56 protein-coding genes (2 of these 56 running past the window's edge) are annotated in these 57,671 nt (G+C 37.9%); 21 read left to right on the forward strand and 35 right to left on the reverse strand.

All coding sequences use genetic code 11. From position 1 onward, the window contains the following. Positions 1-633, forward strand: the 3' portion of a protein-coding gene (locus CVT15_RS05570; RefSeq protein ID WP_103576674.1) for a phosphate ABC transporter ATP-binding protein. 33 nt of this gene lie to the left of the window's left edge; only the last 633 of its 666 coding nucleotides appear in the window; its start codon lies off the left edge, out of view; its stop codon occupies positions 631-633. 26 nt (positions 634-659) lie between these two features. Here CVT15_RS05570 and CVT15_RS05575 read toward each other — a convergent pair whose 3' ends face one another. From CVT15_RS05575 to CVT15_RS05590, 4 genes are read right to left on the reverse strand one after another with little or no spacing between them, the layout of a single operon-like run. Beyond that, complete coding sequence (locus CVT15_RS05575) at positions 660-1,532, reverse strand: carbon-nitrogen hydrolase (protein WP_103567192.1); 873 nt, start codon at positions 1,530-1,532, stop codon at positions 660-662. A gap of 1 nt (position 1,533) precedes the next feature. Continuing rightward, positions 1,534-2,460, reverse strand: a complete 927-nt coding sequence (locus tag CVT15_RS05580) for a cation diffusion facilitator family transporter (RefSeq protein ID WP_103576673.1) — start codon at positions 2,458-2,460, stop codon at positions 1,534-1,536. 2 nt (positions 2,461-2,462) lie between these two features. Then, positions 2,463-3,431: an agmatine deiminase family protein gene (locus CVT15_RS05585; protein ID WP_103576672.1), complete on the reverse strand. Its 969-nt coding sequence runs from the start codon at positions 3,429-3,431 to the stop codon at positions 2,463-2,465. Then, positions 3,428-3,673, reverse strand: a complete 246-nt coding sequence (locus CVT15_RS05590) for a CBU_0592 family membrane protein (RefSeq protein ID WP_021089339.1) — start codon at positions 3,671-3,673, stop codon at positions 3,428-3,430. Before CVT15_RS05590 ends, CVT15_RS05585 begins: the two co-directional genes overlap by 4 nt. Before the next feature lie 110 nt (positions 3,674-3,783). On the opposite strand from CVT15_RS05590, the gene CVT15_RS05595 reads away from it, so the two are divergent. The 4 genes from CVT15_RS05595 (at position 3,784) to CVT15_RS05610 (ending at position 6,785) form a co-directional block, all read left to right on the forward strand. Continuing rightward, a complete protein-coding gene (locus tag CVT15_RS05595) occupies positions 3,784-4,437 on the forward strand; it encodes an amino acid ABC transporter permease (RefSeq protein ID WP_087577942.1) in 654 nt (217 codons plus the stop codon). Beyond that, positions 4,424-5,092 carry an amino acid ABC transporter permease gene (locus tag CVT15_RS05600; protein WP_103576671.1) on the forward strand — a complete coding sequence of 223 codons (669 nt, stop codon included), beginning with the start codon at positions 4,424-4,426 and terminating at the stop codon, positions 5,090-5,092. Before CVT15_RS05595 ends, CVT15_RS05600 begins: the two co-directional genes overlap by 14 nt. A gap of 1 nt (position 5,093) precedes the next feature. After that, on the forward strand, positions 5,094-5,831 hold the full coding sequence (locus CVT15_RS05605; RefSeq protein ID WP_103576670.1) for an amino acid ABC transporter ATP-binding protein: 738 nt from the start codon (positions 5,094-5,096) through the stop codon (positions 5,829-5,831). A gap of 93 nt (positions 5,832-5,924) precedes the next feature. Further along, positions 5,925-6,785: a cysteine ABC transporter substrate-binding protein gene (locus CVT15_RS05610; protein ID WP_021091264.1), complete on the forward strand. Its 861-nt coding sequence runs from the start codon at positions 5,925-5,927 to the stop codon at positions 6,783-6,785. On the opposite strand, the gene CVT15_RS05615 is transcribed toward CVT15_RS05610, so the two are convergent. The 6 genes from CVT15_RS05615 to CVT15_RS05635 form a co-directional block, all read right to left on the reverse strand. Then, positions 6,780-7,130 (reverse strand): GNVR domain-containing protein, encoded by a 351-nt coding sequence (locus CVT15_RS05615; protein WP_087586619.1) that lies wholly within the window; start codon positions 7,128-7,130, stop codon positions 6,780-6,782. The two genes, CVT15_RS05610 and CVT15_RS05615, sit on opposite strands and share 6 nt — an antisense overlap. Positions 7,131-7,145: 15 nt before the next feature. Further along, on the reverse strand, positions 7,146-7,625 hold the full coding sequence (locus CVT15_RS10005; RefSeq protein ID WP_230853904.1) for a hypothetical protein: 480 nt from the start codon (positions 7,623-7,625) through the stop codon (positions 7,146-7,148). Between the two features lie 179 nt (positions 7,626-7,804). Beyond that, positions 7,805-8,023: a Wzz/FepE/Etk N-terminal domain-containing protein gene (locus CVT15_RS10010; protein ID WP_230853905.1), complete on the reverse strand. Its 219-nt coding sequence runs from the start codon at positions 8,021-8,023 to the stop codon at positions 7,805-7,807. 20 nt (positions 8,024-8,043) lie between these two features. Then, on the reverse strand, positions 8,044-9,351 hold the full coding sequence (locus tag CVT15_RS05625) for a sugar transferase (protein ID WP_087586618.1): 1,308 nt from the start codon (positions 9,349-9,351) through the stop codon (positions 8,044-8,046). Positions 9,352-9,397: 46 nt separating this feature from the next. After that, complete coding sequence (locus CVT15_RS05630; RefSeq protein ID WP_103576669.1) at positions 9,398-10,519, reverse strand: glycosyltransferase family 4 protein; 1,122 nt, start codon at positions 10,517-10,519, stop codon at positions 9,398-9,400. Then, positions 10,516-11,103, reverse strand: coding sequence for a hypothetical protein (locus CVT15_RS05635; RefSeq protein WP_141083218.1), 588 nt, complete (start codon positions 11,101-11,103; stop codon positions 10,516-10,518). The genes CVT15_RS05630 and CVT15_RS05635 overlap by 4 nt, the downstream gene beginning before the upstream one ends. Before the next feature lie 28 nt (positions 11,104-11,131). On the opposite strand from CVT15_RS05635, the gene CVT15_RS05640 reads away from it, so the two are divergent. Then, positions 11,132-11,302 (forward strand): hypothetical protein, encoded by a 171-nt coding sequence (locus CVT15_RS05640; RefSeq protein WP_180382245.1) that lies wholly within the window; start codon positions 11,132-11,134, stop codon positions 11,300-11,302. A gap of 610 nt (positions 11,303-11,912) precedes the next feature. On the opposite strand, the gene CVT15_RS05645 is transcribed toward CVT15_RS05640, so the two are convergent. The 15 genes from CVT15_RS05645 to groES form a co-directional block, all read right to left on the reverse strand. Further along, complete coding sequence (locus tag CVT15_RS05645) at positions 11,913-12,875, reverse strand: glycosyltransferase family 2 protein (RefSeq protein ID WP_159070253.1); 963 nt, start codon at positions 12,873-12,875, stop codon at positions 11,913-11,915. Then, the gene (locus CVT15_RS05650; protein WP_103576558.1) at positions 12,865-13,800 is read right to left on the reverse strand and encodes a glycosyltransferase family 2 protein; all 936 of its coding nucleotides are present in this window, start codon (positions 13,798-13,800) and stop codon (positions 12,865-12,867) included. The genes CVT15_RS05645 and CVT15_RS05650 overlap by 11 nt, the downstream gene beginning before the upstream one ends. Position 13,801: 1 nt before the next feature. Further along, on the reverse strand, positions 13,802-14,170 hold the full coding sequence (locus CVT15_RS05655; protein ID WP_087585304.1) for a GtrA family protein: 369 nt from the start codon (positions 14,168-14,170) through the stop codon (positions 13,802-13,804). After that, positions 14,171-15,445, reverse strand: a complete 1,275-nt coding sequence (locus tag CVT15_RS05660) for an acyltransferase family protein (RefSeq protein ID WP_196373514.1) — start codon at positions 15,443-15,445, stop codon at positions 14,171-14,173. Positions 15,446-18,354: 2,909 nt separating this feature from the next. After that, the gene (rfbH, locus tag CVT15_RS05665; RefSeq protein ID WP_103576462.1) at positions 18,355-19,683 is read right to left on the reverse strand and encodes a lipopolysaccharide biosynthesis protein RfbH; all 1,329 of its coding nucleotides are present in this window, start codon (positions 19,681-19,683) and stop codon (positions 18,355-18,357) included. Next, positions 19,680-20,327 (reverse strand): NAD(P)-dependent oxidoreductase, encoded by a 648-nt coding sequence (locus CVT15_RS10165; RefSeq protein WP_343219222.1) that lies wholly within the window; start codon positions 20,325-20,327, stop codon positions 19,680-19,682. Before CVT15_RS10165 ends, rfbH begins: the two co-directional genes overlap by 4 nt. Then, positions 20,279-20,608 (reverse strand): NAD-dependent epimerase/dehydratase family protein, encoded by a 330-nt coding sequence (locus CVT15_RS10170; RefSeq protein WP_269059520.1) that lies wholly within the window; start codon positions 20,606-20,608, stop codon positions 20,279-20,281. Before CVT15_RS10170 ends, CVT15_RS10165 begins: the two co-directional genes overlap by 49 nt. After that, entirely contained in the window at positions 20,605-21,390 is a 786-nt protein-coding gene (locus tag CVT15_RS05675; RefSeq protein ID WP_087586610.1) for an aldolase/citrate lyase family protein, read from the reverse strand. Before CVT15_RS05675 ends, CVT15_RS10170 begins: the two co-directional genes overlap by 4 nt. A 1-nt stretch (position 21,391) precedes the next feature. Further along, positions 21,392-22,120: an HAD-IIA family hydrolase gene (locus CVT15_RS05680; protein WP_103576460.1), complete on the reverse strand. Its 729-nt coding sequence runs from the start codon at positions 22,118-22,120 to the stop codon at positions 21,392-21,394. Next, positions 22,113-23,903, reverse strand: a complete 1,791-nt coding sequence (locus CVT15_RS05685; protein WP_087586611.1) for a thiamine pyrophosphate-binding protein — start codon at positions 23,901-23,903, stop codon at positions 22,113-22,115. The genes CVT15_RS05680 and CVT15_RS05685 overlap by 8 nt, the downstream gene beginning before the upstream one ends. Further along, positions 23,903-24,964, reverse strand: a complete 1,062-nt coding sequence (gene rfbG / locus CVT15_RS05690; protein WP_103576459.1) for a CDP-glucose 4,6-dehydratase — start codon at positions 24,962-24,964, stop codon at positions 23,903-23,905. Before rfbG ends, CVT15_RS05685 begins: the two co-directional genes overlap by 1 nt. A 6-nt stretch (positions 24,965-24,970) precedes the next feature. Further along, positions 24,971-25,744, reverse strand: coding sequence for a glucose-1-phosphate cytidylyltransferase (gene rfbF, locus CVT15_RS05695; RefSeq protein ID WP_087586607.1), 774 nt, complete (start codon positions 25,742-25,744; stop codon positions 24,971-24,973). A 24-nt stretch (positions 25,745-25,768) separates the two neighbouring features. Next, entirely contained in the window at positions 25,769-27,163 is a 1,395-nt protein-coding gene (locus tag CVT15_RS05700; protein WP_107898186.1) for a phosphomannomutase/phosphoglucomutase, read from the reverse strand. 128 nt (positions 27,164-27,291) lie between these two features. Further along, the gene (groL, locus tag CVT15_RS05705; protein ID WP_002940160.1) at positions 27,292-28,926 is read right to left on the reverse strand and encodes a chaperonin GroEL; all 1,635 of its coding nucleotides are present in this window, start codon (positions 28,924-28,926) and stop codon (positions 27,292-27,294) included. A 17-nt stretch (positions 28,927-28,943) separates the two neighbouring features. Continuing rightward, the gene (gene groES, locus CVT15_RS05710; protein ID WP_103576457.1) at positions 28,944-29,204 is read right to left on the reverse strand and encodes a co-chaperone GroES; all 261 of its coding nucleotides are present in this window, start codon (positions 29,202-29,204) and stop codon (positions 28,944-28,946) included. A gap of 168 nt (positions 29,205-29,372) precedes the next feature. Between groES and CVT15_RS05715 the strand changes: the two genes are divergently transcribed. Further along, on the forward strand, positions 29,373-31,916 hold the full coding sequence (locus tag CVT15_RS05715; protein ID WP_103576456.1) for a tryptophanyl-tRNA synthetase: 2,544 nt from the start codon (positions 29,373-29,375) through the stop codon (positions 31,914-31,916). Next, positions 31,917-32,903 (forward strand): MFS transporter, encoded by a 987-nt coding sequence (locus CVT15_RS05720; protein ID WP_180998508.1) that lies wholly within the window; start codon positions 31,917-31,919, stop codon positions 32,901-32,903. On the opposite strand, the gene CVT15_RS05725 is transcribed toward CVT15_RS05720, so the two are convergent. Continuing rightward, positions 32,890-33,063 carry a hypothetical protein gene (locus CVT15_RS05725; protein ID WP_180998507.1) on the reverse strand — a complete coding sequence of 58 codons (174 nt, stop codon included), beginning with the start codon at positions 33,061-33,063 and terminating at the stop codon, positions 32,890-32,892. The two genes, CVT15_RS05720 and CVT15_RS05725, sit on opposite strands and share 14 nt — an antisense overlap. 574 nt (positions 33,064-33,637) lie before the next feature. On the opposite strand from CVT15_RS05725, the gene CVT15_RS05730 reads away from it, so the two are divergent. Beyond that, a complete protein-coding gene (locus CVT15_RS05730; RefSeq protein WP_196373516.1) occupies positions 33,638-34,528 on the forward strand; it encodes a hypothetical protein in 891 nt (296 codons plus the stop codon). 450 nt (positions 34,529-34,978) lie between these two features. On the opposite strand, the gene uvrB is transcribed toward CVT15_RS05730, so the two are convergent. Continuing rightward, entirely contained in the window at positions 34,979-36,955 is a 1,977-nt protein-coding gene (gene uvrB, locus CVT15_RS05735; RefSeq protein ID WP_103576803.1) for an excinuclease ABC subunit UvrB, read from the reverse strand. 125 nt (positions 36,956-37,080) lie between these two features. Between uvrB and CVT15_RS05740 the strand changes: the two genes are divergently transcribed. The 7 genes from CVT15_RS05740 to CVT15_RS05770 all read left to right on the forward strand — a co-directional run bounded on the left by CVT15_RS05740 (position 37,081) and on the right by CVT15_RS05770 (position 43,826). Further along, positions 37,081-37,314, forward strand: coding sequence for a cell division protein ZapB (locus tag CVT15_RS05740; RefSeq protein ID WP_087577934.1), 234 nt, complete (start codon positions 37,081-37,083; stop codon positions 37,312-37,314). A gap of 13 nt (positions 37,315-37,327) precedes the next feature. After that, entirely contained in the window at positions 37,328-37,564 is a 237-nt protein-coding gene (locus CVT15_RS05745; RefSeq protein WP_103576802.1) for a hypothetical protein, read from the forward strand. Then, complete coding sequence (locus CVT15_RS05750; RefSeq protein WP_103576801.1) at positions 37,561-37,977, forward strand: type II secretion system protein; 417 nt, start codon at positions 37,561-37,563, stop codon at positions 37,975-37,977. The genes CVT15_RS05745 and CVT15_RS05750 overlap by 4 nt, the downstream gene beginning before the upstream one ends. Beyond that, positions 37,977-39,830, forward strand: coding sequence for a primosomal protein N' (locus tag CVT15_RS05755; protein WP_103576800.1), 1,854 nt, complete (start codon positions 37,977-37,979; stop codon positions 39,828-39,830). The genes CVT15_RS05750 and CVT15_RS05755 overlap by 1 nt, the downstream gene beginning before the upstream one ends. 240 nt (positions 39,831-40,070) lie before the next feature. Further along, on the forward strand, positions 40,071-41,129 hold the full coding sequence (gene ispG / locus CVT15_RS05760; protein WP_103576799.1) for a flavodoxin-dependent (E)-4-hydroxy-3-methylbut-2-enyl-diphosphate synthase: 1,059 nt from the start codon (positions 40,071-40,073) through the stop codon (positions 41,127-41,129). A 10-nt stretch (positions 41,130-41,139) separates the two neighbouring features. After that, positions 41,140-42,552 carry a replicative DNA helicase gene (locus CVT15_RS05765; protein ID WP_072594392.1) on the forward strand — a complete coding sequence of 471 codons (1,413 nt, stop codon included), beginning with the start codon at positions 41,140-41,142 and terminating at the stop codon, positions 42,550-42,552. Positions 42,553-42,662: 110 nt separating this feature from the next. Further along, positions 42,663-43,826: a ComEC/Rec2 family competence protein gene (locus CVT15_RS05770; protein ID WP_230853906.1), complete on the forward strand. Its 1,164-nt coding sequence runs from the start codon at positions 42,663-42,665 to the stop codon at positions 43,824-43,826. Here CVT15_RS05770 and CVT15_RS05775 read toward each other — a convergent pair. From CVT15_RS05775 to CVT15_RS05810, 8 genes are read right to left on the reverse strand one after another with little or no spacing between them, the layout of a single operon-like run. After that, complete coding sequence (locus tag CVT15_RS05775; protein WP_107898183.1) at positions 43,823-44,686, reverse strand: EamA family transporter; 864 nt, start codon at positions 44,684-44,686, stop codon at positions 43,823-43,825. The genes CVT15_RS05770 and CVT15_RS05775 overlap by 4 nt on opposite strands. Beyond that, positions 44,679-45,914 carry a TolC family protein gene (locus CVT15_RS05780; protein ID WP_103576796.1) on the reverse strand — a complete coding sequence of 412 codons (1,236 nt, stop codon included), beginning with the start codon at positions 45,912-45,914 and terminating at the stop codon, positions 44,679-44,681. The genes CVT15_RS05775 and CVT15_RS05780 overlap by 8 nt, the downstream gene beginning before the upstream one ends. After that, positions 45,911-48,937, reverse strand: coding sequence for an efflux RND transporter permease subunit (locus tag CVT15_RS05785; protein ID WP_103576795.1), 3,027 nt, complete (start codon positions 48,935-48,937; stop codon positions 45,911-45,913). The genes CVT15_RS05780 and CVT15_RS05785 overlap by 4 nt, the downstream gene beginning before the upstream one ends. Beyond that, on the reverse strand, positions 48,934-49,677 hold the full coding sequence (locus CVT15_RS05790) for an efflux RND transporter periplasmic adaptor subunit (RefSeq protein ID WP_103576794.1): 744 nt from the start codon (positions 49,675-49,677) through the stop codon (positions 48,934-48,936). The genes CVT15_RS05785 and CVT15_RS05790 overlap by 4 nt, the downstream gene beginning before the upstream one ends. Then, positions 49,674-50,939 carry a TolC family protein gene (locus CVT15_RS05795; protein WP_103576793.1) on the reverse strand — a complete coding sequence of 422 codons (1,266 nt, stop codon included), beginning with the start codon at positions 50,937-50,939 and terminating at the stop codon, positions 49,674-49,676. The genes CVT15_RS05790 and CVT15_RS05795 overlap by 4 nt, the downstream gene beginning before the upstream one ends. Next, positions 50,939-51,661, reverse strand: coding sequence for a flagellar type III secretion system pore protein FliP (fliP, locus tag CVT15_RS05800; RefSeq protein ID WP_413784325.1), 723 nt, complete (start codon positions 51,659-51,661; stop codon positions 50,939-50,941). The genes CVT15_RS05795 and fliP overlap by 1 nt, the downstream gene beginning before the upstream one ends. 11 nt (positions 51,662-51,672) lie before the next feature. Further along, on the reverse strand, positions 51,673-52,452 hold the full coding sequence (locus tag CVT15_RS05805; protein ID WP_103576792.1) for an OmpA/MotB family protein: 780 nt from the start codon (positions 52,450-52,452) through the stop codon (positions 51,673-51,675). Next, positions 52,452-53,219, reverse strand: coding sequence for a motility protein A (locus CVT15_RS05810; protein WP_021091276.1), 768 nt, complete (start codon positions 53,217-53,219; stop codon positions 52,452-52,454). Before CVT15_RS05810 ends, CVT15_RS05805 begins: the two co-directional genes overlap by 1 nt. Positions 53,220-53,355: 136 nt before the next feature. Here CVT15_RS05810 and glmU point away from each other — a divergent pair, with 136 nt between their 5' ends. The 5 genes in view from glmU to CVT15_RS05835 are tightly spaced (at most 7 nt apart) and all read left to right on the forward strand, a layout consistent with a single transcriptional unit that may run on beyond the window. Next, positions 53,356-54,663 (forward strand): bifunctional UDP-N-acetylglucosamine diphosphorylase/glucosamine-1-phosphate N-acetyltransferase GlmU, encoded by a 1,308-nt coding sequence (gene glmU, locus CVT15_RS05815; protein WP_103576791.1) that lies wholly within the window; start codon positions 53,356-53,358, stop codon positions 54,661-54,663. Then, positions 54,650-55,822, forward strand: coding sequence for a bifunctional phosphopantothenoylcysteine decarboxylase/phosphopantothenate--cysteine ligase CoaBC (gene coaBC / locus CVT15_RS05820; protein WP_103576790.1), 1,173 nt, complete (start codon positions 54,650-54,652; stop codon positions 55,820-55,822). Before glmU ends, coaBC begins: the two co-directional genes overlap by 14 nt. Continuing rightward, entirely contained in the window at positions 55,819-56,505 is a 687-nt protein-coding gene (locus CVT15_RS05825) for a hypothetical protein (RefSeq protein ID WP_103576789.1), read from the forward strand. The genes coaBC and CVT15_RS05825 overlap by 4 nt, the downstream gene beginning before the upstream one ends. Positions 56,506-56,508: 3 nt before the next feature. Next, positions 56,509-57,180, forward strand: coding sequence for a polyprenyl diphosphate synthase (gene uppS / locus CVT15_RS05830; RefSeq protein WP_103576788.1), 672 nt, complete (start codon positions 56,509-56,511; stop codon positions 57,178-57,180). A 7-nt stretch (positions 57,181-57,187) separates the two neighbouring features. Next, positions 57,188-57,671 carry the 5' portion of a prepilin peptidase gene (locus CVT15_RS05835; protein WP_103576804.1) on the forward strand. It continues 305 nt past the right edge of the window, so only the first 484 of its 789 coding nucleotides appear in the window; its start codon is at positions 57,188-57,190; its stop codon lies beyond the right edge, outside the window.

Here is a 57,671-nt window from a genome sequence, read left to right on the forward strand (position 1 = left end):
ATCTTTTACCAAGATAATGAAATTTTAAAAGATCTAAATTTAAACGTCGCCGAAAACAAGATCATCTGCCTAATGGGAAGCTCAGGATGTGGCAAATCGACATTTCTTTCAGCGCTAAATGGCTTTTTGGAGCAAAAAGGCGGCAGATATAGCGGAGAAATTTTATTTAAAGGCGAAAATATCAAAAATAAGGGCGAAATTTGGCTAAGAAGGAAGCTAGCCATACTCTTTCAAGACGCCACACTCTTTCCTTTTAGCGTCGAGAGAAATTTGACCTATGCAATGGAATTTTACGAGGGCAGCATAAAAGATAAGCAAAAAAGAGTAGAAGAGCTCTTAAAAAGCGTAAATTTACTGGGTGAAATAAGTGACCTAGATATGCCAGCTAGCAAGCTCTCTGGTGGTCAAAAGCAAAGACTTTGCATCGCAAGGATGCTAACTACAAAGCCTGAAGTACTCATGCTTGATGAGCCTTGCTCATCGCTTGATATGAAAAATGTCTTGATCGTAGAGGAGCTTTTAAAAAGCTTGTCGCAAAGATACACTATCATCATCACCACGCACAATGAGGAGCAGGCAAAAAGGCTTGGCGGCAGGATAGTTCGAATTGTAGATAAGAAATTTAAATTTTAAAAGAGCTAGAAATTCTAGCTCTAAATTTAGTCGATAAATCTTTTTGTGATATTTGCGTAGGCATCGATCCTGCGGTCTCTTAAAAATGGCCAAATTCTGCGCACTTCTTCGCTTCTTTTCATATCTATTTCAACGATCTTGCAAAGCTCATCTGTGCTATTTGCACGGAAAAGTTGTTCGCCTTGTGGCCCAAAAACAAAGCTATTTCCCCAAAATTTTATCCCATCCATCACGCCGCTATCATCTTTTTCAAAGCCCACGCGATTTACTGCGACCACTGGCAAGCCATTTGCCACACTGTGACCTCTTTGCACCGCCACCCACGCTTCAAGCTGTCTTGACTTTTCATCATCACTATCGCCCTCAAACCAGCCAATAGCCGTTGGATAGATGAGAATTTTTGCCCCTTTTAGCGCCATTAGCCTTGCTGCTTCTGGATACCACTGATCCCAGCAAACCAAAACGCCAAGCTTGCCAAGGCTTGTTTCAACTGGCTCAAAGCCAATATCACCAGGCGTGAAGTAAAATTTCTCGTAAAATCCAGGGTCATCAGGGATGTGCATTTTTCGGTATTTGCCAGCCACGCTGCCGTCACGCTCGAAGACAAAGGCGGTGTTGTGATAAAGTCCGTCAGCCCTCTTTTCAAAGAGCGAAGTGACTAAAACTACGCCATTTTCTTTTGCTACCCTACCCCAAAAAGCGACGTCCTCTTGCCAGTCGTTTGCGTGATCAAAGAAATTTGTATCCTCGCTTTGGCAAAAATACTGCGTCTGGTGCAGCTCTTGGCATACTACTAGATCAGCGCCGCCTTTTTTTGCCTCAGCTATTAGCTCAAGCGTCTTTGCGATAGTTGCCTCTTTTGTGCCTTTAAATTCTTGTTGAAGTAGTGCTACTTTCATCTCATCTCCCTTCTTTGTCGTTGTATGGGTCTAAATGCGTGGTTATCTGCCACGAATAATCCCTAAATTTCTCTCTTATCTCAGCTTCAAGCGAGTCGGCCACCTCGTGCGCGTCGTAAAGCGAGATATCTTTGTCAAAAACTAAATGCAGCGTTAAAAATATGGTATTTGCGCTCTGTCTTGTGTTTAGATAGTGAAAGTCTGAAACCCCCTGCTTTGCCTTTATCATCTTGATGATCCCCTCTGTGATCTCAGGACTTGCTGCGTGATCTAGCAAGACACCAAGGGCATCTTTGCCAAGGCTTATCGCGCTTTGAGCGATGTAGCCACTTATCACGATACCAAAGATAGCATCTATCATCACAAATCCGCTAAATTTAATAATAAGTAGCGAGATAATGACTGCTAGGTTGCTAAAAAGGTCGATCTTATAGTGCAGCGCGTCTGCTTTTATGATAAGGTTGCCACTTTTTTTAGAAATTTGGTTTAAAAATAGCACCAAACATAGCGTCACTACAACCGAAAATACCATCACACCAAGGCTTAAGCCAAGGTCTATCTCTAAATTTGGCTCGCTAAATTTCTTAATGCTCTCATAAAAGATAAAGCCTGACGCTAACACGATGATGACGCACTCAAATAGCGCTGCTAACGCCTCTAGCTTTGTGTAGCCAAAGTTAAATCTCTCATCAGCTTGCTTTCTTGACTTTCTAAGCGCAAATAAATTTAAAAGTGACACGATAAAATCAAGCATCGAGTCGATCGCCGAGCCAAGTACAGCGACCGAGCCGCTAAAAAGTCCGGCTGCAAATTTCACAAGTGCGAGCAAAAAGGCGCAAGCTCCGGCTGCGATAACGGCCTTATTTTCACCCTGTGTGCACTCCTGCTTATTTATACGGTTAAACTCATAATCAAACGGACTTGACAAGATTAAGCCCTTTTGTATCTATTTTGGCTTGAGCAGTGAAGCGAGCCATTTTGACGGACAAAAACTAACGAATTTACACCGATGATCTTTCTATCTGGCAATGCCTGAGCTAGTAAATTTAGCACCTTTTCATCGTTTTCATCATTATATGTTGGCACGATTAGCGCACCATTTATAAAGATGAAGTTCGCATATGTGCAGCCAAGCCTTTTACCATCATAAAATTTAGGCTTAGGAAGCGGCAAAGCAAGTAGTTTAAAGCCAGTTTTTTTAAGCTCATCTTCCATCTTTTTAAGCTCATCAAAGTGCTCATCACTCTTGTCATCGCAAGCTGCGTAAGCTATCGTATCAGGCGTGATAAAGCGCGCTAAAGTGTCGATGTGACTATCTGTATCATCGCCTTTTATAAAGCCATTTTCAAGCCAGATGATACGTTTTAAGCCAAATAAATTTTTTAGCTTTTCTTCGATCTGCTCTTTGCTAAGCGCTTTGTTTCTATTTTCATTTAGCAGGCATTTTGAGGTGGTTAAAAGCACGCCATCTCCGTTGAACTCAACACTTCCGCCCTCTAGTATCATATCAACTGGCTCAAGCTTGGTCTTGTAAATTTTAGCTAGCTCTAAATTTATCGCATCATCTTTTGAACTCTTAAATTTACCACCCCAAGCGTTAAATTTAAAGTCATAGCTCTTTACGCCATCCTTGGTGCAAACATCGATCATACCGTAGTCTCTGATCCAAGTATCGTCAGTATCAAGTTTTACAAACTCTACATTTTTAAATTTCTTAAATCTAGTGAAATTCGTCTCATCAGGGCAGATAAGCACCACCTTTTCATAGGGCGTAACAGCAGCCATAAGCTCCTCATAGCCCGCCAAAATCTCCTCTAAATAAGGCTCCCAGTCGCTCTTACTATGCGGCAGCGATAAAAACAAAAGCTCCTGCTCTTCCCACTCTGCATACGCTCTCACGCTCTCTCCTTGTAAATTTTATAAATTCCATAAATCGTAATGATTATCCAAAAGACCTCTATCAAAAATGATCCGAGGTTAAAGTGCACAAAAAGCGAGATTATAAGTAGCACCGCACCTGCTAAATTTATTATCTGATAGGCTAGATCGCGGCTATTTAGGCGGCCAATCTGAAGTAAAAAGTAGCCCATCACGATGCAAATCATCCCTAAAAAGCCAATGATCTGAAAAAGATCGATCAAATTTTATCCTTTTTGCAAGCTTAAATTTAAAGCAAGATCATATCTAATTAGTTTTAAATTTATGATTATAAGATAAAATAACTCCATTTTTCAGATTGGATTAAAGTTTTATGGATTTTGAGTTTATTGAGAAATTTTATCCGCTTTATGTTAAGGCCGGAGTGCTTACCTGTGAGATCGCCTTTTTAGGGATCGTTTTTTCTATTTTGATCGGTATTTTTTGTATGGCTGTGAAATTTTACAAGCTAAAATTTCTATCAAAAGTAATTGATTGTTATGTCGAGCTCTCAAGAAATACGCCTCTTCTTATACAACTTTTCTTTTTATATTATGGCTTGCCAAAGCTTGGGGTGTCGATGAGCGGCTTTGCCTGTGCGGTTGCGGGACTTAGCTTTCTTGGAGGCAGCTATATGAGTGAGAGCTTTAGACTTGGCTTTGAGGCGGTTAGAAGGTCGCAGATAGAAGCAGGACTTAGCATCGCACTTAGCAAAAATCAGCTCCTAAGATATGTTATCTTGCCTCAAGCATTTAGCGTAGCGGTGCCAAGTATTAGTGCAAATATTATCTTTTTACTAAAAGAGACAAGCATCGTTAGCATCGTGGCACTTGCTGATCTAGTTTACGTCGCAAAGGATCTCATTGGGCTTTATTACAAAACAGACGAAGCGCTTTTTATGCTGGTTATTAGCTATCTCATCATCATCTTGCCAGTCTCGCTGGTGCTTAGCTATGTCGAAAAAAGGGTGAGAAATGCAAGGAGTTAGTATATTATTTGATACGCAAAATTTACTAAGGCTCTTTGAAGGTCTAGTTGTTAGCACAGAAATTTCATTTATCTCTATTTTTATCTCTATAATCGGTGGCTTAGTGTTTGGCGTGCTTATGAGCATGAAAAACAAATTTATCTATTTTATTTTAAAAATTTGCCTAGAAATCGTTCGCATAATGCCTCAGATCGTTTGGCTATTTTTATTTTATTTTGGTGTCAGTAAGGCGTTTGATATTCACATTTCAGCATTTACAGCCTCACTCATCGTCTTTAGCTTGTGGGGAATTTTTGAAATGATGGACATCGTGCGTGGCGCAATAACATCAATACCAAAACATCAATTTGAATCAGCCGCCTCACTTGGGCTTAGTAAATTTCAAATTTACTCTCACGTCATCATCCCACTAGCCACGAGAAGGCTAGTGCCTGGGGCTGTAAATTTACTAAGCCGTATGATAAAAACGACCTCTATAGTCGTGCTAATTGGCGTTGTAGAGGTGGTCAAAGTCGGTCAGCAGATCATCGAGCGAAATGTATTTACAAATCCTATGGCACCATTTTGGATATACACGCTCATATTCTTTTTATATTTTGTGATCTGCTATCCAGTCTCAAAACTATCAAAACAACTAGAAGAAAAATGGAGCTAAAATGAGCGAAAACATATTAGAACTTAAAAAAATAAACAAATTTTATGGAGAGCTTCACGCCTTAAAGGATATAAATTTAGAGGTAAAAAGCGGTGAAGTGGTCGTGCTTCTTGGCCCATCAGGCTGTGGCAAAAGCACAACTCTTAGATGTATAAACGGCCTTGAGAGCATCGCTAGCGGTGAGATAATAATCGATGGTGAAGTGATTGATGCTAAATTTAATGATTGGCAAAGGATCCGCCAAAAAGTCGGCATGGTCTTTCAAAGCTACGAGCTGTTTGATCACATGAACGTCATAGATAATGTCCTTCTTGGGCCTTTAAAGGTGCAAAAAAGAGATAGAGTTGAGGCTGAAAAGACCGCTGATATGTGGTTAAGCAAGGTTGGACTTCTTGATAAGAAATTTGCCTATCCAAAGGAGCTAAGTGGCGGCCAAAAGCAGCGTATAGCCATTGTTAGAAGCCTGTGTTTAAACCCTGAGATCATGCTATTTGATGAGGTTACGGCTGCGCTTGATCCTGAGATCGTTAGAGAAGTGCTTGATGTGATACTAAATTTAGCCAAAGATGGCATGACGATGCTAATAGTCACCCACGAGATGAGCTTTGCAAGGGCGGTTGCAAATAAGATCGTATTTATGGACGCTGGAGCGATCGTGGAGATCAGCGAGCCGGAGGAATTTTTTACCAACCCAAAGAGCGACCGCGCGAAGAAATTTCTAAATTTATTCTCGTTTTAGAAAAAATAAGAGATAATTTGCCGTTTTTTCAAAATGCGTTTAGAGCGAAAATTTAACGCTCTTATTTATTTAACTTTTTTACAAGGAGAAAGAGTGAGAAAATTTAAATTTTTCTTATTAGCATTAATCGCTACCGTCTTTCTAACGGGTTGTGGTAATGACAAAGGTGCCGACACGGCAAAAGCTGCTTCAAACGAAGCTGATGCGATCGCAAAGATCAAAGAGCGCGGATATGTAAGAATTGGTGTTTTTAGCGACAAACCACCATTTGGCTATGTCGATAAAGACGGCAAAAATCAAGGCTATGATATTTACTTTGCAAAACGTATCGCAAAAGACCTACTAGGCGATGAAAGTAAGGTAAAATTTGAGCTAGTCGAGGCTGCTGGTAGAGTTGAAGTTTTAGTAGCTGATAAAGTAGATATCACGCTTGCAAATTTTACAAAAACACCTGAGCGTGCACAAGTTGTTGATTTTGCACTTCCATACATGAAGGTTTCGCTTGGCATAGTAAGCCCTGAAGGTGCAGTGATAAAGAGCATCGATGAGCTAAAAGACAAAACCCTAATCGTAAATAAGGGCACAACCGCAGACGCGTTTTTTACAAAAAATTATCCTGATATTAAGCTTGCAAAATACGACCAAAATACTGAAACATTTGCAGCTTTGGTTGATAAAAGAGGTGCTGCACTAGCGCATGATAACGCCCTACTTTTTGCCTGGGCGAAAGAGACTCCAGGTTTTGTCGTAGGCGTTGAAGCACTTGGTGATGTGGACGTGATAGCTCCAGCTGTTAAAAAAGGTAACAAAGTTTTACTTGATTGGCTAAACAATGAGATCATTGAGCTTGGAAAAGAAAATTTCTTCCACAAAGACTATGATGCTACACTAAAACCGATCTATGGCGATAGCGTAAATCCAGAATCTCTCGTCGTTGAAGGCGGCAAACTATAAAAATTTTGGAGGGTACTTAACCCTCCCGTTTATCTTTCTATTTTTTATTGAATCGTAAACCAAAACCCCGAATACGGACAGCATCAAACCCGACAAAAATGCAATTGCAATTATGATTACCTTTTTAGGTTTAACTGGTTTATTTGAGATAACTATATCGGAAACTATCTGCGTATTTTGGTAATTATAGGGCTCTAATGCAAGCTCTATGAGAGATCTTTGATCTAAAAGCTTATTTAATTCCTCGGTTTGCAAATTTACTAATTCTCTTTGTAAGGACGGTAATTTATCATTAACTAAGATATCTTTTTCCGCCTGCATATTTTCTAGCTCTACGCCAACCAACCTATCTAATCTATTCTACGCATCAGGTTTAGATTTTGTTAATAATACTTGCTTTTGCTGCTCAAAAGCTATCATACTTTGCTCTAAATTTGAAATTTGACTATAAATACCTTGTTCCATCATCTGGCGAAGTATAATATTTTCGGATTCGCCTACATTTTTATTGGTGCGAAGTTTTTCTAGCTCTGCTTCATATTTTTTTAATCTTTGCGTATTTAACTCTATATTCTTTCGCACCGACGGAATACTTATATCGTCTATTGCCGATATTTCGCGCTGTGCAGCAGGTATAATAGCGTCTTTCATATATGTTATTTGCCTATCTATACGAGGTATCTGCGTTGATTTTATATATTCTATCTGCTGTTGCTTTTCCACTATGACGTTGTTTTGTAAGAAATTTATCTGACGTTCTATATTTGCAAGCTGAACCTTTTTTAATTCGATATATGTGTTTATGGCATTTTGATGCTCGCTCGCCAAATCATCAACCATTTTATTTATCTGTTTTACGGCCGTATCGTTACTCTTTGCGACGACCTCTATGTCAAAAAACTTTTTATTATTTTTTACCTCCGATATCTTTTCTACTTTATAGTCGAGGCCTTCAACGCCTTTTAGCGGGTCGATATACTTTATCGTTAATTTTTGTACATTATCGGCGGTATTTGCTATTAAGATTTCTTCGCCGTTATCATTCTTATAGTATCCGTCTCAACCAAAGCCGTAGCCTTATATAGCGGCGTAGCTACAAAGGCATATAATCCGGCCGCCAACGAAGCCGCACCGGCAGTTAAAAAGATATATTTTTTATAATTCCATACTTTTTTGCCTAGTTCAAATAGATCTATCTCTTCGTCTTGATAAATTATTTGATTATTCCGTTCTGACATTTTTTTCCTTTTTAATGAAATTAGCTTGCGCCTTTACACATTAAAACAACCTTAAAGGTCATTATGATTATCACGATATCGTTCCAGATGCACCAGTTTTTCATATACCACGCATCCATTCGCGCCCTCGTCTCAAAGTCTACGTCGCTCCTGCCGCTAACCTGCCAAATGCCGGTAATTCCAGGCAAAACCGCCAAGATTAGCTCGGCGTATCGCCCCATATCCTTGCGTTCATACTGCGCGCACGGGCGAGGGCCTACGATGCTCATCTCACCCTTTAGGACGTTGATTAGCTGAGGTAGCTCGTCAAGAGAACTTTTTCTGAGGAAATTCCCAAGCTTGGTTACGCGCGGATCGTTTTCGTATTTATGATATTTTTCAAAATACTCCACTTCTTGCGGATTTTTTTCAAGATACTCTTTTAAAATTTCGGCTCCGTTTTCTCTCATCGAGCGAAATTTAAGACACCCAAACAGCTTGCCGTTTAGCCCCATCCTTTGATGCGAGAAAAATATCTTGCCTCTTGGTTCGCTTATCTTCATAGCGATAGCGACCGCGCAAAAAATCGGAATCAAAAGCGGCAAAGCCATAACTATCAAAAATATATCAAGCCCTCTTTTTAGCGCAATGTTAAATTTACTCTGCAAAGAGTTATGTATCGCAAAAAGGCTCGTGCGGGAGTTAAATAGGTTGTAAATATGAGCCTGCGTAAAATCGTAACCTCTAAGCACGGGCGTGAATAAAATCTCTTTATTTTCCTTGATATTTTGCTCTATTAGCTCATTTAGCTTCTGCACGCTCATGCCGCTACCGCCTATAAAAAGCGACTCATACTCGGTCTGCGCGCGAATATAGCCTAGGTATTTATCATCAAAAATCGCCAGCTCAAACTCCTTGTTCTCGCCTAAAATTTTAGCTTTTTTTTTCCAAAAGCCTAGTTTAAAGAGCAAAATTTTAGCTATAAATTTAAAAGCCGGGATAATAAAAATCATAAAGCCAAAGCCCAAAATCAAGCTAGCTCTTGAAAAATCATAGTTTATCTTTAGCAAGGCAAGTGCAGCTAAAGTAAGCAAAAGCCCAAAAAAACAGCTCTTTACCGCTATGGCGCACTCGTGCCAAAAATCATACCTCCTAGCATAAATCCCTTGATAAAAAAACAAGGCTATCATCAAGGCATAAGCGATTCCAAAGCCCTGATACTTGGATATATCAAGCAACACGTGGTCGCCGTAAAATAAATTTTTAAGCTCGACTGCTATACCAAAAGACACCCAAATAGCCAAAAGATCGACCAAAAGAAGTATCGCTTTACAAAGATATTTTTTCATTTTTCCATCCAGATACGCGCTGCGCGAATTTCGCGCTTGGCGGCGACTATTTTATTTTTTCTTTAAATTTTTCGTATTTTTTCTCGACGTAGCTTTTGATCTCGGCTTCAAAACGCGCGCGCGAAAACCTTAGCGAATTTTCCCTGATTTTTACGGGTTCGAATTTATCATGATTTTGCTCAAATTTAGCTACGGCGGCAAGCATCTCTTTTGTGTTCTGCTCCATAAAATATAACCCGCTCTCGCCGTCAATCACCGTCTCGCGAGCGCCGCCGCGACCAAAGCAGATCACGGGCGTACCGCATGCCTGCGCTTCTACGGGCGTGATACCAAAGTCCTCCTCGGCAGCAAAAACAAACGCCTTAGCCCGCCCCATGAGATCCGCCATCGTCTCATTGTCCACAAAGCCCAGAAGCTCGACGTTTTTACCAGCTTTCGATTTGATTTTAGCCATATCGGGACCATCGCCGATGACGAGCAGTTTTTTATCCGTCTGCGAAAACGCCTCCACGATTAGATCAATCTTTTTATACGGCACCATGCGCGACGCGGTGAGATAAAAGTCCTCTTTGGCTTCGCGCAGCGTAAATTTATCCACGTCCACGGGCGGATAGATTACATTGCTAGGCTTGCCGTAAATTTTCTCGATTCGGCGCGCGATATAGCGGCTATTTGCGACGTAGTGATCCACGCGGTTTGCGGCGCTTGCGTCCCAAAGTCGAATTTTATGTAAAAAATACTTCACTAGCGCGCCTTTTAAACCGCGATCTAGCCCGCTTTCGCGCAAGTACTGATGATACAGATCCCATGCGTAGCGGATCGGCGTGTGCACATAGGCGATGTGAAGCTGCCCCTGATGAGTCAAAACTCCCTTTGCGACGGCATGCGAACTGGATAGCACGACGTCGTAGCCGCTTAGATCAAACTGCTCTATCGCAAGCGGAAATAGCGGCAGGTAGTTGCGGTATTTACTCTTCGCAAAGGGCAAATTCTGAATGAAACTCATATGGGCACGCTTGCCTTTTAGAATTTTATTCCGATCCGTATCGCTTAAAAAATCGATGAGACCGTAGATTTCAAAATCATCCCAAATATTGGTAAAACTCTCAACGCATTTCTCCGCACCAGCATAGGTACTGAACCAGTCGTGAATTAGGGCTTTTTTCATTTAAACTCCGCCGTATTTGCAAATCTAAACAATCGTATCAAATTTTTTCTCTTTAACGCAAACAAAAATATAAACATCGCCGCCGCCAAACAAAACGAATAGGCTTCGCCCGCCGCGCGGGATAAAAAAACGAAGCAAACGCTGCAAAAAAAATCCGTCCCGATATTGTAAAAATTTACGCTGTTTATAAATTTAGCTAGCTCGCGACTTAACGCAACGTATTTTAAGAAAAGAGATAAAAATAGACAAAACATTATGATAAATAGATCGTCCGATACGACTACCGCAAGCATTATAAATATCGAAAACAGGGTCAAAATTATTAAATTTACGCGAAGCATCTGCCGCTCTTTTCGCAATGCTTTAAAATATGAATTGGTAAGCAAAAGCGTCTTTCCTTCGCATAAAAATATAGCAAAAATTATCGGCATATAATGCAGCGCGTCCGCGTATTTTGGCAGCCACAGAGCAAGCAATATCTGCATCGGATACGCAAAAAGAAATAAAAATATAAATATGGCGGATAGTCCGTCGTCTAAAATTTTAAAAATTTCATTTTGCTCGTTAGCGCTTTTATTCCGCAAAATCGGAAACAAAATCGCCGAAAATGCGTTGATAAAAAATAGAGCGAAATTTAATAACGACAATACTAGCGAAATTTTTCCGAATACTATAACGCTAAATTTCCATGCGATCATCGATCTTGCTATAAAAATCAAAAATATATTACAAAGCGTAGAGATCGTTAATCTTATACCTATTCGCATATTTTTGAATATATAAAATAAGCTTTTTACGAAGGGGGTCGTTTTTGCCTTAAAAACGTCTCTGCATAAAAAACAAATATAAGCGAAAGATATAAATCTGGCAAAAATAAATGAAAATATCAAAAACCTAGCTTTATCAAAATCTACGAAATAAACGATTGCAATGGACGATAAAACAAAAATTCTCTCTATAAGTAAAACTACGATAGACTTTTTAATCTCATTTATGCTTTGCAAAAGATTATATAAAAACGATCTAGGCACCGTAATAGCGCCCGAAATAGCGATATATAAAAATAGTCTTTTATCGAATGAAAAGGTATAGACGGCAAAAAATATAATTAGGCATTCTAGGGCATATAAAATTTCCATAGCGTAAATTTGAGATTTTAAAGTTCGCTTTAAAATCGATTCAAACCGCCTGCCGCCGTATCTTAGATATATGCCGTCGGATAGCCCGAAATGCAAAAGCTCTACGTAATTTGCGAAAAATATAAACAGCTGATAATATCCGAAACTTTCTAAAGATAATAATTTAGGCAGTACTAAAATCGATACTACGGACGTAAAAGCGAAAAATATCTGCGCTAGCGCCATGTATGAAATTTTAGATATCAAATTCCGTCCTAAATCGTTTTTTGCATAAATTTAATCATTAAGAGACCTAGCTTTTTCGGGATCCACATCGCGCTGACCGTAAATATCCAAAATAGCGGATATTTCTTATAAATTTCATATAAATTGCGAAAGCAGTTTTCATTTCTAACCGCCGAAAGCCCGTTGCGTATCCGAATAATATTGGCGGGATAATAATATATTAAAAGTCTTTTCCTAAAAATTTCGGTTATAAATTTCGCATCGTAATTTTTCTCGATCAAACTTAACGTATCGTTTAAATTTATACCGAAAACTTTGGAAAAATTATAGTTTCCACTATTAAACTGCCTCGCCGCATAGATTTTATCAAATACGACTGCTTGCTTATCGGATAAAATTGCGCACGCTATATTCCAATATAGCTGTCCTAGATTGTTATTAGCTATCGTATTTAGGTCAATTTTATCAAATAGGCTTTTATTTACGATATTGGACGTTATAAAGGTTAAATTAGTATGCGCTTCTTGGATAAATTCCGCTTTAGCGCCGTCGTAAATTTTGAAATTCTTAAATTCTTGAAATTCCGCAGGGCTAGTCTCATCAGTAAAATTTTGAGCTTTTAAATGAACGATGCCGAATGCGGTTGGGGCATCCAGTATTTGCGCTAAATACAAAATCGTATCGTCAAATACCAAATCATCGTCGCCGAATATCCACACATATTTTCCGCGCGATAGCGAGATCGCTTTTTTAAAATTATTATCCGCGCCTATATTCTCATCGTTTTTTATATATTTTAGAAATTTATGCTTGGCGTATTTTTTTACAACGTCGCGAGTCTCATCCGTAGAAGCGTTATCTAAAATCAAAATTTCAACGTCATTTCGCCCGCTTTTACGCACGCTTTTGCATAGGCTATTTAGACTTATATCTAAAAATTTCGCCCTATTATAAGTAGGTATAGCGATGCTTAAAAGTATCTCATTCGTCAAAATTTATTCTTTCTTTCTCAAAGACCAGTGGACGATTTAGTACCTGAGTATAGATCGCGCCGACGTATTCGCCTATTATACCGATGAAAAATAAAATTCCGGACGAAACGAAGGAAAAAAGTATGATAAGAGGCGCTATGCCCACGCTCATCTCGTCCCAATATATGAGTTTTAGCACGAAATAAACGAGTCCCACCACTATGCTTAAAACGCCCGTTATCATACCTATGAAAGTCGCAAGCCTAAGAGGGACTTTGGAATTGCAGATTATGCCCAAAATCCCCATATCGTAAAGCGTGTATAAATTATTTTTGGTAACTCCGCGAATTCTTATAGGCTGATCGTAATGAATTTTAGCTACCTTATAGCCCGCTTCCGCAAGCATTCCGCGAAAAAACGGATACGGATCGTTCATCCGCCTAAGCGCCGCGATGACCTTTTTATCAAAAAGCCCGAAGCCAGTGAAATTCTTAAAAATTTCGATCTCGGAAAGTTTGGAGAGCAGCTCGTAGTAAAGCTCACGTATCTTAAACATAACGCCTTTCTCCTCGCTATCGCGCTTAATGGCAAGAACTAGATCATTGCCTTCTTGCCACTTTTCTATGAGCCCCGGTATCATCTCGGGCGGGTCTTGCAGATCTGCTACGATAGAGATCACGGCATCCCCTTCCGCCCCCAAAAGCGCATAGGTCGGGGATTTGATATGACCGAAGTTTCTAGAATTTACGATGATCTTTAAATTCTTATCATTTTTTGCAAGAGCTTTTAAAATTTCGACCGTTCTATCGGTAGAAGCGTTGTCTATAAAAATATGCTCGTATGCATACTGTGGGAATTGTGACATCGCTTTTTTAACCCTCGCATAGACCTCCTTCACGTTTTCTTCCTCGTTAAAACACGCGGTAACGACGCTAATTTTTTTCATATCATCTCCTAAAAACAAAAAATTTATTCAATATAAACGAAATTATGGCTAGCGGTACAACCAATACGAAGCCGTTTATATACATATTCTCAAATCCGAGCCGTTTAAAGAGCCATAAGAAAAATATGTTTAAGAGATATGTTATAACATATACCAAAACAAATTTAAAAATCAGCCTATTATCGCTACTACCGAATACTAGATTGCCTATAGTTTTAAAGTTAAATAATACACCCAGTATCGTAGAAAACAACACGGCAAGAGGATAATATAGACCGATATAGATAAAAAGAGCAAACAGCCCGTATCCGAAAGCGGTGTTTAGAATTCCGACGAGGAGGAAGGATATGAGTTGGCGTTTTATAGGCATTTAGACGCCCTTTTTCTTATACGAACCCATCGGTTTTTCTATGAAGATATATGATAGAAACCCAAAGAACAAACAATAACAAAGCCCTATAAGCAAATTAAGACCTATACCTAGATGATACTGCTCTATGATTTGATGCACTTTAAAAAGAACGGGCTCATGCCAAACATAAATTACAAAGGTCATAATTCCAAAATAATGTAATATGTTTTTATTATTTTTAATGTCAAATAATATATCTTTATACTCTATTAGAATAATTAAGAAAAACGTCATTAATGCAGTAAAAGTAGGTAAAAGATAAATAAATTTCTCCGCATAAAATTCTATATAGTTGTTAAAAGTATAATAGCTAAAAAAGAAATTTACGAACAATAAAAGCGCCAGTATTATTCCTATAAAAAAGCCAATATATTTAAATTTATATTTTCTACTTATATCATCTATATATAAATTTGCTAATATACCAAATAGAAATAAGTCTATATTGCAATACAATGGCTTATAGATACATCTATCCCAAAATTCGAAATCAACTGCACCACTATAATTTATTTTATATAAGGCAAATCTTTCTATTACGCCAAACGCAATAACTAAAAATAATACCTTGTTTAATCCAATCTTATCCGATATAAAAATGATAAACTGTACCAAAAAAGGAACCAGGATATAAAATTGAATTTCTGTACTCAAAGACCATAGCGCGCCATCAATATTTATATTTAGTAAACTATCGTTTGTAAACGTAGCTACTCTTATAAGCGATTTGATATTTTCTGGTCGAAAAATTTCAGGATGTACGAAAATAGCAAGGGTAAATATGCAAAAATAATATATAGGAAATATTTGCAAAATTCGGTTTTTATAGAAATATAGAATTCCGCTATCACCATAAGAATATCTTTTTGTAATAAATGCTTTGCCCATAAGAAACCCCGATAAAACAAAAAATATCCATACCCCTCCCCATGCAGATGGGTACTTCAAAAAGGTTAGATCAATATCACCCATAAATATCTTGCTTAAATTTTCATTTACCTTAGAATTATAAAAAATAATGTATCCATGTATTATAAATACCATAGCCCATGCTATAGTCCTTAATAAAAGCAGTTTATTATAAATATTTTTATTATATATGTAGTTCTTTGATAAATTAAATATATTATTTTTGTTTATACTAGATAATATTAATTTAATATTTATTAATATTAATATGACTAGTAGTATTATAAGATAAAAAGAGAAATCATAATTATTTAAATTGGTCAAAATAAAATCATTGCTTAAAATTTTTCCATTTTTAAATTCTCTGCTACTGTCAAATCCTCCTCCAAATTTTATATTACTAAATTTTGGGTATACATTAGAAAAAAATCATTTATAATATTTTTTTCCATTAAGATTTATATATACTTTATGATCAATATAAATTATTTGTAATTTATATATTTGATTTAAGTTTGATTTGGTATCAATATTTATAGGAATACCAAATAGCTTGCCATTAGCATCTGGAAAAAAGTAAATAGGCACTATCTTCACTAAATTCTAATCGCAATCCTTCATTATAATCCGCCGTTTGAAATAAGTTTTCATAGCTGTTTATTATTCTATCAAATTTGAATTGTATATTAGTCTTAAAAAAATATTTTCACCATTTATTGCATTAGAAGTAGACTGATATAGAGTACTTAAAGCAATATTAAGATTTTGATTAATAATTCTTTGACTTGCGATAACTACTGAAAGAGACATTACTAAAATAAACAGCAATACTATAAAAAAATATATTATATTTTTCTTATATACATTAATTAATTTACCTTTTTTTCGATAAGCACATAATTATTTTTTTTAACATCATTAAATAGCCTACTCAGAGTCTTAAGCTTAGGAATTCTCTGTTTTTATATTTTCATTATACCAATAACTACCATATATATCAAAAAAATTACGTTTTCCAATTTCTAATTCATAATCTCTATCTATATCGCTATCCACATATAATATATCGGCATCTTTTATTCAATAATTCAATAACCTCTTTATATTCTATATCTGATACCAAAAAAAGATTTTTAATTCAAAAATATTTTTAATCCGGAATATTTCTTTGAAAAAAATTGCAATACATTATCATATTTTTGAAATCATATAGATTTTACTATCACTACTAGAATATTTATCTATAAGTTTTAAAGAATCTTCAAATAACTCGAAAGAATATGTTGAAACAATGCCACCAGCCCTATCATGATTCCAAACATAAGTTTTATGATTATTAAAAAAATTAAATTAAAATTATATATATCAGAAAAAAATATGCAAAAAGGTAGTTTTATATAATAAAAAAATTAAACATATAAAAAAATAATACTATGCAATACTTGTTTATATTTGATTTTTTTATAGCGGCTAATACAATAAAAAAAGGTAACGAAAAATATAAATACATTCATGGATAGATTATCCAATTTCCATATAAAAATAAGTGTATAAAAAAACTCCGTATAAAAACAATAAAAAAATATAACTGTCTAAATACTTATATTCTTTTTAATTTATTAAAAAAACAAAATCAACATTAACCACTGGATTGCAACAATAGCAAGTATAAAGAAGAATAGAGTCATCGGTATATTAAATGAATAGAATCCATCCAAAAAAATATTTTATGGATGGATTTTTTTCATTAGCGGATATTCAATATAAGAAACAAACCCTGATATTGCATAAATTGCGACTAATACTAATCTAATTATTGATAATCTTTTTTCATAAATAGTTAGTAACACATACCTTATAATAAACGTTCCAAGTAGTGATACAAAAATAAATAAGCCAAAATCATTAGACATTAAAATAGATAAAACTGCAAGTAACGATGCCAAAAACAACAAGTATTTACTTGGTTTCGGCGCACGAGATGCATAGTATAATAGCAAAACGATAATCAAGTCAAAAAAATGTCTTGTATCTATAACGCCCGGGGCATAGTGATAGGCATAATATGGTATAAAAAGAAGCCTAATACAAGCCAGAAGTATTAGACAACCCCTAAGTGTAATATCATCGAAAAGTGATACTATGAAATATACAGTGATTAAGAAGTAAACTAAATTAACAATATTTTTTTGATTTTTTTCAAAAATTGTTTATATTAAAAACCACCTAACATTTCCGATATATAATCAATAGTATATAAACTAAAAATAGCCATATTGAGAAAAAAATTTTCTGAGTTATTTCTATATGATTTTTATATCACTTATTGGTAGCAACATAAAAAGAGGCTTCATGCCAATAATATCTACTTAAAAACTTGCATATTTTGTTCAAATATATTATAAGAAATAAAAATCAACTTTATTTTTTTAAGCTCATCGAGTGAGTCTGCATAAAATAATGGGTACTCCAAAAACATCTTTTGCCCATTATCGTTTAATAAATTTTTCTAAAAAAACTATTATCCCTATAATCAGCTTCTGCTAGAGTTAAATTTAAATCTCTACTATACTGTACATTAGCTATATGCCCCTTATACATCCCCAATAGGTATGAATATCTTTTTATTATATGAATCAAAAAAACAAAGTATTTTTGGATTATTAAAAAAAGGTAAAGCCACTTCCTTTTTTTATCATCCAACAGTATATTATCAAAAAGAGTTATACACATATGAAGTTAGAGCAGGGTTAAAAAAAGTAGGTTATTATTTATATACTTATGGTTGGATACATTAATATCTTTTAAAAATAGTCTCCTCATCTATATATTTAAATTCATTGGCTAACTTATAATTTGTAGCTATACCGTAAACATAAAATAATAGTTGAAACAATATAGCAAAAGCAGATATAACAACTACGACTTTTTGATTTATTTTATTTTTTTCAGCCGGCACAAACACATTCTCATATTTTTATTATCCATATAGCATTTAACCCATAAAAACTATTGAAAAAAAGGCTGAAACCATAAATATATAAAAAAAGATAAAAAAATAAAAAAATAAAAATATTTATCTTTATTAATAAAAATAATATGCCCAATAATTATATTGGAAAGTTTGATAATTTGGGTCTGAAAAAAATTATGAAAAATAGTATACGAAACTTTGTATACTAAAACAATAAAAATAATAAACAATAAAATACAAATAGCTATTTTATTTTTACTCATTTACTAGCCACAAATCTAACAATTACATCTATAATATACTTTATCTTTTCAGCACTCATGCCAGGATACACCCCTATCCAAAAGCTATCGTTCATTATCTTATCGGTATTTTTAAGCTCGCCTACGACGCGATAATCCTTACCCACTTGCAGATCTGCAAATAGCGGATGTCGCGTCATATTTCCAGCGAATAGATTTCTGGTTTGAATTCCCGCTTTCTCTAAATACTCGCTAAGATCGTTTCTACTAAATTTCGCTCCGTCCGCGACGGTCATCATAAAACCAAACCAACTTGGATCAGAATTTGGTTGAAGTGTTACCAAAATAAGCTCTTTTATATCTTTTAGCCCATCATATAGTCTTTTAAAATTTTCTTTGCGCCTAGCTATAAATGTAGGAAATTTCTCTATCTGAGCGCAGCCCACAGCAGCTTGCATATCAGACACTTTTAAGTTAAAGCCAAAATGAGAATATACATATTTGTGATCATAGCCTATCGGAAGCTCGCCAAATTTTTGTGAAAAACGCTTTTTACAAGTATTATCCACCCCGCTTTCGCACCAGCAGTCGCGCCCCCAATCACGCATACTTAGCATAATTTTTTTAAGCAACGGATTGTTTGTATATGTAGCGCCACCCTCGCCCATCGTCATATGATGAGGCGGGTAAAAGCTGCTTGTACCTATATCTCCCCATGTACCAGTTGGCTTACCATCATACAGAGAACCCAGCGCATCGCAATTATCTTCGATAAGCCACAAGTCATGCTTATCACAAAATTCTTTCACAGCCTTTATATTAAAAGGGTTCCCCAGGGTATGAGCTACCATAACGGCTTTCGTTTTTGGACTAAGCGCAAGCTCGAGCTTTGTATGATCTATGTTAAAATACTCAAGCTCCATATCAACAAAAACAGGAACGGCACCATATTGCACGATAGGCGCAACCGTCGTAGGAAAGCCCGCCGCCACGGTTATGACCTCGTCGCCGCGCTTTATACGACGCTCCTTCAAAAGCGGCGAAGTAAGCGCAAAAAATGCGAGCAAATTCGCGCTACTTCCGCTATTTACCAAAAACGCCCATTTTACGCCAAGCATTTTGGCAAATTCTTTTTCAAATTTTTTGGAATATGCGCCATATGTGAGCCAAAAATCAAGTGAACTATCTACTAAATTTACCATTTCGTGCTCATCAAAAACCCTGCCTGCGTAATTTACGCGACTTTTGCCAGGCTCAAATTTAGCGTGCTGTGCCGGCTCATGAACCAGTCTATAATACTCTTTTGTCTTTTCTAAAATTTCTTGTTTTAATTCTTGAGGGGTCATTTTTTACCTTTCCAAATTTCATTGATTTTTCCCAAATATGGGTCTTTTTTTATGGTATCTAAGTCTAGGCTAGTAAAATTTTGCTTAAAATATTTACGAATTTTACCAATCACTTCCAAATGCGGCGTAAGCTTAAATTTATCTTTCATTTCAGATTTTAATAGGCTGTTGTCAGAAGTGTATTCGTTATTCAGCCCTTCATTTAGAGCGATTATCTCAGATTTAAAATCGCTCGCCTCATTTACTAGCGCAGCTAGGCTAAGCAAATCTACTTTTGTCCCGCTGCTTGCGTTGTAAATTTTATGCCGTGCATCATTTTCTATATAAAATTCCACTATGTTTAGCAGATCCTCAACATACATATAATCAAAAAATACATTTTGATTGATCGTGATGGGTAGGTGCAGTAGGTTTTTTACTACGGCATTTGTGATAAATTTATAGCGGTAATTCTCCATTTCGCCGTAAATTCCAAATAAACGAAGCTGGATAATATTATCCGCACAATCCTCAATGTAATGCGACGTGATAGCTTTGTAAAAACCGTATTCATCAAGCGGAAGCGCCTCTTTATAATAATCCTCGCGAGCATTTATTATCGGCTTGTGTTTTCCGTATTCCGCACCGCTTCCAAACGATATGATCTTTGCAACCTTTTTTTTTGCTTAGCAATATTGAAAAAAATCCGCAAATTGTACTCAGTCACATTTGTCATATCCAGCGTATCACGACCGCCGCCACGATTAGCTAGATGGACGATAGTATCGATTTTATGCCCACGGACAAAATCGTCAACCGCGCTTTCGTCAGTCAAATTTAGCTCGCTGCTTTTTGGAGCGAAAACGTTAAAATTTCTATTTAGCGCAAAACGCTTTTTTAGATGCGAACCGATAAAACCGCTACCGCCCGTGATGAAGAGATTCATTTGTTGCTTAGCCTTTTTTCAAGCATTTCGATTCTCTTCTCATCCTCGGACTTGATTCTGTGATAATACCTACGTTTGCTTTTAAGCCAGGCTAATTCAAATTCCACACCGGCTAAAATTCCAGCCTCCATATTATTTATTGCGTCTTTATGATAGACAATCTTTCGCGTTTCGTATTTATCAAGCAGTCCTTTGGAAATGAGATATTTAATAAAATCGCACGACTTTGCGGATATGGCTCCACCTAAACCGCATTTTAATCCCTTAGCTCTCGCTTTAGTAAAAATATTTTCACAATATCTTAGCATTTCATCGCTATCTGCAAAGCTCCTATCTTTACCCATCGAACTTGTAAAATCAACTCTTCCAATTGTTACGCCAGAAAGAATATTTATATTAGACAAGGAAAGAATATCATCAAAATTATCATAGCAGGTTATGGTCTCTACATTGATCGCAAATTCTATGTCATTGCGATTATCCTCAGCAACGAAAGTGTTTATAGCTCCCAAAAATTTACTAACGGCAAATTTTGTTTCTGCCATCGGCGCTATGATACCATTTACACCTAGAGTAATAGCGTTATATATATCGGTTACCGCTTCGACACCTCCAATTTTCATAATAATAGGAAGCCCAACTTTAGAGGTAATATCTTTTAGTCTACAAAGTTCCTCCTGCCTACTACCTTCATTCTCGTACTCTGCTTTAATCTCAAAAACACCGTATTCGTCTTTAAGTCTTTTAAGAATATCGATCATCTCGTATTCTAAAACATTCATTTTAGCTCCTTAAAATTTTATTCTTAACATCCAGCAATGTAATATCATTGCCAACTAGAATTCCTTTACAATTAAAATTCTTTGCCATAGCCATATCACTTTCCATCCTATCACCTACCACAACGATATGCTGTTTATCAAGCCCCCAATCCTTACATAAAATTTCGAGCATAAAAGGATTTGGCTTTCCTACTATATCCAGCTTAATTTCCTCATCAATACTACCAAGTATTGCACTTAGCATAGCATTGGCGCCGGGTCTTAAAAGACCACTTTCTACTGGAAAATTTTTATCTGTATTTGCTACTATTATTCTACGAGATTTTTGTAATGCAATAAGAGCTCTTGACAAAATCTCATAGTTAAAATTTAAATCGAGTCCAATTACCACGGCTTCACAACTATACTCATCCTCGACATTTATGTCTACATTCGTTAATTCGCTTTTAAAACCATGGCTACCAACTAAAAATATATTTCTTAGATCATTTCTTTGCAAAAATATAGCACTAGCATAAGCTGAGGTATATACTTTATCTACAGTAGTTCTTATACCCATATGAATTAATTTATCTAAAATTTCAGATCTTGTTTTAGTTGAATTATTAGTAAAAAATAAGACATTATAACCATTGGATTGAAGCTCATCTATAGTTTGCAAAGCAAAATTGGCAATTTTACTCCCAAAATAAATAGTCCCATCTAAGTCAAAAACTACAGCTTTATTCATCTACTGGTCTAATTATCATATTTTTATAGAATTCTTCTCGCGGTAAAAACGGAAACATATCCTCAAGTGGCTTTGAAATCATTTTGCCGTCAGGCTTTATCTTTGACGATAATTTTGGCTCCATTTTTTCAGTAGACGAAAGCATTATTTCGCAAACTATCGCGCCTGGTTTGGATAGAATTTCTTCCAGCTCCCTTTTTAAATTTAGCTGATTTTCTATCCTACAAGCTTCAAAGCCATATGCCTGTGCTAGCTTAACAGTATCCGGAAAACTCACGCCGCTATCTTTATCTGAGCCTACCTTGTGGCCTTTGAAAAAGTTATTTTGAGTATTTCTGATAGAAATATAACCAGCATTATTCAGCACAAAGATTTTGATTGGGAGCTTATTATGAATTATCGTCTGAAACTCTTGAATATTCATCTGCAAGCTACCTTCACCAGTAACGCAAATAGTATCTTTTTTACCATTTGCAAAACAAGCACCGATTGCAGCAGGCAGGTCATATCCCATAGAAGCGCAACCTGAATTTACTACCACCTTTTGATTCTCATATATGCGCAAGCTTTGATACGATGAAACACATGCTGTGCCGTTACCAAATACATAAACTAAATCTCGTTTATTATTAGATAGCACATCGAAAAAATTATATGAATCAACCCACTCTTTTACATTTTGTCTAAAAGGCTCAATCGTAGGATAATTCTTTCTGTAATTTTTACAAATTTCAAGCCAAGCTCCAAAATCCAGCTTATCTTTCAGCGCAGATCGTAAATCCGATATAAAAACCTTCGCATCGGATTTTATCTTAATATCTGCAGCAATAGTTTTTTTGTCTAGTTCGTTTTGGTCGATATCGACTAAAATTTTTTTGGCTTCTCTGCCGAAGAATTCCCAGTTATAGCTGACTGCACGGATATTTAATCTAGCACCTATGGAAATGATGAGATCGGAATTCTGCACAACAAAATTTGCCGCTCTATTGCCGATAGTGCCATATCTACCAAAAAACAACTCATGGTCATTTCTAACGATATCGTATCTAGCAAAAGTACTGATAACAGGGATTTTTAAAATTTTGATTAGTTTTAGAAAATCTTCATTCGCACCGGCAAGCGTTACGCCGTTACCAGCAATAATTACGGGACGTTCAGCAACTTTTAACGCATCTAAAATCTGCGGGATTTTTGTATCAAATTTAGGCTCTTCTGGGATTTCAAATTCTATCAAATCCGCTTCATCCACCATAGCACCTTGTATGTCTAGTGGCACATCCAGCCATACGGGTCCGGGTCTGCCATGTTTAGCCTCATAAACAGCTTTTTGCAGATGAAATTTTATGCTATTTTTATCAGTTATCATTACGGTGTATTTTGTGATAGGTCTTACGATGTCAACGATATTAACCTCTTGATCACCAAGCTGACGTAAATTTAACTCTGGTTGTGAAACAATGGTCGTTTGGAATTTTACCTGCCCCGATATGATCATCATAGGGATAGAATCCACCCAAGCACCGTAAATACCAGTAATCGCATTCGTCCCGCCAGGACCCGTGGTAACATACGCGATACCGATCTTATTTGAGACACGTGCATAACCTTCTGCAGCTATCGCACAAGCCTGTTCATGATGGTTGCAGACATACTCTAAATTTTTATTTTTACCAAGCGAATCTATTAAGTGCATATTGCCACCACCCGAGACCATAAATACAGTCTTTGCTGTATCTTTATGCTCGGCTATAAATTTTGCTATAAAATCGCTAACTTTTATCATCACACCATCTCTTTTATATAATCTTTTAAATTTTGTTCAGTATCTATTTTATTGTTTTCATAAAAACTTTTATACCATTTTATAGTTCTCTCAAAAGCAGTCTTACTATCCCACGTGGGTTTCCAACCAAGTTTTATATTTGCTTTCGAGCAATCAAGCTTTAACAAATTTGCTTCATGAGGATTTTGCGAGTTTGCCTCAAACTTAAACTCAACTTTATCCCAATGTTTTTTAAGCTCCAACAAAACATCACCTACATTATAATTACCCTCTTCGCTAGGACCAAAATTCCAACCATCAGCAAATTCCTTTTTGCCTTCCAACAACCTCTGCCCTAAAAGCAAATAACCGCTTAGGGGCTCAAGCACATGTTGCCATGGACGAGTAGCTTTTGGATTCCTTATCGATACAACTTCGCTTTTAGATGCCGCCCTAATAACATCACAAATAAGCCTATCATCCGCCCAGTCTCCGCCACCTATGACATTCCCTGCCCTAGCACTCGCGAGTAGCGTCTCATGAGATTTTTTATATTCGTCCAAATTAAAAAACGAATTTCTATACGAGCTAGTTAAAATTTCGGCGCAACCCTTTGAGGAGCTGTATGGATCGTATCCACCCATAGGATCGTTCTCTCGGTATCCCCAAACCCACTCTTTATTTTCGTAGCATTTATCGCTAGTGATATTGACGATAGCCTTGACATTATTTTTCCTGCATGCTTCAAAAACTTTTAGCGTACCAATGACATTCGTTTCGTAAGTTTCAATAGGATTTTTATATGACAATCTTACAAGTGGTTGAGCTGCTAAGTGAAAGACGATATCTGGCTTCACCTCTTTTATAGCAAGCTCCATCCTTTCAGTATCTCTTATATCGCCAAAAATACTTTTTATGTCTAAATTTAACAACTCAAAATGACTTGGCTTTGTTGGAATTTCATTTGAGTATCCAACTACATTCGCCCCCATATTTGTAAGCCAATACACTAGCCATGAGCCTTTGAAGCCAGTATGTCCCGTTACTAAAACACTCTTTCCGCTATAAAAATCTTCGAACATAGTTTATTACCACGTTTTCCAAGGCGCTTTGCCGCTATCCCACATTTTTTCCAAAACCTGTTTATCTCTCAAGGCATCCATGGGTTTCCAAAAACCATTGTGTTTAAATGCACAAAGCTGCCTATCTTTGGCTAAATTTGAAAGCGGCTCCTTTTCAAAAATAGTTGCATCTCCATTAGTAATATAATCAAGTACCTTTGGTTCACATACAAAAAAACCCGCATTTATCCAATTCCCATCACCTTTTGGTTTTTCTAAAAATGATGTAATAATATTATCATTATTTATGTCTAATGCTCCAAATCTCCCATCAGGCTGGAATGCAGTCATTGTAGCCAATTTACCATGAGATTTATGAAATTCAACCAAATTTTTTATATTTATATCGCTCACGCCATCTCCGTAAGTTAGCATAAAAGTTTCACCACCTATATATTCCTTAGCTCTTTTTATTCTACCACCAGTCATTGTTTCTAATCCAGTATCAAGAAGCGTTATTTTCCAATTCTCACTAAAGTTATTGTGAATAGTCATATTATTCGTTTTTAGATCAATCGTAACATCACTTCTATGTAAAAAATAATTAGCAAAATACTCTTTTATGTAGTAACCCTTATAACCAAGCAAGATTACGAATTCATTAAATCCATACTGGCTATAAATTTTCATTATATGCCAAATTATTGGTCTACCGCCTATTTCAACCATAGGTTTTGGTCTAACAGATGTTTCCTCGGCAAGCCTAGTTCCAAAACCACCAGCTAATAATAATACTTTCATTAATTCTCCAAAAATAAATATTTTTTAATATATTACATCCATTAAAATCTTACTAATCTTGTTTTGTATTTTATTTAATACCTCTTCATTCTTAGCCTCAAATCTCGTGACGATAGTCGGCGTAGTATTCGAGGCTCGCACTAGCGCCCAGCTGCCGTCCTCAAATCTCACTCTAACGCCGTCTATGTCGATGATTTCGGCTATCTTACATAGGCCTGCTAGCAAATTTTGGGCATCGCCCTTCTCGTAAATTTCAACCAAAACCTCTTTTAGCTTTGCAACCAGCTTAAATTTTTGCGCGTCGGTCGTTTTTATTTTTATCTCGTCGGTGCTAAAGACCTTTGGCAGTTTATCAAGCTCGCCGTCTAGGTTAAAGCCCTTAGCCACAAGCTCTAGCGCACGAAACATCGCGTACGTCGCATCATCAAAGCCAAAATACCGCTCCTTAAAGAAAATATGCCCGCTCACCTCGGCCGCCATGTCGATATTTAGCTCTTTCATCGCCTTTTTGATGTTACTGTGGCCAGTCTTACCCATGAAGCTTTTACCGCCGTGCGCGTCGATCTCGTCGTACATATTTTGCGAGCATTTGACCTCGCCGAGAACTCGCGGAGTTTTCATCGCGAGGCTATATAGATAGGCTAGCTCGTCGCCTTTTATGTTGCGTTTTTTTGTTAGAACCGCGATACGGTCGCCGTCGCCGTCAAAGCCAAATCCTATGTCAAATTCACCCTTTAGCGCAGCTTTTAGATCGATTAAGTTTTTTTCTTCACTTGGATCTGGGTGATGATTTGGGAAGTTTCCGTCGGGCTGTGGATATAAAATTTTCGCATCCAAATTTAACGCCTCGCAAATTTCGGGCAACATCGCTCCAACCGCTCCGTTTGCGCAGTCAATGACGATTTTAAGCGGTAAGGCTTTTAAATGCGCAAACTGCTCTATAAAAAAATTTTTATAAGGAGTCGCGATATCAAATTTTTCAGCTCTCAAATCATCCGGGATTTGCGTTTTTGCCGCGATGTCGTCTAGCACGGCGACTTTTAACTTTTGCAAATCCTCGCCGAAGTAACTATCCTTAAAAATCGTGATTTTAAAACCGTTGTACTCTTTTGGATTATGAGAGCCGGTTATCATTACGTTTGCGTCAAATTTGTCCGTAAACACGCTAAAATATCCGACCGGCGTCGGTAGCAAACCGATATCGTAAACTTTGATCCCAACTAAATTTAACCCGCTAACCAGCCAGCCGAAAATCTCATTTGCGCTTAGCCTAGCGTCATATCCTACGCTAACGTTTTTTGCGCCTCGGCGTAGCATTTCTCGGCCCAAATTTAACCCGATCGCCTTGACGCTAGTTTCGTTTAAATCTTGCCCTAAAATCCCGCGTATATCGTATTCTCTAAAAATTTCTTCTATCATAAATTTATCTTTTTATTAAGTAATTCTGGAATTATAGATAAAAAAAATTAAATTTTTATTAATTCTAGTCGCTTTATAAATTTGAGATTTTAGAGATTTACCCGACGAAGAGTCGGGTAAATTCGGGTTTACATCATGCCGCCCATACCGCCCATTCCGCCCATGTCAGGCATTGCAGGCATTGCTTTTTCTTCTTTTATTTCACTGATAGTTGCCTCAGTCGTTAGTAGCAAGCTAGCCACACTAACAGCGTTTTGAAGCGCGACTCTCTCAACTTTAACTGGATCGATGATACCGGCTTCAAACATATTTACATATTCGCCAGTTGCAGCATTAAAGCCAAAATTTGCATCTTTGCTTGTCTCAACTGCATTTGCTACTACGCCTGCGTCAAAGCCAGCGTTCTCAGCGATTTGGCGAAGTGGAGCACGAAGCGCTCTTCTAACGATCTCAGCGCCGATTGCCTCATCACCTTGTAAATTTAGATTTACACTCTTTGAAGCAAGGATAAGAGCTGAACCGCCACCTACTACGATACCCTCTTCAACAGCTGCACGAGTAGCGCTTAGAGCGTCATCTACACGGTCTTTTTTCTCTTTCATCTCAGTTTCAGTCGCAGCACCTACTTTGATAACTGCCACGCCACCGCTTAGTTTTGCAAGACGCTCTTGAAGTTTTTCTTTGTCATAGTCACTTGTTGTCTCAGCGATTTGCGCTTTGATCTGAGTTATTCTAGCGTCGATCGCTGACTTCTCGCCCGCACCATTTACGATAGTTGTGTTATCTTTGTCTATAACTACGCTTGAAGCTTGTCCAAGGTCATTTATAGTAGCGCTCTCAAGTGTTCTACCTAGCTCTTCGCTAATGACTTCGCCACCTGTTAAGATAGCGATATCTTCAAGCATCGCTTTTCTTCTATCACCAAAGCCAGGAGCTTTTACGGCTGAGATGTTTAGCACGCCACGAAGCTTATTTACAACAAGCGTTGCAAGTGCCTCACCCTCGATATCTTCAGCAATGATTAGAAGTGGTTTTCCACTCTTTTGTACTTGCTCAAGCACTGGGAGTAGGTCTTTTAAATTTGTAATCTTCTTGTCAAATAGCAATATGAATGGATTGCTTAGCTCAACTTGCATCTTTTCAGGGTTTGTGATGAAGTATGGGCTTAGATATCCGCGGTCAAACTGCATACCCTCAACAACGCTTAGCTCGTCTTGGATAGACTTTGCCTCTTCTACTGTTATGACGCCATCTTTACCGACTTTTTCCATCGCATCAGCAATAAGCTTGCCGATACTCTCATCTGAGTTAGCAGAGATAGTAGCGATCTGAGCGATCTCTTTTGAGCCTGATACTTTTTTAGAGATATTTTTTAGTGCATCTATAAGAGCTGCTACTTCTTTATCCATGCCGCGTTTTACTTCTATAGGATTTGCGCCAGCAGTTACGTTTCTAAGGCCCTCTTTAAATATAGCGTGAGCTAGCACGGTTGCTGTTGTAGTGCCGTCACCTGCTTGGTCATTTGTCTTACTTGCTACTTCTCTAACTAGACTTGCACCCATGTTTTCGATAGTATCTTTTAGCTCAACCTCTTTAGCCACGCTAACGCCGTCTTTTGTGATGTTTGGCGCGCCAAAGCTCTTTTGGATAAGGACATTTCTGCCTCTTGGTCCCATTGTCACTTTTACAGCGTCATTTAGTTTTTTTACGCCCTCATATAGGCGGTTTCTTGCATCATCAGAATAAAAAATTTCTTTTGCCATTGTCTTTCCTTTTTTAATTATTTAATCACACCTAAAACATCATCAATGTTTAAAACAAGATGTGTTTTATCATCTAAATTTATCTCAGTACCACCGTATTTTGCAAATACAACTTTATCACCAACTTTTACGCCCTCTACTTCAGCACCGACTGCTTTTACCTCACCGCTTAAAGGTTTTTCTTTTGCGTTATCAGGTATAATAATGCCCGAAGCTGTGGTCTTTGTCTCCTCTACGCGTTCGACTAGAACACGCTTGCCTAATGGTTGAAAGTTCATTGTTCATCCTTTTGGTTTAATTGTCTTTTTTAGCACTCTTTATTTTTGAGTGATGAAATCCTAGCACTTTTTTCTAAAAAAGTCAATAATTTATAGTTAAATTTTATTAAAACTTTAGTCACTTGCACTAAAGCTTTATGATATATAAAACTAATATAAAGGAAATTTATGAAAAAAATAGCCTATTTAGTAGTGGCTTTGGTGCTGACAATCCTTTGCATTTTTGGCTTTATCTTTAGCTCTTTTGGTAATAAATTTATAGCAAGTAAAATAGAAAAAGAGGCACTTGCTCGCGGTATCGACGTCAAATTTAAAGATTTTAACCTTGGGCTTAGCACGCTAAATTTAGAAGCGACCGTGATGAATGTTATAAATTTAAAGGCAAATGGTGAGCTTTCACTGCTTGCTCAAAGTATGAATTTGAACATAGACATAAACGCCGAAAAGGCAAAGGCTAGCGAGCTTGGACTTAAACAAGATATCGCGCTTAAGGCAAACGCGATCGGTAAGTTTAGCAACTTCAAGCTAGTGGCAACTGGCACGGCACTTGGTTCAAACATAAATTTAAATGCAAATTTAAAAGACTATCTGCCAAAAGCTCTAAATATTGATGCTAAAAATATCGAGCTTTCTGAGATCTCAGCTCTTGTTAAAAAGCCAAATTTAGCTAGCGGCAAGCTTGATCTAACTAGCAATATGCAAGGGGTTGATGGGAAAAATGAGCCCATCATAAACGCTCAAATTTTAGCAAGCGATGCAGCGATAAATAAAGAAATTCTTAAAAACGAATTTGGGCTAAATTTAGCAAAAGATATAAACTTTAAAGGCGGCATAAATGCTAAATTTGCAAATGAAAAAGTAGTGGCAAAAACCCTTATCATTGCGCCTGAAGCCACCTTAAAAGCAAATGAGACGACCTATGATCTAATTAGTAAAAATTTAAAGAGCGACTTTTTTCTAAGTGTGCCTGATCTTGCCCTTTTTGGCAAGCTCTTAAATCAGCAGCTAAGTGGCGCTGTGGATGCAAATGGCGAAATTACAATGCAAGAAAATGCTCTTAAAAACCTAAAAGCTGAGATAAACGGCCTTGGTGGCAAGATAAATGCAAATTTTGATAATAAAAATTTAGTCCTAAATGCAGTAAATATCAAGCTAAAAGAGCTTTTAGCACTTGCCTTGCAGCCTAGCTACGCAGACGGGCAGATAAATTTAAACGCAAATTTTAGCGGCTTTGACGAGCTAAAAAAGCTTGCAGGCGAGGCTAAATTTGAGATAAAAAACGGCCTTATAAATAATGGTCTTACAAAGCTTAAAAACGCGGCGAAATTTGAGCTAAAAGGCGGCGCCACTGCAAAAGGCGAGCTTGTAAATTTTGACGCAAACGTGCTTAGCGACCTTGGCGAGCTAAAGGATGTAAAGGGCGTTTTTGACCTAAAAAACAGTCAAATTTTTAGCAAATTTGCCCTGCTCATTAGCGACCCTGAGAAATTTAAAGCGGTTAGCGGCTTTGAGGTGGGCTCAAAGATGGTGCTTGCGGGCGATGTGAAGGTTAAAGCAAGCAAGATAGATGAGCTAAATTTAGGCGGCGATGCCTTTACTGGCAAGCTAAACGCCACCATAAAAAATGAAAATCTTGATCTTAGCCTAAAAGAGGCGCAGTTAGGAGAGATATTAGCGCTTAGCGGCAACGATAGGCTGGCAAACGCTAGCACAAATATCGAGGCAAAAGGGCAAAATATCTTTAGTAAAAGTCCAAGCGTCGCTGCAACGATCGCTTTAAATGATGGCAAATTTAACGCCGCAGCGCTTAGCAAAATACTTGATAAAAAATTCCCTGAAAATGAGAAATTTAGTTCAAATTTGAGCCTAGACTACAAAGACGATGTAGCGAAATTTAGTGGCGACTTTCTTAGCTCGCTAGCTGATATAAAAGGCATAGATGGCAGCTTTGACACGGGCAAAAGCACGCTAAACCTAAAGCTTCAAGCGGTAGTTTCGGAGCTAAATAAGCTTGCATTTTTAGCTGGTCGCGAGCTTCACGGTAAGTTTGCAGTCCTTGTAACGGCAAATGGCAAAGTAGATGATCTAAGCGTAAAAGCCACTTCAGATGATCTATTTAAAGGCAAACTCGAGGCTAACTACAAAGGTGGAATGCTTGATGCGGCGCTAAAAAACTTTGAGGTCAAGGGCCTAACGCAGACTTTGGGGTTAGAGCATCTTTATGACGGCAACGGCGATGCTAAATTTGACTACGAGACAAAACAAAAGGTCGGCAAATTTGACATCTTGCTAAAAGAGGGTCACCTAGCCAGCACAAATCTCACAAACAATATAAAAACCTTCACCGGCAAGGACATCACAAAAGAGATTTACAAAGACGGCAAAATTTATGGCGATATAAAGGGTGATAAAGTCGTTTTTAATGTAGATTTAAGCTCACCAAAGAGCGATATAAAGGTCGCAAACGGCACTTATAACATCGAAACAAAAATGCTTAATGCACCGCTTGTTTACAGGCTCGAAAAGACCGATCTAAACGTGCAAATTTCAGGCACGACGGACAACCTAAAATACGACGTCAGATCGCAATATCTTGAGGGCAAGGTCAAAAAAGAGATAGGTAGATTTTTAGATAAAAAGCTTGGCAAAGATGATGAAAGAACAAACGGCGAAAAGCAAAATTTAAAGGGACTTTTAAAAGGGTTATTTTAGATGAAAAAGGCGGAAAATTTAAAGTACCTAATGGGGCTTGGGCACTTTTGTGGCGACATAAACCAAAGTGCGCTTGGCGCGATGCTGCCCTTTTTCATCGCAAGCTACCACTACGACTACGCAACAGCCGCCTCGCTCGTGACCGCCACAAATTTAGCAAGTTCGCTCATCCAACCACTTATCGGCCGCCTAAGCGACAAAAAAGAGCTACCATACGTCATCCCGCTTGGGCTGCTGCTTGCGGGCGGGAGCATGAGCCTAACTGGCTTTATCACAAACTACTACCTCATCTTAGTTTGCGTGATGATAAGCGGTATCGGCGCCGCGCTCTTTCACCCAAGCGCCGTAAGGATCGTAAACTACGCCTCAAACGCCAAAAATAGAGCCAAAAGCATAAGCATATTTTCTTTTGGTGGCAACCTTGGCTTTGTAGTTGGTCCCATTTTAGTTGCCGTTTTTGTGGGAAATTTTGGTCTAAAAGGGACGCTAATCTTCATCATACCTCAAATTTTTCTAACACTTTTGTACCTTAAAAAGGGCAAATTTATAAAAGCATTAGAGGGCAATCACAAAAAGCAAATTTCACAAACGACAAGCGCTTTAAAAGACGATTTGGGCGCATTTTTAAGGCTTTGTGTCTGTATATTTTCACGCTCCATCGTAGCCTTTGGTTTTACAGCATTTTTTAGCATATATCTCATCAAAATTTTTGGCATCAGCAAAGAGGTCGCAAATGTAAATTTAAGCCTGTTTTTCGCCGCAGGTGCGGTATCTACGCTATTTGGCGGAGCGCTAGCGGATAGATACGGTCTAGTTAGGCTCATCAAAATAAGCCTAAGTATCGCCGCACCGCTAGTAGTGCTAATGCTCTTTATCGACAACTACGCGCTGTTTTTTGCGGCCTCCATGTGCGTGAGTGCTTGCATCAGCCTTTTAGCCCTTCAATCGCCCTTGCGCAGCTTTATTTGCCAAATCAAATCGGCCTAGCCTCCGGCGTAACGCTTGGACTTAGTATCACAATCGGCGGTATATTTGCGACGGTCATCGGAAAGATCGCTGACATCTTTAGCCTAACGCACTCATTTTGCTTTATCGCCGCAGTATCGCTTATCTGCGCGATTTCTAGCTGCTTTTTAAGGCCAGTCACGAGATAAATAAATACCAAATTAAAATAAATTAACCTGATTTAAAATATTTAAATATTTTTTAGACTAATTACAATAAAATAACTAATTTAATTTAAGGAGTAAATTTGGAACCGTTGCAACAAGAAAAAAAATATATGTTAAAAAGCGCCAGAGAGTTGGGGATTGTATCTTGTATCGTGGTGATATTTAAGTATCTAGTTTTCGTTTCAGGACTTTACAAAACCCTTGATCGTGATTTCAGTCTTATCTTCAAAGCATGCTGCGACTCTATCAGTTGGCTACTTTTATTTTTTGCCATTTCATTGATATGCTCTGTTTATAATTCCTCAAAACTAAGAACATATTTTAAAATTTTTACTATTTTTATTTTGATACATGTGATTTTAACTCTTTTGACTTTTAAAATTGTTATGTATCTAGGAGAAATAAATTTTAACTATGATGATTTTATCTTTACGATATTGAATTAGCGACGAAGAGATTATGTATAATCATGACCTATTTAAACAGCTATTTATTTATCGTAGCTATCTACTGAGAGTATTATTCGTAACAGCATCACTATTTTTATTTATGTCTATCGCAAAATTAATAAAAATAACAAAAGAAAAAATGTTTTGGACTTATGCATTATTTGGCGCATCTCACATAGCAAGCTACTTTATTAAAATTGATCACAAAATTTATGATTATATTGATATTGGAGCTTTCTTTATTGCTTTAATCGCATGGTGGCGACTAAAGACACAAGCAAGTAGTGACGAAATTCAAGTAATTAGCGAAAATGGGATTTTAAATGTGACTACTATCAAATCTTCAAGCCAATTAGCCGCGAAAGCCTGCTTAGTTGGCCTTATCGCAACATTTTTTTACTATATATTTTTTGAATATTTGTTAGCACATCAAGAAAGAATGTCACTTCGACCAATAATATTTATAAAACCTCTTGTTTATGTGGTAGTATTAGCGGTTATTTACTCTGCCGTTAAGCAGATAGCACATACGTTAAATGAGATAAGACTACATACAAATTTCTTATTTTTCTCTATCCTTTTTGTGATATTTACAATAGCAAAAGCAACAACTGACTACATGTATATATATGCTTACGATTATAATTTTTTAAATATCTTTGGTACACACAATGCCTCAATTAAATCTTTAGTTTCTAGTGCCAATACAATCTTATACATTGGAGTATTTACTCATTTGTTAGCTACAGTATTTTTATTTTTATTTACAACAAGATTAGTGAGCGCAACTAAAAGTAGGCTATTTTGGATAAATTTTATATTGTTTGTGGTAAGTTCAGTCATACTTTTAGCACTACTATTTCCAGGTAAATCAGACTTTATAGGCCTTTTAACCAAAAACATAGACCTTTTTAATATAGTAGAGTTTTTCTTTTTACTAATTGCTTGGTATAGCGTGAAAAAAGACACAAGAGAGCAGGATAGATCATAAAACGGCATTTGGCGATAAATTTATAGTTTAAACAGCCAAAGACAAGATGATTTTTGTCTTTGGCTTTGCTATGAGGAGACGAGGCGAAATTTACGATACGAATGGGCTCAAAAGCGGTAATATTTTGTGATAGATTTAAATGTTGCGCAGTTAAAATTTGCACAGACTAGACACATAAAAATTTAAATTTTGGCTACTGAATCATCAAGGCAAAGTATCTTGCGATGATTTTAAATACTACGAAGAAATTTTCGACCGAAGATAAAGCAAATAAATTTAAGCCACCAAAATAAGAAATTTTTGTTTTGTTTGGTAATTTTTAAACCCCAAGATGCAGTATTTTTTTGCTAGACGAGGCAAAATTTTACGATACAAAGGAGCATACACATAGTATGTGACTGATGTAGAGTGAAATTTTAACGACGTATATCAGAAAAAGACAAAATCGCCTTAAAGTTTTCTCATCTTTGCTATTTCGTCACGTAATGCCGCCGCCTTCTCAAACTCAAGCTGCGCCGCCGCTTCAAGCATCTGCTTTCTTAGCTCTTTTACGATCGCAGCTCGCTCACTAGCTGGCATCTTCTCTAAATTTTTACCACGCTTGTAAATTTCACCATCATCTTCGACGTGCAAGCTCTCTTCGATATTTCTGCTGGCAGAGTGCGGCGTGATGCCGTGAGCTTTGTTGTACTCATCTTGAAATTTACGCCTAGCAGTCGTCGTATCGATCGCCTCTTTCATTGATTTTGTTATCTTTTTAGCAAACATTAGCACCTTGCCATTTACATTTCTAGCTGCACGCCCCATCGTCTGTATAAGGCTCGTTGTCGAGCGCAAAAAGCCCTCTTTATCGGCGTCCATTATGGCTATTAGGCTCACTTCGGGCAGGTCAAGCCCCTCACGGAGCAAATTTATGCCTATTAGCATGTCAAATTCGCCGCTTCTAAGCCCTCTAATGATCTCATTTCGCTCAATCGCGTCGATGTCTGAGTGCATATACTTGACCTTGACGCCAAGCTCGATGTAGTAGCGGCTTAGCTCCTCGGCCATCTTTTTAGTTAGCACCGTGACCAGCACACGCTCACCTCTAGCGATAACCGCCTTTGCCTCATCAAATAGTGCCTCAACCTGATTGTCACTATCTTTTATCTCAATGAGCGGATCTAGTAGTCCAGTAGGACGCAAAATTTGCTCATAGACGTGCCCCTGGCTTATACCAAGCTCGTACTCGTTTGGCGTGGCTGAGACAAAGAGAAATTTCGCCTTTTTGCTTATAAACTCGTCAAATTTAAGCGGCCTGTTATCAAGTGCTGAAGGCAAGCGAAATCCATACTCCACAAGCACCTCTTTGCGGCTCCTATCGCCTGCATACATGCCCCTAAACTGTGGCAAACTCACGTGACTCTCATCGACGATGACCAGATAGTTCTCGCCACTTATCTCAAAGTAGTCAAACATCGAGTACGGCGTCTCGCCAGCCTTTTGTCCAGTTAAATGACGAGCATAGTTTTCGATACCTTTACACATACCAGTGCTTGCCATCATCTCAAGGTCAAATTCAACTCTCTGCTTTAGTCTCTGCGCCTCAACTAGCTTGCCCTGCTCGTTAAACTCTTTCAAGCGCGCATCAAGCTCCTCCTCGATCTCTTTCATAGCGATCTTTAGCCTATCAGCGCCCACGATGAACTGGCTGGTGGCATAAAGAGTAAATTTAGAAATGTCTTTGAGTCTCTTGTTATCAAGCACGTCAAAATGATACATCGAGTCGATCTCATCACCGAAAAACTCGACCCTTAGCGCTTCGTCATTGTAGTAAGCTGGGTAGATATCGACCACATCGCCATTTACACGAAAGTCACCCCTGTCAAAGTAGTTGTCATTGCGCTTGTAGCCCATATCCACTAGCTTTTGCAGTAGCGCGCGCTGGTTGATTTTATCGCCGACGTTTAGGTATGCGACCATGCCTTGGTATTCGCTAGGATTACCTAAGCCGTAGTTTGCGGAGACTGAGGCCACGCAGACGACGTCATCAAAGCTTAGCAAACTAGCCGTCGCAGAGAGGCGTAGGCGCTCAAGCTCCTCATTTACTGAGCTATCCTTTTCAATATATAGGTCGCTTCTTGGGATGTAGGCCTCTGGCTGGTAGTAGTCGTAGTAGCTTATGAAGTACTCGACGTGGTTTTTTGGGAAAAAGCCCTTAAATTCGCTGTAAAGCTGTACAGCTAAGGATTTGTTATGCGTCATTATCAGAGTTGGCATATTTAGCTCACGTATTACGTTTGCCATGGTGAAAGTTTTGCCGGACCCTGTGACACCTAAAAGTGTTTGATATTTGTTACCTAATTTTACACTTTTTACTATCTCTTTTATCGCTCTTGCCTGGTCGCTACTTGGACTAAATTTAGATGAAATTTCAAATTTGTTCATTGACTGCCTTTAAATTTGCAAGAATCTTATAGCAAAGATAGTGCTTTGTCAAATGGGAATTTTAAAAAGAATTTAGCCTCTGCGTGTTAAAATGCAAGCCAAATTATTATTTTAAAGGAATCTTGATGTTTGAAGACAACGCTATCTTAACCACACTAACTGATAAAGTAAATGACCTAATCACAAAATATGATGAGCTTTGCAAAACAAACGAAGAATTGCGTAACGAGATCGTAACTTTAAAAGCACAAAATGAGGCAAAAAGCAATCAAATCATGCGTTTAGAAGAGGATCTTGACAAGAAAAATACCGAAGCCGACGATGTAATGAGAAAAATCGAAGCTGTCCTTGGCAGATAAGCTTGGCTAAAATATGAAAAAAATTACGCTCACGATATCATCTCGCGACTACACGATCACGCTTGATGATGATTTTGCTAAATTCTTTGAAGATGACTGGCAAAATTTAATGGGCGGACGCCAATTTATCGAGCCAAAAGAGCTTTTAAACGCCTTTATAGAAAAATGTTATGAAAATTATGCTGTGATAAAGACAGTAAAAAATTTAACTGGCAATATTGATGAGATATTAAAGCGAGAAGAGAGATGAAAAGACGAGCTTACACCTTGCTTGAGCTAATATTTATAGTAGTTATACTAGGTATTTTAAGCACAGTCGCTATACCTAGACTATTTTTTTCTAGAAGTGATGCTACCATCTCAAATGCCAAAACTCAACTTGCCGCTATAAGAAGTGGAATTTCACTAAAATACAATGACAATATCTTGCAGGCAAAGCCAGAATTTCCACAAAAACTAGACGATGGCGATCCAAGCAAACTCTTTAAAAATGTTATAAATATACCGATAAAAGATAGTGGCAGTAAAAATGGCTGGCACAGAATAAGCGATGACAAATACACATTTAGGCTAGATGGCAAAGTAGCAAATTTCAAATACGACAAAAATACTGGCGATTTTGGTTGCAGTGATGAAAATGAAATTTGCAAATCAATTCAGTAATGCATTATTATATACTCGCATTTTATGGGCTAAATTTAGCCCCACTCACTTATGAAAGTGATCAAAAACTAGAAAAATTTCAAGGCGTAAAGGCTTCTTTAAGAGGCAAAATTCTTACTGCCTTTGTCCTAAAAGAGACAAGCAAGCCAGAGTTTAAAACAAGTAAAATTTTAGAAATTCTACCGATTAATCTAACTTCAATGCAAAGCGAATTGGCAATATTTATCTCAAAATATTACACATGCGAGCTTGGCGTCAGCCTAAATTTATTTGAACCAAATGACACTATTACAGCAGATCAAATTTATGAAAATCAAAATTTTAATGTGGCACCCAAACTAAGCGAAAAACAGCAAGAGGCTTTGGAATTTTTAAATAAACGTAAAATTTCACTCATCTTTGGCGACACTGGAAGCGGAAAAAGCGAGATTTATATCGCTAAGATCAGAGAAATTTTAAACGCAGGCAGCCAAGCACTATTTTTGATGCCTGAAATTTCGCTTACACCACAGATGCAAAAGCGTCTTGAGGGCTTTTTTGGCGAGGCAGTAGCAGTCTGGCACTCAAAGATCACGCCAAAGAAAAAAGAGAAAATTTTACAAGATATAAAAAGTGGCAAAGTTAGGCTCGTTGCAGGTGCGAGGTCGGCTTTATTTTTGCCACTTGAGAGGCTAAAACTTATCATCATCGACGAAGAACACGACGATAGCTATAAAAATACAGGCTCAAAGCCACACTACAACGCAAGAGATCTCACCCTTTTTCTAACTGGTAAATTTGACCTGCAAGTGGTGCTTGGAAGTGCCACGCCAAGCCTTACTAGCTTTTACAAGCAGGAGCATTTTCGCTTAAAAGGGACATATTTTGATTCGCAAAAAAATTATATTTTTGATGAGAGCGAGACTGGAATTAGTGAAATTTTAAAAGATGAAATTTCAAAGACACTCGCAAATAAAAAGCAAGCTGTCATCTGCCTGCCAACAAGGGCAAATTTTAAATATCTAGTCTGCAAAAACTGCGGTGAGACGCTAAAGTGCCCTTTTTGCAGCATCGGTATGAGCTATTACAAAAAACAAAACATACTAAAGTGTCAATACTGCGAGCACAAAATGGCTGTGCCAAAGACCTGCCATCAGTGCGGCAGCGAGATGATAGAAGCCAAAAAGATCGGTACCAGCGAGCTACTTGAAAGGCTGCAAGCTGAGTTTGCAAACGCTAGGATCGCTAAATTTGACCGAGATGAGATCACTACGCAAAACAAGCTCGTAAAGGCCTTAAAAGAATTTAACGACGGTAAAATAGATATCTTGCTTGGCACGCAGATGCTAAGCAAAGGTCACGACTACCACAACGTCGAGCTTGCTGTCATTATGGGCTTTGACGAGCTTTTAAACTTTCCTGATTATAAAGCCAGAGAAAGAACGCTCGCTCTTGCTATGCAAGTAGCTGGCAGAGCTGGCAGAAACGGAGTTGGCAGGGTCATCATACAAAGCAAGCAAAGAGAATTTTTTGAGAGCTACATCAGTGATTATGACTCATTTTTAAAAGATGAGATAGATTATAGAAAAGAGCTTTATCCGCCATTTACTAGGCTTCTTCGCATTATCATCTCACATAAAGATGAACACATAGCAAAAAATACAATGAATGAATTTGTGCAAAGAATAGAACCTTTAAGAAGCGATGAACTTGAGATCATAGGATACGGAAAGTGCCAGATAGAGTATCTTGGAAGTAAATTTAGATATGAAATTTTACTTCGCTCAAACTCTCATATACCTCTTTTAAAAGCTGCAAACCTTTGCAAAAGCGAGCTTAGCGATATTGATATAGACCCGGTCAATTTTAGTTAAAAATGCTAGTCTAAAAACTATCCAACAAAGACATGGTAAATTTTAAAATAGATAATAGAGAAACCTAAGGCTTATGAAAGCATTATGAAATTTGATAAGTTGGCTATAAAGAGTAAGTAAAATTTTAGAAACTACATCCAATAAAAATACTAATTTTTATAAACTATTAAAAATAAATTTTCAAGCCTTTTAAAAGCCATTTTTCTTTATAATCCCCAATAAAAATTTAAAGGCAAAATTTTGCAACGATACCCGACAAAACAGATAAAAATTCGCGATGTTTTAATAGGCGGTGACGCACCGATCTCCGTGCAGTCGATGACATTTTCAAAGACAAAGGACGTAAAAGGAACGCTAGAGCAGATACAAAGGCTATATTTTGCAGGCTGTGACATCGTGCGCTGCGCAGTTTTTGACAAAGAGGACGCCAGCGCGCTAAAACAAATCGTCGCCGGCTCACCCATCCCAGTCGTTGCAGACATTCATTTTAACCACACCTACGCGCTTATAGTTAGCGAATTTGTCGATGCTATCCGCATAAATCCAGGCAACATCGGCTCAGCTAAGAATATAAAAGCAGTCGTTGATGCCTGCAAACAGCGAAATTTACCTATCCGCATAGGTGTAAATTCTGGCTCGCTTGAAAAGCAGTTTGAGGATCGCTATGGCCGCACAGTTGAGGCGATGGTGGAGAGTGCTATGTATAACATCAAGCTTCTTGAGGATTTTGACTTTACAGATATCAAAATTTCACTTAAATCAAGCGACGTTGAACGCACGATGCAAGCTTATAGAGCACTTCGTCCAAAGACAAACTACCCATTTCACCTTGGTGTAACAGAGGCAGGTACAACATTTCACGCGACTATCAAGTCCGCGATCGCACTTGGTGGGCTTTTACTTGAAGGTATCGGCGATACGATGAGAGTTAGCATTACAGGCGAGCTTGAAGAGGAGATCAAAGTCGCAAAGGCGATCTTAAAAGATAGTGGCCGCCAAAAAGAGGGACTAAATATCATCTCATGCCCAACTTGTGGGCGTTTGCAAGCTGATCTCATGGCAGCAGTAAAGCTCGTAGAAGAAAAAACAAAAGGTATAAAAGAGCCGCTAAACGTTTCAGTCATGGGCTGCGTGGTAAATGCGATCGGCGAGGCAAAGGGCGCAGATGTTGCCATAGCATTTGGAAAAGGCAATGGCATGATAATGCGTCACGGCGAAGTAGTCGCAAGGCTGCCTGAGAGCGAGCTTGTGGATAGATTTTTACAAGAGATCGATGACGAGATAAAAAGTAGAGACTAAAGGAAAAGTTGTGGCAAAGCAAAGAGTTAACGAGATAGAATTTACCAACCTTTACGACATTGATATGGAGCGAGCTATACTAAGCTCCATTTTGCAAAACAACGATATTTTAGGTGAAATTTTTGACATTGTTAAGGCAAAGGATTTTTATCTAAAAGGGCATTCGCAAATATATGATGCAATGGTAGCATGCCTAAATAGCGATGATCCCATAACTATGCCATTTTTAAAAAATAGACTTGGCGAAAAATACGACGAAGAGCTAATACTGGATATTTTGGGCACAAATTCCCTAATAGACATTCAAAAATATGCAAACGAACTAAGGGAAAAATCTATAAAACGAAGTCTTGTAAAGATCGCTCACAATATACCAAGCAAAGTAAATGAAGATAAGCCAAGCCGCGATATGGTCGATGATCTTAGCCAGGAATTTTACTCTTTGATAGAAGGTGGAAGCACTGGAGTTATAAAAGAAGGCAAAGAGATCATCATGAAAATGATGGATCATATTAATGCTCAAGCCTTGCTTGGCGAAAAAGATATTGTTGGACTTGATACTGGATTTAAGAAGCTAAATGAGATGATAAAGGGCTTTAAAAATGGTGACCTCATCATCGTTGCAGCTCGTCCTGGTATGGGAAAGACGACACTTTGTTTAAATTTTATGAGTCAGGTTCTAAAAAATAATGCTGGAGTTGTTTTCTTCTCGCTTGAGATGCCAGCTGAGCAGATAATGATGAGAATGCTAGCAAGCAAGACCTCTATCCCGCTTCAAGACATAATGACTGCAAAGATGGATGATGAAGCGTTGGCTAGATTTAGCGATGCTTGCGAGGAATTTGCGGCTAGCAAGCTTTTTGTGCATGATAGCGGCTATGTAAATATCCATCAAGTAAGAACACAAATGCGAAAACTAAAGGCTATGCATCCTGAAATTTCACTTTGTGTGATCGACTACATCGGTCTTATGATGAGTACAAATAACTACGCTGATCGTCACGTCCAAATAGCTGAAATTTCTCGTGGATTAAAGCTTTTGGCACGTGAGCTAGATATGCCAATCATCGCTCTTTCTCAGCTAAATAGAAGCCTAGAATCTCGCGCAAACAAACGCCCTATGCTAAGCGATCTAAGAGAGTCAGGTGCGATCGAGCAAGATGCTGATATTATTCTTTTTGTTTATAGAGATGAGTTTTATCTAGAACAAGAAGAAAAAGAGAAAGAAAAACGCGCAAGTGCCGAGGGCAAAGAGTACAAGAGCAATCACGTCTTTAATAAACTTCAAGAAAAGGCCGAGATCATAGTTGGCAAAAATAGAAATGGCGAAACTGGCTCAGTTGATGTGCTCTTTCAAAAGCAACACTCAAGGTTTGAAGATATGTCTGCAATGCCAGTATCTGATGTTTCATTTGAAGGCTGATGCGTTTTAAAGCTTTAAAAAATAAAGAAATTTTTACTATATTTTGTCTGTTTTGCCTTTGCGTTTTTTCTATAAATTTGGCTATTAGCTATCATAAATATCAAATTTTTATGGACAAAGGCGAACAAGAGCTAACAGCAACCGTGATTTCTAGCTACGAAAAGCTTGGAGATGACGGCAAGAAAAGGCAAATTTTAAAGCTTAGGACTGATGAGTTTTTATTTTATACGCTTGGAGCCAAAACAGATGACTTTAAAGCTGGAGACAATATATTTCTAAGCGTCATAAATTTAGACGTTAGTTTTAAAGACTATCTTGCTTCCTCCTTTTACATGCCTAGCTTTTCACGCGAAAAACTGCCACAAAAAGCCACGCTAAATATCAACCAAAAACTACAATCACTAATCTACACCCAGCATGAAAATAGTAAAATTTCACAGCTCTACTCGGCTCTATTTTTAGGCACAAGTATTGACGGCAAGCTAAGAGATGACGTCTCGCACCTTGGTATAGCGCATCTTATAGCCATAAGTGGCTATCATTTAGGTTTCATAAGTGCGGTTATATTTTTTGTATTTAGGCCGCTTTTAAAATTTTTATATGCGAGATTTTTACCTTTTAGAAACTACAACTTTGATCTAGCCATTGTCGTTTTTATAGTCTTGTCATTTTACTTTTTTATAATAGGCTTTATACCAAGCTTTTTGCGAGCATTTTTAATGAGCATTTTAGGATTTTATTGCATGTTAAAAGGCGTCAAAATTTTAAACTTCAAGACACTTTTTATAGTAGCGCTTGTTAGCTTGTCGCTCTTTCCGCAGCTACTTTTTAGCGTAGGTTTTTACTTTTCACTCATGGGCGTTTTTTACATATTTTTATATTTTAAACATCTAAAAGATAAATTTTCTCCCTTCATTCATCTTATACTTTTAAATTTATATGTTTGCTTTGCAATGGAAATTTGCGTGCTTTATTTCTTTCCACTCATTAGCTTACAGCAGCTTAGCGTCCTTGCTATCAACTACATCTTTAGCATTTTTTATCCATTAAGCGCCGCACTTCATATCGCTTCGTATGGCGACATTTTTGATGGATTGCTAAATAATGTTTTAAATTTTAGACTAAGCTCGACTAAAATTTTCGTGCCAGCCATTATTTTTATCTTTTATAATATCGCTTCACTTCTAGCTATAAAATTTAGATCAATATTCTACATTTTACCGCTGCTTGGGCTCTTGTGCTTTGCTATTGCTAGCTATAAAATTTACGCCTAAGCGATCTTCATACCATAAAATTTCATTATCTTGTTGTGAATTATCAAAGATATATACATTATAACAGCGCCTAAAATTAGCCTAGTTAAGTCTGTGTCCTTTTGCCAAAAGACTAAATTTACGATGATGGCAGCTGGAATGAGAGCATTATTCATGATAGCAAGCACGCCACTATCAACCTCGCAAGCACCTTTGTTCCACATAAAATACCCTAGCCCACTAGCGACCACACCAAGCCAGAGAAGCACTAAAATTTGAGTTGAAGTAAGTGAAAATTTGGCTGGATTGCCAAGAGTAAGAAGCGCAACTACAGCTACAAAAAATGCTCCAAAGTGAAAGTAGCCAAAGACATTTTTTTGATCCACGTCAAATTTTTCTAAAAGTGCCTTATAAGCACTCTGTCCTGTCCCAAAGCAGATATTTGCTGCTTGCACTAGCAAAAACCCCTTTAATACACCATCGTTTATAGCGCCGTATTTTATAACCAAAGCTCCAAAAACCGCAACGCCAACGCTAAATAGATAAAGTGGCCTAAATTTAAAGCTAAATGCGTCGTATATGAGCGTCACGTAAAACGGCGTAAAAATGGTAAAAAGTGCTACTTCTGGCACGCTTAGATACAAAAATGAATTGTAATAAAATAGATACATAAGCCCTATTTGCACCGCTCCGATCGCCATGATGCCAAATGCTAGCTTTGGGCTGATGCCACGAAATTTTGTAAATGGCAAAAAGACTAAGCTAGCAAGCGCAACCCGAATAAAAACAGCCAAATAACTATCAACCTTGCCAGCTAAAAACTCACCTATCAAACTAAAGCTAAACGCCCATAAAATGGTTACAAAGATCAGTTTATTCAATTATCACCTCATTTATTTTTCTTGCACATTCAAAAAAATACTCAAGCTTGTTTAGCTCAAGTAAATCGCCATCAAGTATGAAATTTGCCCTATCGCTAAAATTTTTCTCACTCACAAATAAAAATTCTTCATATTTTATCTCGCCATCAAGATAGCCATTTAACAAATCAACAAAATCACTATCAAGCTTATCTTGCTTCAAATCTTGCAAATTTAACTTTGCATTTAAGCCTTTGATCGTGCTTTCTAGCTCTTTTAGGCGAGTGATTATCCTATTTTCTTCATCGCTTAGATCAAGTGCCGCCTTTTGCTCTTCAATACGTTTAACTTGACTTTGCTTGCTAAGACTTAAGCTATCAGGCAGCTTCCACTCAAACTCTACTCTAGGCCTGTTCGCATCAGCGTAAGCACCTATCATCTGCGAAGTCGTCCTCTCACCTTTTTTAAAGCTATTATTATTCACACTTTGCGTATCTTTTAAGTAAATTTTTGGAGCAAATTTGCTCTTTTGCTTCTCATTTTCTTGCTCTTTTATAAATTTTTCTTGCTCCATTGCCCCAAGTTTTGCGCTTATATCATCTTTACTAAAATCAGGCATCATTATCTTTGAGCCAGCATTAAAGCCGATCTCGCCGTTTGAGAGCAAATTTATCCTTGAGTTTAGCTCGGCTAGCTTAAGCCCAAGCTCGTCAAGCTCAGCTCTTTTTTTATCAAGAGTAAAATTTATCGCATCAAACTCAGCTTTATTTATCTCACCATACTCAAACCAAAACTCATTTTCAGACGCAGCTTTTGCAAAACTATCAACAAATTTTGTCTCTAAATTTATAAGCGAATTTAGGGCAACAGCATTGAAATAGACCTTTGCGACCTGAAAAGCGGTTAAATTCATCAGCTCTTCATCTTTGTAAATTTTCTCCACGCCCTTGTGGTCTAAAATTTTATCAGCAGCCTCGCTCGCACCGCCGTCAAAGATAAGATATTCAACCTTTGCCGTGATCGAGCCTGCCTTTGTCATATATCCGCCCTTTAGCTCGTCAGGCACAAAGGTATATCTGCCATCAAGGGATAAATTTAGCTTTTTACTCTTATTTTTATTTATATATTCATTTTTATTAAATTCTTTCAAACTCTCAAGCTTCGCGCTTTGCGCCAGAGCGATGATCTCTAGTAAATTTCCAGCCCAAAGAGGCAAAGAAAAGAGCAAAACCGCCAAAATCTTCTTCAAATTCTCTCCCTTTCATAAAATTTTCTTATAAATTTATCAAGATTATAGACCCAAGCAAAAAGCACTGGCACGACAAGCAAGCTTAGCAAAGTCGAGCTAATGAGCCCAAAGATGATACTTATAGCCATAGGCGAGTTGGCTTCAAAGCCAGCACCCCTGCCAAGCGCAAGAGGCAGCATGGCAAATATCATCGCAAAAGTGGTCATCAAAACAGCCCTTAAGCGCTTTTTTGCAGCCATTTTCACAGCTTCGTTTGCCTCCATACCGCTATTTGCAAAGTGGTTTGCAAAATCAACCACCAAAATGGCGTTTTTGCCAACCATACCAAAGAGCAAGATGACGCCGACCATGACAAATAGACTAAATGGGTTGCCACTTATAAAAAGGCCTATCACGACGCCACAAAAGGCAAGCGGCATGGCAAGCATGATGAGAAATGGCAGCAAAAAGCTCTCATAAAGTGCAGCTAGCACCATATAAATAAGCACCGCACTAGCACTTACCGTAAAGATAAAAGAAGCGTTTGTATCATCCATCAGCTCAACAAATCCTAGAAATTTATACTTGAAATTTGCAGGCAAAATTTCATTAAGCTTCTTTGAAATTTCATTTGCCACGCTATTTAGCGGAGCGTTGTTTTTGGTATTTGCTAAAAATTTTATCTCATCAGCTCTATTAAACCTTGAAATACTAGCTGGCTTTTGCTCAAAACTAATCGTCGCTACATCGCCAAGTGTGACAAAAAAGCCCTCATTGCTTCTTATCTTGGTCTTTAAGATATCATTTGTATCGCTTCTAAATTTATCATCAAGACGCATGTAAAGCTCATACTCTTTGCCATTTTCGTTTTCAAAAACAGAGACCTCGTTCTGGCTAAAAGCGCTATAAACGGCGCTTGCAACGCTGGCTTTGTCTAAATTTAGCCTCTTTGCCTTATCTTCATCGATAGAAATTTGCACGCGTTTTAGCAGATCTTCTTCGGGCGAATTTACGTCCGTTGCGTCATTTATCTCTTTTAGCATCTTGCTGATCTTTGGTACAAATTTCTCTAGCTCTTTGCCATTTTCAGAGGTGATAGTAAGCTTTACTGGCTGCACATCGCCGCCTTCAACCACAGGCAGATCAGCCACGATGACGCTCATATCGTCACTTTTTAGCTTGTCGCGAAACCTCTGCATGATGGCGTTTTGTCGCTCATTGCTGGCTCTATCTTTTAGCTCTTTTAGCCTAACGTAAGCTTTTACAAGGTAAGGCTGCTTGGCGTCTGTGTAGCCAAGGATGAAGTAGGCGTAAGCGACCTGAGGATCAGCATTTATGAGTGAAATTTTATCTTTTAGCCTCTCTTTGCTAGCTTGCAGGCTAAGTGAGGGATCAAGCTTAAAGTAGATGTTAAACTCCGAGTTATCCTCGCTTGGCATGAAGTCGCCGCCTACAAATTTAGCCAAAGCAAATGAGCAAACAACGACCGCAAGCGTTATAGCTAAAAATATGAGCTTAAATTTAAGCGCTAAAGCTAAAATTTTCTCATAGAAATTTTCAAGCGCCTCAAAAAAGGGCTCGCTCTTTAGAAAAAAGCCGCTTTCTTTGGCATCTACAAACCTAGCACTAAGCGTTGGCACGAGAAAGATACTCACAAAAAACGAGATGACGATGCCAGCTGCCACGCTCATCGCAAATGAGTTAAAATACTTGCCAACGATGCCACTCATAAAGGCTATTGGCACAAAGACGCAAAGCAACACGAGCGAGATCGCAAAGACGCTAAATGCTATCTCTTTTATGCCTGCAAAGCTTGCTTTTAGGGCATTTGGCTCATCTTTTAGCTTGCTAGCGATATTTTCAGTGACAACTATCGCGTCGTCGATGAAAATTCCGATGCCAAGCGTTAGCGCTATGAGGCTTAGGCGGTTTATGTCGTAGCCTAGGGCATTTATAATGAAAAATGTCGCCACGATACTAGTTGGTATCGCTACGACTGAGATGATGGTGATCGAGAAATTTCTTAAAAACAGATATACGATCACGATGGTTAGCAAGATACCAAGGATCATATCAAAGGCGGTTTGATCGATGTGCTTTTGTATCACTTCGCTCTTATCATAAGCTATTTTTACGTCGTATTCGCTGCCAAGCAGGCTTTTAAACTGATCTAGCTTTGACTTAGCTAGAGCGATCACGGTTAGAGCGTTTGCATCTGGAGCTAGCTCAAGACCAAGTAAAACGCCACTTTTTTTATCCATTATCGCTGCTTCGTTTGCGTCTTTGTAAGCAAGATCAACGCTTGCGATATCTTTTAAAAAGACCCCTTGCTTGATCGTTAAATTTCTTATCTCATCTATACTTTTGGCGCTGAAATTTGACTTGATCGCCATTTGAATTTGCTCATTTTCTATCTTGCCAAGTGGCGCTTTTAGATTTTCAACCTTTATCAAATTTGCCACTTCATTTGCGCTAAGCGCGTTTTTATCAAGCTTAAATCTATCTAGTAAAATTTTCGCCGCTGGCTCTAAAAAGCCATTTGTCTTGACTTTTGAAACGCCGCTAATGCGCTCCAAAAACGGCTTTGCCACGTCATCAATCTCTTGCATTATCTTAGTTTCATTACCATCAAGCCTTGTGATAAAGAGGCTAAAGACAGATGATGAGAGCCCATTTAGCTTTTCTATCTCGTAGTTTGCATTTAGACGTGCCTTTTGCATCTTGTCACGGACGTCGTTTGTAGCGCTCTCTAGATCTTTGTTTAGCTCAAATTCGATGCTTACCACGCTTAGGTTGTCAAAGCTAGTTGAGTAAAGCTTTTTTATCCCCTCGATGCTTGAGACCTCGTCCTCGATCTTTTGCGTGATCTTTGTCTTGATGTAGTTCATATCGCCATTTGCGTAGGTCGTGATCTTAACGATTGGGATATTTACTTGCGGGTATAAATTTACGTTCATTGTCTTTAGCGAGTAGATGCCAAAGACAACGAGGCTTAAAAATATCATAAGCGTAGTTATTGGGCGGTTGATGGCTGTTTTTATCATTTATTTTCGCCGATTATCACTTTTCCTTGACCAAACATGCCTGGCTTTAGCCCGCTATCATAAGCCTGGGCGTAAAATTTCCTAGTATCTCGCTTAATTTCTGGGTAAATTAGCGCGATTTTTACCTCTTTTTCCTCGCTTGCTGCGTCAAGTTTAAATTTAAATGTATCGCCAACTTTTACTAAATTTGCGTATTTTTCATCGATTGCTATTAAAATTTTAACCTCATTTGAATTTAAAACAAAAGCTGGACTAAGCGGCGAAACACCCTCTCCAAGCTCAATGTTTTTACTAGCGATAACACCATCAAAAGGAGCTTTTAAAACAGCTTTTTTAAGGCGATCTTGCGCATTTAAAATAGCGATTTGTGCACTTTGAACCCGAAGTATTGCTTCGTCAAATTTATACTTTACCTCATCAAATTCTTGCTTTGAAGTGACGTCCCTTACTTGAGTAAATTTGTTTAAAGTATTTTTTGCAAATTCACTAGCATTTTTTGCCAGCTCAAGATCATTTTTTGCCTTTTTTAGAGCGATTTCTAAGCTACTTTGATCAAGAATAGCTAAAGCGTCACCCTTTTTAACATGACTTGAAACATCTACAAAAATTTTATCCACCTTGCCACTGCTTTCAAATGCAAGCTTTGAGCTTTGCTTAGCATAGACTTCAAAATCAGCAAAAATTTCTTCACTAGCAAATGAAAAAATACCAAATATCATCAAAATTATCAGCTTTTTCAATCTCTAATCCTCTCTAAAATCGGCTCACCATTTTCAAAAAAGAACTCTGCTTTTTTGATCTCAAGCTCATCCTTTGCACTCTCAAAAAGGCTAATGGCATCAAATTTCTGAGAGAGCGCCTCAAGCAGGTCGCTATATCCCAAAAGACCAGAGTTATACTTTTCATAGCTAGCTTTTAATGCCAAGTCACTTGCTCTTACATATTCATTTAGTGAAGCGATTTTTGAAGTAAGCACCACGATTTCACTTTGCAAATTTTTAAGCCTTGTCTCATTTTCACGCTTTTTATACTCCACATTTAGCCTTGCCTCATCAAGCGCGATCTTTTGGGCCTGACTCATCTTGCTAGTAGCAAAAAAATCAAAAATTTTCCATTTAAAAGCGATACCAAATTTATTGCCATGAGTATCTTCTTTTAAGTATTTATCCACGTATGAGCGGTAAGAACTAAACCTGCCTAGATTAATATCGTAATTATTTTTATAAAATCCATATGTGTCATAAAGCAAAATTTGAGGCAAAAAACCAGCCTTTGCCTCGCCAAGCTTGGCCTCGCCTAAAAATATATCTTGGCTTAGTCTATCAAGCTCGGCATTTTTTGAAGCTAAATTTGAGCTAATATCAGCCATCTTTGCTCCAGCTACTGGCAAAATTTTCTCACCAGTTAGCAAATTTATCTCATTTAAGATTTGCTCCATTTTGTTTTTGTATTCAAGTTGCGTGCTATTAGCTAAGTAATATTTAGCCCTCACATTTTCAAGCTCATCTTTTGCGGCAAGGCCTGCAATGTTTGTCTTTTCAAGCTTGTCTAGAACGCCTTTTAAAAAATTTGCCTGAGCATTTTTAGCGGCTATTATATTTTCAAGTGCCAAGGCATTAAAATATAAATTTACAGCCTTAAGTGCAAGATAGTTTTTGGCTTCATCACTAGCGATCATGGCTTTGTTTTTTAAAAGCTGGCTCATCTTTAGCCTAGCCTCTCTAGCCCCGCCATCATAAAGCAGAAAATCAATTCTAGCCAGCACACCGGCTGACTCTTTAGCGACTACACTTGGAAAAGTGCTTGCATTTTTGCCGTATGAGCCCTCTAGGCTAAGGCTTGGCATATATGAGCTTAATGTGGCTTCATCGCTTAATTTTGCTCTTTTTAACTCAAGCTCTTTGATCTTTGAAATTTCATTTTGCATTGCCTTGTTTGCGATCATGCTTAAATTTGAACCAAGCAAAAATATCGGCAAAAAAATGAATAAAAATTTTTTCATTAGTGAAAGCTTTTTACTAAATTTCCTATTAGTAAATTCCAGCCATCAACTAGCACAAAGATGAGCAGTTTAAATGGTAGTGAGATCATTACAGGAGGAAGCATCATCATACCCATAGCCATCAGCACTGAGCTTACGACCATGTCAATGACTAGAAATGGCAAATAGAGCAAAAATGCTATCTCAAAAGATGTCTTTAGCTCACTTATCATGAAAGCCGACATTGCAATACTTAGCGGTATCTCTTCAATATTTGCTGGATTTTGTAAATTTCTAATCCTAAAGAAAAGCGCAAGGTCTTTTTCTCTTGTATTTTTTACCATAAATTCTTTAAATGGCTTTAAGCTCTTATCAAGCATCTCTTCATAGCCTATTTGCTCAGCTATATAAGGCTTTATGCCATCATTATAGCTTCTTTGCCCAACTGGCTCCATAATAAAAAATGTAAGAACCATCGCAAGCGAGATAAGCACTGTTGAAGGAGGCACTTGTTGCGTACCCATCGCTTGGCGTAAAAATGAAAATACGATAACAAGCCTTAAAAAACTTGTCATCATAAAAATAAGCGAAGGAGCGAGTGCAAGTGCGGTGAGGATTAGTAAAACATTTAAAGAATTTACAAGTTGCTCGGCATTTGTTGGAGAATTTAGACTTAAATTTATAGTTGGTAGCGCAGGATCAGCCCCAAAAACCGTGCAAAGTAAAACCGCTAAAGCAAGCAGTGCTTTCACGACTAATTCCTCATATCAAGGATACTTTTCTTAGTAGCCTCTTTATTTTTTGGCTCAAGCGATATGAAGTGAATTTCTACTCTATTGTTTTTAGCTCTGCCATCTTCTGTGCTGTTGCTAGCGATCGGATCAAACGAAGCTTTGCCAGAAGCTATTATTCTATTTTGTGGTACGCCATCGTTGATTAGCTCTTCAACCACACTTAAAGCCCTTGCAGTTGAGAGCTGCCAGTTATTTTTATAAGCTGAGTCTTTATTTGGCTCTATGTTATCGGTATGTCCGATGATATCGACCTTTACTTCATTTGGCATTTTTGCCACAATCATGCCTATTCGTTTTAAAAACAGCTTCGCATCTTCGCCAGAAATTTCAGCACTATCTTTCTCAAAAAGCATAGCTGCTGGAAGCCTTACGATAAAGCCATCTTCACTCTCTTCCATAGTAATCTCGGGCGCTCCACTAGCAGCTAGCAGCTCATTTATCTTTTTAACATTCATATTTAGCTCGCTTTGTGAGCCCTTTTGCTTGCTTATCTTTTTTGCACGAGTATTTTCTGGATCTGTCTCTTTTTCTATCTGATTTTCAGGTCTAGCGCCACCTTCAAGCACACTTAAAGCACCAGCTAGTGAGCCAACAGCGGCCTCCATCTTTTTAGCATCCATTGTCGCCATAGAAAGTAATAAAACAAAAAAACAAAGCAAAAGTGACATAAGGTCGCCAAAAGCAGCTAGCCACTCAGGCATACATTTTGGGCACTCTTCTGGTTTTATTAACTTACCCATTATTCAAACTGACTTTTTCTATCTTTTGGTGGTAAAAATGCTAAGAGCTTAGCTTCAAGCGTTCTTGGATTATCGCCCGCTTGTATCGACATGATTCCCTCAAGTACGACTTGTTTTTCAAGTGCCTCATCGGCATCGCGAATAGAGAGGATATTTGCCACAGGCGCACCTATGATATTACCTATCATCGCACCATAAAGCGTCGTAAGCAAGGCAACCGCCATTGATGGGCCAATCGCACTAGGATCTGACATGTTAAGAAGCATCGCAACAAGACCAATGAGTGTTCCTATCATACCCATCGCACCCGCAAAACCGCCGACTTGCTCAAAAATTTTAATATTATTTGAATGTCTTGTGCTAGTTTGATCGATATCGATCTCCAAAAGTGCTCTGATCGCATCTGGCTCATTGCCATCAACTGCCATTGAAAGGCCTCTTTTTAAAAACTGATTTGTCTCATTATTTACTTCGCTTTCGAGCGATAAGATACCATCACGTCTAGCTTTAGTTGAATAATCGACTATTTTTTTTATAGTCTCAGGTAAATTTACTACGACTGATGGCTTGACAGCAATGCCATAAAATTTACCAATTCCTTTAAGCGTCTCCATCTTGAAGCCAACCATCATAACACCGATAGTACCACCAAAAACGATCATCACAGAAGGAATATCGATGTATGGTCCTATACCAACGCCTATCGCCATTGATCCAAACAAAAGCACTAGGGTCAAAACCCAGCCGACGACGGTTCCTAAATCCATTTAAGCTCACTTTATTTATAAATTCTTAAGAATTGCTATTTTATTAGCTTTTTGTTGAAACAATCGTTAAATTAGAAAAAATGTTTGCCATTTTTTGCTACAATCTGCGAAATTTTTAACGTTAAAAGGCTTAAAAATGAACAATACTTCAATCATAATTTTAGCTGCTGGTCTTGGCACCAGAATGAAATCAACCCGCCCAAAAGTATTATTTGAACTTTGCGGTGAGCCGATGATAATTCATATCTTAAAACAAGCCTATGCCATCACAAATGACGTTAGTGTCGTGCTTCACTACGAAAAAGAGTTAATTAGCAAAAAGATAAAGGAAATTTTCCCTCAAACTAAAATTTTTGAGCAAGATTTAGAAAATTTCCCAGGCACTGCTGGAGCGATAAAAGGCGTAAATTTAAGCGGCGAAAAGGTGCTTGTTACTTGCGGAGATATGCCACTTGTTAGATCAACTGATCTCATGCGCCTAGCAAATGCCGAAGCAGACGTGGTTATGAGCTCATTTGAAGCAGCAAATCCTTTTGGCTACGGCAGAGTCATCATAAAAAATGGCAAAGTTGAAGCCATCGTCGAGCAAAAAGATGCGAGCGAAGCGCAACTTGCTATAAAAAGCGTAAATGCTGGCTGCTACTGCTTTAAACGCGAGGCGTTAGAGCAAATTTTACCGCTCATAAGCAATCAAAACGCACAAAAAGAGTACTACCTAACTGACGCTATAAAAATAGCAAATGAAAAGGGCTTAAAGTGCGTTGCAGTAAATGTAAATGAGCAAAATTTTATGGGGATAAATGATAAATTTCAGCTTAGTATCGCTGAAAAGATCATGCAAGATGAGATAAAGCAAAATTTGATGAAAGCTGGCGTTTTGATGCGTATGCCTGAGAGCATTTTCATAGACAGCAGGGCTAAATTTGAAGGCGAGTGCGTGCTCGAAGAAAACGTAAGTATCCTTGGAGAGTGCGTTATAACAGAAAGTATCATCAAAAGCTCATCAGTGATCGAAAGCAGTGTCATCAAAAACTCAGACATCGGCCCACTAGCTCACATAAGGCCAAATTCTGAAATTTCTGGTACACACATAGGAAATTTCGTCGAGGTTAAAAAGGGCGTTCTTAGCGGCGTAAAAGCTGGACATTTGAGCTATCTTGGCGACTGCGAGATAGAAAGTGGCACCAACATCGGTTGTGGCACGATCACGTGCAACTACGACGGCAAAGCAAAATACAAAACCAAGATCGGCAAAAACGTCTTTGTTGGCTCAGATACGCAGCTAGTTGCCCCTGTAAATATCGCTGATAATGTCATCATCGCAGCTGGTAGCACCATCACAAAAGATGTTGAGAGTGGAGCGCTAGCTATCAGCAGAGCTCGACAAGAGAACAAAAGCGGCTTCTTTGAGAAATTCTTTGGCAAAGACGATGTTAAAAAATAAGAAAATTTTACTTGCCGTTTGCGGCAGTATCGCCTTTTATAAGGCATTCGAAATTTTATCGCTACTTAAAAAACAAGGCGCTGATGTTTATGTGGCCTTAAGTGACGGAGCGCTTGAATTTTGTAGTGTAAGCGGCTTTGAAGCGCTAAGCGAGCATAAAATTTTAAGCTCACAAACGCAAAACTGGCAAGATGGCGTAAATCACATATCCTACTCTAAAATGGACCTAGTCCTAATAGCGCCAGCCTCGGTAAATACGATAAATAAGCTAACAGCTGGTATCTGCGACAATGTCTTCATGCAAACTCTAATCGCCGCCTCACACGTGCCTTTGGTTGTCGCTCCAGCTGCAAATAACAATATGATCGAGCACTTCGCGACGCAAAATTCGCTTGAAATTTTAAAGAAAAACGGCGCTTTAGTGGTTGAGCCAGTTCTTAAAACTCTAGCTTGTGGCGATGTTGGCAAGGGTGGTCTTGCAAGCCCTGAAGTGATAGTAGAAGCTGCCATAAAAAGACTTAGCAAGCCCATTTTTGCAGGCAAAAAAGTAGTTATCACAGGTGGTGCGACAACTGAAAAGATAGATGACGTAAGAGTCATTACAAATTTCTCAAGCGGCAAGATGGCAAAAGCCTTGGCTAGAGCCTTTTACTACGCCGGTGCGGAGGTAAAACTACTTGCAAGTTTTGAAGCGGAAAACGAGCCATTTGAAAGTCTTAAATTTAGCTCAAGTAGCGAGCTTTTGGAGCTTTGCAAGAGTGAGTGTGAGGATGCAAATTTGCTTGTAATGTGCGCTGCGGTGAGCGATTTTGTACCGACAAAAGTTGATGGCAAGATAAAAAAAGAGGATGTTGCCGAAAGCCTAAATTTAAGTCTAAAGAGAAATGTCGATATTTTGCAAAGTTTAAAAGAGTTTAAATGTAAAAAGATCGGCTTTAAGCTTGAAATCTCAAACGAAAGCGCTCTTAAAAATGCTAGATCAATGCTAGATAAAAAAGGACTTGACGCAGTTTGTCTAAATATATTGGGCGAGAAAAATGGCTTTGCAAGCGAGCAAAACGAGGTAAATTTCATCACAAGAGGTGACGAGACCCTGCTACCGCTTGCCTTAAAAGATGAGATCGCAGGGCGTATCGTGGAACTAGCAGCAAATTTATGATAGAGCAGATCTCACGCGTCCAAAAGATAGCAAATAATAGCCAAGCTCCGCTAGTAGCGATAAATTCGTCCCTGCCACTTAGTATTTTAGTGAGCCAAAAGGTGGGCCTTAACAGATATACCTTAAATTTTGCAAATAGAAATTTAAACACAAAAAGTGCAAAAGAGCTAAACGTGGGCTCTAGATACTGGGGCGAAGTGCATAGCCAGGGCGAAAACATCGTCATAAAAAATTTATACGAAAAGCCAAAAATTTTAGATGAGGACGTTTTGGCCGATGGGCTAAATTTGATAGAAAATTTGGTAAAAAACGAGAATTTACTGTGGCTTTACAGCTATTTATTTAAAAATTTAAGTGAAGTTAAAACAAAAGACGAGATGAGAGTGCTAGCGAAAATGCTCTTTGCTCTACAAGAAAATGTCGTGCATATACCCTTTGCGTATAGCGGCACAAATGGCATTTTTCAGCTTAAAAAAGAGGCAAATGAGATGAGAATTTTTCTAATATTTTCAAATTTTGCTCCACTTATTTTTAAATTTAAAGATGAAATTTTGTGTGAGATTGCAACCCCATTTAACAACGTCGCAAGCTTGCTAAAAAGCGAATTTGACACGCCAGTTTTGGTGCAAAACGTAAGCGCTCTTTGGAGTAAAAAAGAGCAGATAATTGACTTTAAAGGTTAGATATTGAACAAACTTAATCACCTCGCTATCATCATGGACGGCAACGGACGCTGGGCAAAAAAACGTGGATTTTTGCGGACAAATGGGCACGAGGCTGGAGCAAATGTAGTGAGCGATATGTGCGAATTTTGCATTGATAATGGGGTAAAAATTTTAAGCCTTTACGCATTTAGCACCGAAAACTGGAAAAGACCGCAAAAAGAGGTTGATTTTTTGATGAATTTGCTTAAAAAATTTCTTCTTTTAAAGCGTGATGATTTTATAAAAAATGGGATCAAATTTGACACGATCGGCGATATTTCGCCATTTAGTGATGAGCTAAAAAATGAGATAAAAATCACAAAAGATGTCACCTCTGAAAATAAAAATCTACTACTAAATTTAGCGATAAACTACGGCTCAAAAGACGAGATCGTAAGGGCTGTGAAAAAGCTAAATTTAGAAGGTACTGATATAAATGAAGCGAGCCTAAATGCGGCACTTGACGAGAGTGAGCCAGTGGATCTGCTCATCAGAACTGGTGGCGAAAGCAGACTTTCAAATTTCATGCTCTGGCAGGCAAGTTATGCCGAGCTATTTTTCACACCGACTCTTTGGCCTGACTTTGGCAAAGAGGAGCTTACTGACATCGTGGCTAAATTTAAAGATATAGAGCGAAGATTTGGCGGAGTTTAGCGAGATAATGGATAATCTAGTCATCTTTTTTGCCTTTTTTGCTTTTATTTTGGGTATTTGCGTGGGCTCATTTTCAAATGTACTGATATATCGCTTGCCACGAAATGAAAGTATAAATTTTCCAGCTTCTCATTGCCCAAACTGCGATCATAAGCTAAATTTTTATCACAATGTTCCAATTTTTTCGTGGCTATTTTTAGGCGGGAAATGTGCCTTTTGCAAGCAAAAGATAAGCCTTGTCTATCCGCTAGTTGAGCTTGTCTCTGGCCTACTTTTTCTGATCTGCTTTTTCAAAGAGTGTGGCGAAATTTTAAGCGTGGAAACTCTGCTTTATGCACTATTTTTAGGACTTTGTTTTATTATGTTGCTAGCCCTTAGCGTCATAGATATAAGATATAAAGCCGTGCCAGATCCGCTTCTTTTTGCAGCGCTATTTTTCGCATTTATCTATGCTCTGATGCTTTTTATATTTAAAGGAAATTTTGTCCAAA

Source organism: Campylobacter concisus, from assembly GCF_003048595.2.
GTDB classification, from domain to species: Bacteria; Campylobacterota; Campylobacteria; order Campylobacterales; family Campylobacteraceae; genus Campylobacter_A; species Campylobacter_A concisus_L.

Coding starts and splice junctions, on each gene's coding strand:
- CVT15_RS05685 (WP_087586611.1), bottom strand. CDS start 23,903: ATGATAAAAGTTAGCGATTTTATAGCAAAATTTATAGCCGAGCATAAA.
- CVT15_RS05595 (WP_087577942.1), top strand. CDS start 3,784: ATGGATTTTGAGTTTATTGAGAAATTTTATCCGCTTTATGTTAAGGCC.
- CVT15_RS05770 (WP_230853906.1), top strand. CDS start 42,663: ATGGACAAAGGCGAACAAGAGCTAACAGCAACCGTGATTTCTAGCTAC.
- coaBC (WP_103576790.1), top strand. CDS start 54,650: ATGTTAAAAAATAAGAAAATTTTACTTGCCGTTTGCGGCAGTATCGCC.
- CVT15_RS05650 (WP_103576558.1), bottom strand. CDS start 13,800: ATGAAAAAAATTAGCGTCGTTACCGCGTGTTTTAACGAGGAAGAAAAC.
- CVT15_RS05720 (WP_180998508.1), top strand. CDS start 31,917: ATGAAAAAGGCGGAAAATTTAAAGTACCTAATGGGGCTTGGGCACTTT.
- CVT15_RS05655 (WP_087585304.1), bottom strand. CDS start 14,170: ATGCCTATAAAACGCCAACTCATATCCTTCCTCCTCGTCGGAATTCTA.
- uvrB (WP_103576803.1), bottom strand. CDS start 36,955: ATGAACAAATTTGAAATTTCATCTAAATTTAGTCCAAGTAGCGACCAG.
- CVT15_RS05700 (WP_107898186.1), bottom strand. CDS start 27,163: ATGATAGAAGAAATTTTTAGAGAATACGATATACGCGGGATTTTAGGG.
- rfbG (WP_103576459.1), bottom strand. CDS start 24,964: ATGTTCGAAGATTTTTATAGCGGAAAGAGTGTTTTAGTAACGGGACAT.
- rfbH (WP_103576462.1), bottom strand. CDS start 19,683: ATGACCCCTCAAGAATTAAAACAAGAAATTTTAGAAAAGACAAAAGAG.
- CVT15_RS05795 (WP_103576793.1), bottom strand. CDS start 50,939: ATGAAAAAATTTTTATTCATTTTTTTGCCGATATTTTTGCTTGGTTCA.
- CVT15_RS05680 (WP_103576460.1), bottom strand. CDS start 22,120: ATGAATAAAGCTGTAGTTTTTGACTTAGATGGGACTATTTATTTTGGG.
- CVT15_RS05805 (WP_103576792.1), bottom strand. CDS start 52,452: ATGGGTAAGTTAATAAAACCAGAAGAGTGCCCAAAATGTATGCCTGAG.
- CVT15_RS10170 (WP_269059520.1), bottom strand. CDS start 20,608: ATGAATCTCTTCATCACGGGCGGTAGCGGTTTTATCGGTTCGCATCTA.
- CVT15_RS05600 (WP_103576671.1), top strand. CDS start 4,424: ATGCAAGGAGTTAGTATATTATTTGATACGCAAAATTTACTAAGGCTC.
- CVT15_RS05630 (WP_103576669.1), bottom strand. CDS start 10,519: ATGAAAAAAGCCCTAATTCACGACTGGTTCAGTACCTATGCTGGTGCG.
- CVT15_RS05675 (WP_087586610.1), bottom strand. CDS start 21,390: ATGAATGTTTTAGAATACGAGATGATCGATATTCTTAAAAGACTTAAA.
- CVT15_RS05605 (WP_103576670.1), top strand. CDS start 5,094: ATGAGCGAAAACATATTAGAACTTAAAAAAATAAACAAATTTTATGGA.
- CVT15_RS10005 (WP_230853904.1), bottom strand. CDS start 7,625: ATGGTTGATGATTTGGCGAGCGAGCATCAAAATGCCATAAACACATAT.
- CVT15_RS05575 (WP_103567192.1), bottom strand. CDS start 1,532: ATGAAAGTAGCACTACTTCAACAAGAATTTAAAGGCACAAAAGAGGCA.
- CVT15_RS05750 (WP_103576801.1), top strand. CDS start 37,561: ATGAAAAGACGAGCTTACACCTTGCTTGAGCTAATATTTATAGTAGTT.
- CVT15_RS05825 (WP_103576789.1), top strand. CDS start 55,819: ATGATAGAGCAGATCTCACGCGTCCAAAAGATAGCAAATAATAGCCAA.
- CVT15_RS05785 (WP_103576795.1), bottom strand. CDS start 48,937: ATGATAAAAACAGCCATCAACCGCCCAATAACTACGCTTATGATATTT.
- CVT15_RS05715 (WP_103576456.1), top strand. CDS start 29,373: ATGAAAAAAATAGCCTATTTAGTAGTGGCTTTGGTGCTGACAATCCTT.
- groES (WP_103576457.1), bottom strand. CDS start 29,204: ATGAACTTTCAACCATTAGGCAAGCGTGTTCTAGTCGAACGCGTAGAG.
- CVT15_RS05730 (WP_196373516.1), top strand. CDS start 33,638: ATGTCTATCGCAAAATTAATAAAAATAACAAAAGAAAAAATGTTTTGG.
- CVT15_RS05755 (WP_103576800.1), top strand. CDS start 37,977: ATGCATTATTATATACTCGCATTTTATGGGCTAAATTTAGCCCCACTC.
- CVT15_RS10010 (WP_230853905.1), bottom strand. CDS start 8,023: ATGTCAGAACGGAATAATCAAATAATTTATCAAGACGAAGAGATAGAT.
- CVT15_RS05625 (WP_087586618.1), bottom strand. CDS start 9,351: ATGAAAAAATATCTTTGTAAAGCGATACTTCTTTTGGTCGATCTTTTG.
- groL (WP_002940160.1), bottom strand. CDS start 28,926: ATGGCAAAAGAAATTTTTTATTCTGATGATGCAAGAAACCGCCTATAT.
- rfbF (WP_087586607.1), bottom strand. CDS start 25,744: ATGAAAGTATTATTATTAGCTGGTGGTTTTGGAACTAGGCTTGCCGAG.
- CVT15_RS05740 (WP_087577934.1), top strand. CDS start 37,081: ATGTTTGAAGACAACGCTATCTTAACCACACTAACTGATAAAGTAAAT.
- CVT15_RS05745 (WP_103576802.1), top strand. CDS start 37,328: ATGAAAAAAATTACGCTCACGATATCATCTCGCGACTACACGATCACG.
- CVT15_RS05810 (WP_021091276.1), bottom strand. CDS start 53,219: ATGGATTTAGGAACCGTCGTCGGCTGGGTTTTGACCCTAGTGCTTTTG.
- glmU (WP_103576791.1), top strand. CDS start 53,356: ATGAACAATACTTCAATCATAATTTTAGCTGCTGGTCTTGGCACCAGA.